This window comes from Pseudomonas sp. NPDC089406 (genome assembly GCF_044900265.1).
Classification (GTDB): domain Bacteria; phylum Pseudomonadota; class Gammaproteobacteria; order Pseudomonadales; family Pseudomonadaceae; genus Aquipseudomonas; species Aquipseudomonas fakonensis.
Genome location: NZ_JBJDNC010000008.1, coordinates 114304 through 170527, shown reverse-complemented (window position 1 = coordinate 170527; position 56224 = coordinate 114304). Strand labels below are relative to the sequence as shown.

The window sequence follows — 56224 nt, the reverse complement described above, 5'->3', positions numbered from 1 at the left end:
GGCGTGGTGTTCGGCGGCCTGATCGGCTACGCCACCTACCGCATGATCAAGAGCGTCGAGCAGTACCAGGTGGAGGTGATGCTGACCCTGGCGCTGGTGATCGGCGGCTCGGCCATGTGCTACGAGCTGCACGTGTCGGCGCCGATCGCCATGGTGGTGGCCGGCCTGATCATCGGCAACCTGGGGCGTAACCTGGCGATGAACGACATGACCCGTCGCTACATGGACGGTTTCTGGGAGCTGATCGATGACATGCTCAACGCCCTGCTGTTCGCCCTGATCGGCCTGGAGCTGTTGCTGCTGCCGTTCAACTGGATGCACCTGGCGGCCGGCAGCGTGCTGGCGGTGGCGGTGCTGCTGTCGCGGCTGCTGACCGTGGCCCCGGCAATCGTGCTGCTGCGCCGCTGGCGCGCGGTGCCGCAGGGTACGGTGCGGGTGCTGACCTGGGGTGGCCTGCGTGGCGGTGTGTCGGTGGCCCTGGCGCTGTCGCTGCCGATGGGCGAGGAGCGTGACCTGCTGCTGTCGATCACCTACATCGTGGTGCTGTCGTCGATCCTGGTACAGGGCCTGACCATCGGCAAGGTGGTGCGCCGGGTCAGCCAGCAGGCCTGACTCCGAAAAAAACAATCGCCGGCAAGCCGGCTCCTACAGGGGATCGCGCTCCCTTGTAGGAGCCGGCTTGCCGGCGATGCTTTTCCAGGCCCTACTCGACCGCAGAATCCGGGAACTGGTCCTGCACGTACTTGATTTCGGTACGCCCGTGGGCCGCCGGCAAGCCATCTTCACCCAGGTTGACGAACACCATCTTGTCGACGGTGAGGATGCTCTTGCGGGTGATCTTGTTGCGCACTTCGCACTTGAGGGTGATGGAGGTGCGGCCGAACTCGGTGGCGGTGATGCCCAGCTCGATGATGTCGCCCTGGCGCGAGGCGCTGACGAAGTTGATCTCCGACATGTACTTGGTCACCACGCGCTGGTTGCCCAGTTGGACGATGGCGTAGATCGCCGCTTCTTCGTCGATCCAGCGCAGCAGGCTGCCGCCGAACAGCGTGCCGTTGGGGTTGAGGTCTTCGGGTTTTACCCACTTGCGGGTGTGAAAGTTCATCTGTACTCCTGACCTGCGTGTTAGACGTGCGCTAATGATGGCAGACCGGCGGGTCACTGTTCCATTGAGCATCGACTATCGTCTCGATTAATCGACAGAAAGCCTTTGGCCTGTCACACAGCCGCGGCTATAATCCCTGCCGTTTCCAAGGGTGGCCCACAGCGGCAACCCTCCCGCCACCCGGCCGAGGGGCGCTGCAGCAGGTTCGTCCTGTCAGGCTCGGTCGGGGCGTTGTCCGCCACGCGGACGCTCAACGCACAACGGCGCCCATTCGCACACTACGAATGGAGGCTCTTCATGAGCGCTGTAAACACGCCTGCCGGTTTTACCGATTTCAAAGTCGCTGACATCTCCCTGGCCGCCTGGGGTCGTCGCGAAACCATCATCGCCGAATCGGAAATGCCTGCACTGATGGGCCTGCGTCGCAAGTACCTGACCGAGCAGCCGCTCAAGGGTGCGAAGATTCTGGGCTGCATCCACATGACCATCCAGACTGCCGTGCTGATCGAAACCCTGGTTGCCCTGGGTGCCGAAGTGCGCTGGTCGTCCTGCAACATCTTCTCGACTCAAGACCAGGCCGCAGCTTCGATTGCCGCTGCCGGCATCCCGGTGTTCGCCTGGAAAGGCGAAACCGAAGAAGAGTACGAGTGGTGCCTGGAGCAGACCATCCTCAAAGATGGCCAGCCATGGGACGCCAACATGATCCTCGACGACGGCGGTGACCTGACCGAGCTGCTGCACAAGAAGTACCCGCAGGTACTGGACCGCGTGCACGGCGTAACCGAAGAAACCACCACCGGCGTGCACCGCCTGCTGGACATGCTGGCCAAGGGCGAGCTGAAAGTCCCGGCGATCAACGTCAACGACTCGGTCACCAAGAGCAAGAACGACAACAAGTACGGCTGCCGTCACAGCCTGAACGACGCCATCAAGCGCGGTACCGACCACCTGCTGTCGGGCAAGCAGGCCCTGGTGATCGGCTACGGTGACGTGGGCAAGGGCTCGGCCCAGTCGCTGCGCCAGGAAGGCATGATCGTCAAGGTCACCGAAGTCGACCCGATCTGCGCCATGCAAGCCTGCATGGACGGCTTCGAGCTGGTCTCGCCGTTCATCGACGGCCTCAACGACGGCACCGAAGCGAGCATCGACAAGGCCCTGCTGGGCAAGATCGACCTGATCGTCACCACCACCGGTAACGTCAACGTCTGCGATGCCAACATGCTCAAGGCCCTGAAAAAGCGCGCCGTGGTGTGCAACATCGGCCACTTCGACAACGAAATCGACACCGCTTTCATGCGCAAGAACTGGGCATGGGAAGAGGTCAAGCCGCAGGTACACAAGATCCACCGTACCGGCGCTGGCGAGTTCGACCCGCAGAACGACGACTACCTGATCCTGCTGGCCGAAGGCCGCCTGGTGAACCTGGGCAACGCCACTGGCCACCCAAGCCGCATCATGGACGGTTCGTTCGCCAACCAGGTGCTGGCGCAGATCTTCCTGTTCGAGCAGAAGTACGCTGACCTGTCGGCCGAGAAGAAAGCCGAGCGTCTGACCGTTGAAGTACTGCCGAAGAAGCTCGACGAAGAAGTGGCCCTGGAAATGGTCCGCGGCTTCGGTGGTGTGGTCACCAAGCTGACCAAGCAGCAGGCCGACTACATCGGCGTGACCGTCGAAGGCCCGTTCAAGCCGCACGCCTACCGCTACTAAGCGGCAGCCGATCGCCGGCAAGCCGGCCCTGCAGGTGTGCGCCTACCCTGTAGGAGCCGGCTTGCCGGCGATGGCTCCTTGACTTCGAACCGATGTCCGAGCCAGGCCGGCCCCCACCGCCCTGGCTTTTATTTGCAGGTAGCCGCCCCGGCGCGCTGCCGAAGGAACGAGACATGTCACAAGAACGCCGCTACAGTTTCGAGTTCTTCCCCACCAAGACCGACGCCGGCCACGAAAAACTGATGGGCGTCGCCCGCCAGCTGGCCAGCTACAACCCGGACTTCTTCTCCTGCACCTACGGTGCCGGTGGCTCGACCCGCGACCGCACCCTGAACACCGTGCTGCAGCTGGAAAACGAAGTGAAGGTGCCAGCCGCCCCGCACCTGTCCTGCGTCGGCGACAGCAAGGCCGACCTGCGCGCCCTGCTGGCCGAGTACAAGGCCGCCGGCATCAAGCGCATCGTCGCCTTGCGCGGCGACCTGCCGTCGGGCATGGGCATGGCCAGCGGCGAGCTGCGCTACGCCAGCGACCTGGTTGAGTTCATTCGCGAGGAAACCGCCGGGCACTTCCACCTGGAGGTCGCCGCCTACCCTGAGATGCACCCCCAGGCGCGCAACTTCGAAGCGGACCTGGCCAACTTCGCGCACAAGGTCAAGGCCGGTGCCGACAGCGCCATCACCCAGTACTTCTTCAACGCCGACAGCTACTTCTACTTCGTCGAGCGCGCGCAGAAGCTGGGCGTGGACATCCCGGTGGTACCGGGCATCATGCCGATCACCAACTACAGCAAGCTGGCGCGCTTCTCCGACGCCTGCGGCGCCGAGATCCCGCGCTGGATCCGCAAGCAGCTGGAAGCCTATGCCGACGATACCGCCAGCATTCAGGCCTTCGGTGAAGAAGTGATCACCCGCATGTGCGAACAACTGCTGCAAGGCGGCGCACCGGGCCTGCACTTCTATACCCTGAACCAGGCCGAGCCGAGCCTGGCGATCTGGAACAACCTGAAGCTGCCGCGCTAAGCGCTGCGCACCTTCGAGGGCCTTGGTTCAGCGACCAAGGCCCTTTTTGTTTCTGCAGCCCGACCTCGCAACGCTTGGCACCGGCTGTGCCGGTGTTCGCGGCTAAAGCCGCTCCTACAGGGTCATGCGATCCCTGTAGGAGCCGGCTTGCCGGCGATGAGGCTGGCACAGGCAACTGCGCCCGCGCCGGTGTTCATAGTTCAAGCCCGTCTTCACTGGCTGGCGCCCAGCCAAGCGGGTACTCTCGCCCCATGCCCATAATCCGCCTGCTCCTGATCCTGTTGCTGACCTGCCTGAGCCCGTTGGCCCAGGCCGAACGCCTGCGCCTGGTCAGTGACGAATGGGCGCCCTACCTGTACCTGGAAAACGGCCAGCCCAAGGGCGTCGACTACGAGGTGGCCAACGAGGTGTTCAACCGCCTGGGCGTCGAGGTGCAGTGGGAGTTCATGCCATGGAAGCGCTGCCTGGCAATGGTCCAGCAGGGTTTGGCCGATGGCGTGCTGGATATCTTCAAGGTCGAGGCCCGCGAGGGTTTTCTGGTCTACCCGGACGAGCCCATGTCCGAGGTGGAGTTCGTCCTGTATCAGGCCAGTGCCCGCCGCCACCGGGTCGAACGCCTGGAGGACCTGGCCGGCCTGACCATCGGCACCTCGCCGGGCTACAACTATGGCGGGGCATTCAACGAGTCGGCGCTGTTTCGCCGCGAGCCTGCCCCCAGCCATGAAGCCAATTTCGGCAAGCTGGCACTGGGGCGTATTGACCTGCTGCTGACCGACCGCCGGGTCGGCCGCTTCTTGCGCAGGCAACTGGGGCTGGGGCAGAGCATCGAGGAGCTGCCGCTGGTGCTCAGCCGCCAGCAGCAGTACCTGGGGCTGGCCCGCAAACCTGGGCGCGAAGCCTTGGCCCGCGCGTTTTCCGAGGAGTTGCAGCGCTTTCGCCAGGAGCCGGCCTATGCCGCCATCCAGGCCCGCTACGACGGCGCGGATGATTTTCCTTTCGCCGTTGAGCAGCAGGAACGCAGCACACGCTGATTGCTCTGTTATACTCGGGCCTTCCCGCCCGGCTCACGCCCGGACGCTCGGCCTCGCCACAGCCTTCCAGACCCGCGGCAGCACAGCTTCAGTGCCTGCCCGCCGCCTTCCGGATGCGCCGTGACCGCCCAGCTGGACCGGACGCGATCGCATCCCTCCGATGCCCGTCGCGCCAGGCAGAACACCCCCATAGGGCCCAGCCCTCACGAGAACAGGATCGCCCATGTCCTTTGCTTCCCTCGGTCTCTCCGAGGCTCTTGTCCGCGCTATCGAGGCTGCGGGCTATACCCAGCCCACTCCGGTGCAACAGCGGGCTATTCCCGCCGTGTTGCAAGGCCGCGACCTGATGGTCGCCGCCCAGACAGGTACTGGTAAGACCGGCGGTTTCGCACTGCCGATTCTCGAGCGCCTGTTCCCCGGCGGCCACCCTGACAAATCGCAGCGCCACGGCCCGCGCCAACCGCGCGTGCTGGTGCTCACCCCCACCCGCGAGCTGGCCGCCCAGGTGCACGACAGCTTCAAGGTGTACGCCCGCGACCTGAACTTCATCAGCGCCTGCATTTTCGGCGGCGTCGGCATGAACCCGCAGGTGCAGGCCATGGCCAAGGGTGTCGACGTGCTGGTCGCCTGCCCGGGCCGCCTGCTCGACCTCGCCGGCCAAGGCAGCGTCGACCTGTCCAAGGTCGAGATCCTGGTGCTGGACGAAGCCGACCGCATGCTCGACATGGGCTTCATCCATGACGTGAAGAAGGTCCTCGCCCGCCTGCCGGCCAAGCGCCAGAACCTGCTGTTCTCGGCCACCTTCTCCAAGGACATCACCGACCTCGCCGACAAGCTGCTGCACAACCCCGAGCGCATCGAGGTCACGCCGCCGAACACCACCGTCGAGCGTATCGAGCAGCGCGTGTTCCGCCTGCCGGCCAGCCACAAGCGCGCACTGCTGGCGCACCTGATCACCATGGGTGCCTGGGAACAGGTGCTGGTGTTCACCCGCACCAAGCACGGCGCCAACCGCCTGGCCGAGTACCTCGAAAAACACGGCCTGACCGCTGCCGCGATCCACGGCAACAAGAGCCAGAACGCCCGCACCAAGGCGCTGGCCGACTTCAAGGCCAACAGCGTGCGCGTGCTGGTGGCCACCGACATCGCCGCCCGCGGCCTGGACATCGACCAGTTGCCCCACGTGGTCAACTTCGAGTTGCCCAACGTCGAGGAAGACTACGTGCACCGCATCGGCCGTACCGGCCGTGCCGGGCGCTCGGGCGAGGCTATCTCGCTGGTTGCGCCGGACGAAGAAAAGCTGCTCAAGAGCATCGAACGGGTCACCAAGCAGCGCATCCCTGATGGTGACCTGATGGGCTTTGACGCATCGCAAGTCGAGGCAGAAAAGCCAGAAGTGCGCGAACGCCCGCAGAACAACGGCCGTGGCGGTCGCAACCAGCAGGCCCGCGGCGAAGGCAGCAAAGACAGCAGCGGCGGTCGCAAGGACAAGGGCAAGGACAAAGGCAAGAGCAAGCCTGCGGCCGAAAAGCCTGCCGACAAGGAGAAGTCCGGCGACAACAAGCAGCAGCAAGGCCAGCAGCGCAAGCCGCGTGACAATAAGCCGCGCCAGCAGCAGGCCGCACAGGGCCAGAGTGCCGCGCCAAAGCCTGCAGCCAACCGTGACCCGGAAGAGTTCCTCGACGACGACGTGGATAACTTCGGTAACCGCGCCGACTACGTCAGCCCCTACCAGAACGCCAAGAACGGCCGTAATCGCCGCCCGGGCGGTAATACCGGCAATGGCGGCCAGGGCCAGGGGCAAGGCCAACGCAGCGGTGGTGGCCAGGGTCAAGGCCAGGGCCGTAGCAACGGCGGCCAGCAGCGTCAGGGCCAAGGTTCCAGCGAGAAACGCGCCCGCAATGGCGGTGGCAGCAACGGTGGCGGCGCCCGCCGCGACAACAACGCTGGCCGCAACCGCCGTGACGACACCGCCCGCCAGGAGCCTGCCGTGCGCAACCCGCGCGACTCGCAGCCGGCACCGGTGATCATCCGCAAGGAATCCAAGCTCGACCGTTACCCGACACCCGAGCAACTGGACGACCTGCCAAGCCGCCCACGCGGTGAACGCCCGGCCCTGCTGACCCGCAAGGGCTAAGCAGCGCTTTATGTAGGAGCCGGCTTGCCGGCGATGAGGCCAGCACAGGCAACCCCGCATTTGAGGTTGTCGCTGATGGCCCTATCGCCGGCAAGCCGGCTCCTACAGAGGCCAAAAAAAACGCCGCCCATTGGGCGGCGTTTTTGCTTTCAGCGGCAGAATTACTTCTGCTTCACGCCTTCGACGCTGATGTCCAGGTCGAGGGTCTGCGAAGTCGGGCCTGGGCCCTTGATGCCGAAGTCGTTCAGGTTCAGCGTGGTCTTGGCATTGAAGCCTGCGCGCTCGCCGCCCCATGGGTCCTTGCCTTCGCCGTTGAACACAGCCTTGAAGGTGACCGGCTTGGTCACGCCGTGCAGAGTCAGGTCGCCGGTCACGTCGGCAGTCTTCTCGCCAGTCGACTTGACGGCGGTGGAGACGAACTTGGCGTCCGGGTACTTCTTCACGTCGAGGAAGTCGGCGCTGGCGATGTGCTTGTCACGCTCGGCGTGGTTGGACCACAGGCTGGCGGTTTTCAGGTCGACGCTGATCTTGCTGGCTTCAGGCTTGGCGCTGTCCCAGCTGAAGTTGCCGTCGAAATCCTTGAAAGTGCCGTGGATGAAGCTGTAGCCCAGGTGGCTGATCTTCCAGTCGACGAACGCGTGCTGGCCTTCCTTGTCGATCTTGTACTCGGCGGCCATGGCCTGGCCGGCGGTGAACAGAGCGGTACCGAGCGCCAGGGCGGCAAAAGTCTTTTTCAACATCCTTACTTCCTTCCTTTGCAATTGAGGTTGAGAGTCAAGCTTTGCGGCCCAACATGCGGGTGAGGGTCGCGTCACGGTCGATGAAATGGTGCTTGAGAGCGGCCAGGCCGTGCAACACGGCAAAGATCACCAGGCCCCAGGCCAGCCACAGGTGGATCACCCCGGCGGTGTCAGCCTGGTCAGGCAGGTCGCTGACCAGTGCCGGCACCTCGAACAGGCCGAATACCGGAATGCCCACGCCGTCGGCGGTGGAAATCAGGTAGCCCGCGGCCATGACCGCGAACAACCCTGCATACAGTGCCAGGTGCCCAAGCTTGGCGGCCACCCGGGTAAGCGGGCCGTGGTTGGCCGGCGCCGGTGGCGGCGGGCTGACAAAGCGCCAGAGCACCCGCAGCACCATTACCGCCAGCAGCACCAGGCCGATGCTCTTGTGCAGGTCGGGGCCAGACTTGCGCCATGGGCTGTAGTAATCCAGCCCAACCATCCACAGGCCCAGGCCGAACAAGCCGAAAACCGCCAGCGCCACGCCCCAGTGCAGGACGATGCTGACAACGCCATAGCGTGAAGATGAATTGCGCAGTTGCATGTTGGCGTATTTCCCCGTGAAAGCTGTGCACAGACTAACGCGTAACGTATCGAAGAAAAGCGGAAAAAATTGCTTCGGATTATCAAAAAATCCGATGTTTAGTGTGTGCGCATCCTATTAAGGAAACATTAACGATAGACGTATTGAGAAAGGATGTCAGGGCTAGAAAAGCATCGCCGGCAAGCTGGCTCCTACAGGAGCCGGCTTGCCGACGACAGGGCCGTGTCAGTTGGCCTTGGCCTGGCTGTTGGCCGCTGGCTTCTTCGCAGGCTCACCCTTGGCGGTGGCCTTCTTCGCTGGCGCCGCCTTGGCGGCAGGCTTGTGCGCAGGCTTTGCAGCCGGCTTGTGTGCGGCCGGTTTGGCCGGGGCAGCCTTGGCTGGCGCTGGCTTGGCTGGCGCTTCCTGGGCCACGGCAGCTGGTGCAGCCGGGGCTGGGGCTGGAGCTGCGGCCGGCGCTACCGGCTCAGCCTTGGGCACTGGAGCAGCCTTGACCTCTGCCTTGTCACCGCCCCCGAACAGGCGCGAGAAGAAGCCGGGCTTGTCCTGCTTCGGCGCTTCGGCCTTGGCTGCTTCTGCCTTGGCCGGCGCCTTGTCGGACGAGCCGCCGAACAGGTTGGAGAAGAACCCGCCCTTGTCCTTGGCGGCTGCGGCACCGGCCGCACCCGCAGCAGCACCCGCCACTGCGGTGGCCTTGACCGGGTCGAACGACTTGCCGGCAGCCAGATCCTGCACTTGGCTGGCGGCGCGCTGGCCGCTGCGCAGGGCGCCTTCCAGGGTGCCCGGGTACAGCGCGTCGGTGTGTTCGCCGGCAAAGGCGATACGCTGCACCGGGCGCTCCCACAGGCGCCAGAACTTGCTGATCTGGCCTGGGCCGTAAGCAAGATAAGCACCGCCGGTACCGGCGTCGGTGCTGTAGCGGCGCACCTCGTAACCGGTGAAGGCACCTCGGGCCTGCGGGTAGAAGGCGTGCAGGCGGATCAGCACCTGGTCGACCATCTGCTTGTCACCGAACGCCTGCAACAGCCGGGCGTTGTCGCCGGACAGGTTGATCACCACGTTGGCGCCACCCTTGAGGGCCGGCTCGATCCACAGCATGCCCAGCCCGGTGTTGCTGAAGATCTCGCCCGACATGCGCGCGCGGCTTTCCCACACCGGGTTCTTGAACTTCAGCATCAGCTGGTCGCGCCAGCCGTAGTTGGTGCCCTTGAGCGCCGCCAGGTGCTGGTTGTCCAGGCCCGGGGTGATCTGGATCTTCGCCAGCGCCCGCAGCGGCACCGCCATTACCAGGTAGTCCGCCTGGTAGCCGACCGCGCCGACCTTGACCGTCACGCCGTCCTTGTCCTGCACGATGGCCGTCACCGGCGAGCTGGTCTTGATGGTCTTGAGCTGCTTGACGAAGGCCTGGGCCAGCACCGGGCTGCCTCCCGGCAAGCGTGCGGCGCGCAGGTCCCGGTCGCTGACGTTGCGGTACACCCGGCTTTGCTGGGCGAAGTACAACAGCGACAGGCGCGACGGCTCGTCGTAGCGGCTGCGGATCTGCTGGTTCACCAACTGGCGGGCGGTGGCCGGCAGTTGCAGCTTGTCCAGCCAGGTGGACACGTTCATCTGGTCAAGGGCGAACAAGGTGCTGTTGGCCGCAGGGTTGAGCGGGTCTTCGATGGAGCGGGCCAGGTCGTCGAGGGTCTTCTCGTAACGCTTGAGCGCCTCGGCCGTGGCCGGCTGCTTGGTGGTCAGGTCGGCGGCGCTGAAGTATTCGCCATCGATCAGGTAGCCCGGGGTGCGCACGAACTCAGGCGCCGGCAGGGTGCCGAGCTTGAAGCGCTCCAGGTACTGGTTGAGCACAGGCTGGGTCTTGCCGTTGCCGATCCACTCGCTGGTGGCCAGGCCCGAACGCCCGCCGATACCCGGCTTGGCTTCCAGCAGGGTCACCTGCCAGCCCTTGCCCTGCAGCTCGTAGGCCGCGGTCAGGCCCGCCAGGCCGCCACCGACGACGATCGCCGTCGGCGTCTTGTCCACGGCCTGCGCCGCAGCGCTGGACACACCAATCAATACCAACGCGCACAGGCGCACCCAAGCAGCAGCCATGTCGGCAAACTCCGGTTCAGAAAAGGCAGATAAAAAGGGGAGGAACGCCCCGGAAAAAGTGCGCTAAGAATACGTCAGCCCCACCTGGCCCGCCAGCTCAGCGACAACAAGTGCGCTTGGCAACTGGCATTTTTGTCAGTAGCCGGATGTACGGCCACAGGCCATGCTCGCGCCTGAACCCAGAGCGCCCGCAAAGAGGCCCTGCCATGACCTATCAGGAATGCTTCGAACACATCACCCCGCAGTTTCTCGCCGCCAGCTCGGCGTACCACACCGACAGCGGCCTGAGCATCCGCGCCAAAGGCACGGCGTGGGCGGGCTTTCACACAGCCTTCAAGGGCGATGAAGGCACCGAGCTGGTCATTGGCGAGCACTGCGAGGTGGAAATCGTCTTCCTGCAGGAGGTGGAACAGCTGCTGGTGGAGTTCTATGTGGTCAGTGACCAGTACCCCGACGACGTGCAGATGCTGATCGACACCGAAGGGCTGGACTACGCACTGCCCCTGGAGCCCCAGCGCAATTTCTACTGGATCACCCTCTCCGGCAGCGGCTTCACCGAGCACCTGCCGGGCCCGGTAGCCAGCCAGCCGCACAGCCAGTTGTTGTTCGGCCCGTTCCGGCGCCTGACCATCTCCACCTCCCAGGCCGGCACCGTGCATATTCGCAAGCTGGCCTGGACGCGCACCTGCCGCCACTGACAGCAGCGGTTGTCCTGCCCCCCGGCATTGCTTAGGCTTACGCGGTCAAACCAAGCCGTAGTGCCAGGAGAAGTGCCCATGGGCCTCAACGATCAGTGGATGCAACGCGACCTCAAGGTCCTGTGGCACCCCTGCACCCAGATGAAAGACCACGAGCAGCTGCCGCTGATCCCGATCAAACGCGGCGAAGGCGTGTGGCTCGAGGACTTCGAAGGCAAGCGTTATCTCGACGCAGTCAGCTCCTGGTGGGTCAACGTGTTCGGCCACGCCAACCCGCGCATCAACCAGCGCATCAAGGACCAGGTCGACCAGCTGGAACACGTGATCCTCGCGGGTTTCAGCCACCAGCCGGTGATCGAGCTGTCCGAGCGCCTGGTGGCCATGACCCCGGCGGGCCTTGACCGGGTGTTCTACGCCGACAACGGCTCGTCGTGCATCGAGGTGGCGCTGAAAATGAGCTTCCACTACTGGCACAACACCGGCAAACCAGAGAAAAAGCGCTTCGTCACCCTGACCAACAGCTACCACGGCGAGACCATCGCCGCGATGTCGGTGGGCGATGTGCCGCTGTTCACCGAAACCTACAAAGCCCTGCTGCTCGACACCATCAAGGTGCCCAGCCCCGACTGCTACCACCGCCCCGAAGGCATGGGCTGGGAAGAGCACTCGATCAACATGTTCGCCGCCATGGAGCAAACCCTGGCCGAGCACCACGAGACGATCTCGGCGGTGATCATCGAGCCGCTGATCCAGGGCGCCGGCGGCATGCGCATGTACCACCCGGTGTACCTCAAGCTGCTGCGCGAGGCCTGCGACCGCTACGACGTGCACCTGATCCACGACGAAATCGCCGTGGGCTTCGGCCGCACCGGCACGATGTTCGCCTGCGAACAGGCCGGCATCCGCCCGGACTTCCTGTGCCTGTCCAAGGCGCTGACCGGTGGCTACCTGCCGCTGGCCGCCTGCCTGACCACCGACAAGGTGTACCAGGCGTTCTACGACGACTACCCGACCCTGCGCGCCTTCCTGCACTCGCACAGCTACACCGGCAACCCGCTGGCCTGCGCCGCAGCCCTGGCGACCCTGGATATCTTCGAGCAGGACAACGTGATCGAGCAGAACAAAGCCCTGGCCACGCGCATGGCCAGCGCCACCGCGCACCTGGCCGACCACGCCCATGTTGCCGAAATCCGCCAGACCGGCATGGCCCTGGCCATCGAGATGGTCAAGGACAAAACCAGCAAAGCCGCCTACCCGTGGCAGGAGCGCCGCGGCCTGAAAGTATTCGAGCACGCCCTGACCCGCGGCGCCCTGCTGCGCCCGCTGGGCAGCGTGGTGTATTTCTTGCCGCCGTACGTGATCACCCCCGAGCAGATCGACTTCCTCGCCGAAGTGGCCAGCGAAGGCATCGACATCGCCACCCGTGAAAGCGTCAGCGTGGCTGTGCCGGCCAACTTCCACCCCGACTTCCGCGACCCGGGCTAACCCCGAAACCTCGCCAGTCCCCTGTAGGAGCGGCCTTGTGTCGCGAAAGGGCTGCGAAGCGGCCCCAGGCTTTCAGCTTCGCAGCAAAGACAGCTGGGGCCGCGTTGCGGCCCTTTCGCGACACAAGGCCGCTACTACAGGGTCGATGTCTACCCATATTCCGAGCAAAACCATGAGACTGTCCCGCTTCTTCATCGACGCCCCCCTTTCTGTCGGCGAGCACGAGCTCCCCGAAGCCCAGGCCCACTACATCGGCCGCGTGCTGCGCATGGCCGCAGGCGACGCCGTGCAGCTGTTCGACGGCAGCGGCCAGGAATACCTCGGCCAGTTGCTCGAGGTGGGCAAGAAAAGCGTGCGTGTGCAACTCGACCAGGCCCTGCCCGGCCAGGCCGACTCGCCGCTGCACGTGCACCTGGGCCAGGGCCTGTCCCGCGGCGAGCGCATGGACTGGGCCATCCAGAAGGCCACTGAACTGGGCGCCAACGAAATCACCCCGATCGTCAGCGAACGCTGCGAAGTACGCCTGAAAGACGAGCGCGCCGACAAGCGCCTGGCCCATTGGCGCCAGGTGGCGATCAGCGCCTGCGAGCAGTGCGGCCGCTCGACCCTGCCGGTCATCCACCCGCCAGTCACCCTGGCCGAATGGCTGAAAAGCACCGAGGCCGACCTCAAGCTGGTACTGCACCCGGTGGCCGAGCCGCTGACCAGCCACGACAAGCCTGCCCGCCTGGCCTTCCTGATCGGCCCCGAAGGCGGCCTGAGCGACGCCGAAGTGGAGCAGGCCAAGGGCGCCGGCTACCACGCCGCACGCCTGGGCCCACGGGTGCTGCGCACCGAAACCGCACCCGTGGTGGCGTTGTCGGTGGCGCAACAGTTGTGGGGCGATTTCTAACGCACGTAGAAGTACACCGCGACGAAGTGCATCAGGCTGCCGACGATCACGAACAGGTGCCAGATGCCGTGGGCGTGGCGCAGGCGGCTGTCGAGCGCGAAGAAGATGATGCCGATGGTGTAGAACGCACCACCGGCCGCCAGCCAGGCAAAACCTGCAGCGCCCAGGCTGTGCAGCAGCGGCTTGACCGCCACCAGCACGATCCAGCCCATCACCGCATAGATGATGATCGACAGGATGCGCGCCTCCGAACGCGGCTTGATCTCCTGCAGCATGCCGATCAGCGCCAGCCCCCAGACCACCCCGAACAGGCTCCAGCCCCAGGGCCCGCGCAGGCTGACCAGGCAGAACGGCGTATAGCTGCCGGCGATCAGCAGGTAGATCGACAGGTGGTCAAGCTTGCGCATGACCCGTTTCGCCCGGCCGCGGGTGCTGTGGTAAAGGGTGGAGATGCTGTAGAGCAACAGCAGGGTGAAGCCGTAGATGGAGAAGCTGACGATCTTCCAGGGGTCGCCCTGCAAGCCCGCCACGACGATCAGCCAGACCGCGCCGATACAGGCCAGTACCGCGCCCACCAGGTGGGTCCAGGCGTTGAAGCGTTCACCGTAGTACATGCAAGCACAGACCTCCCGACAGTAATCAGGTTCCCCGGCCCCTGTAGGAGCGGCCTTGTGCCGCGAATGGGCTGCGAAGCAGCCCCTCGTTTCAGCCTCGCGGCAGAGGCAGCCGGGGCCGCTTTGCGGCCCTTTCGCGGCACAAGGCCGCTCCTACAGGGACCGCGCGTCCTTGAGCCTAACCCGGCCCAGGTTGCAATTGCGCGTCACGCACCAGCCGCTCCAGCCCGGCCAGGTCCGGCACCCGCGCCACCTGCTCGCCCACCTGCACCGCGGCCATTTCCAGGGTGGCCAGCGGCACATCGACATAGTTGAGCTGGCTGTCCAGCTTGCACGAGCGCGGAATGCCCTGCAGCAGCAACGCCAGGTAGCGCAGCCCGGTATCGCCCAACGCGTTGAGCACCACCACCCGCGCCCGCTCGCCACAGGGCGTGTGCCCGCCGCAGGCGGCCTCGAAACCGATCAGCGGCAGGCGCTGCTGGCGCCAGTCCACCCAGCCCATGTGCCAGTCCACCTCACCCTCCTCGCAGGCCCCGCTGCGCTGGCCGATCAGCTCGGCCACCGCCACGTTGGGCAGTACCAGGGTGCGGTCGCCCAAGGGCAGCAGCAAGCCAGTCAGGCTGCTGCGCTGGCCGGCGATATGTTCAAGCATGCTGCTGGCTCCAGTGGGCGATGCTCTGCAGCAGGACCGATTCCTGATACGGCTTGCCGAGGTATTCGTTGACGCCGATGGCCATGGCCCGCTCGCGGTGCTTCTGCCCGGTACGCGAGGTGATCATGATGATCGGCAGCGCTTGCAGGCGTTCGTCACGGCGGATGCGCGTGGCCACCTCGAAGCCGTCCATGCGCGGCATCTCGATGTCCAGCAACAGCACGTCGGGGCGGTGTTCTTCGAGCAGGGCCATGGCATCGACCCCGTCCTTGGCAGTCAGCACGCTCATGCCGTGGCGCTCGAGCAAACGGCTGGTGACCTTGCGCACGGTCACCGAGTCGTCCACCACCATCACCAGCAACGGCCGGCGCGGCACCGGGCCGATCAGCGCGCGCTGGCCATCGCCACCACCCGGCAGGCGTGCCAGGCGCCGCTGCTGGCCGCGCAACTGGCCGAGCAGGTCGAGAATCAGCACCACCCGGCCATCACCGAGCAAGGTTGCCCCGGACAGCCCCGGCACGGCGGCAAACTGCGGCCCCAGGCTCTTCACCACGATCTCGCGGCTGGGCGACAGGCTGTCGACCTGGATGGCGAACGACTGCTCGTGGGAGTGGGTCAGCAGCACCGGCAGCGGCACGCTCTGCCCCAGCAAGGCCGGCTGGCCGCTGCCCTGCACCAGTTCACCCAGGTAGCGCAGCGCATAGTCGTGCCCGGCGTAGGTGTAGCGTGGCGGGTCGAGGCGGTAGCAGGCCTCCAGCTCCGCTGGCGGCACCCGCACGATGCCTTCGATGGTGTTCAGCGGAATCGCGTATTGCTCATCGCCCAGGTGCACCATCAGCGCCCGGTTCACCGACACGGTGAACGGCAGGCGAATCAAGAAGCGCGCGCCGCGCCCGGGGCTGGACTCGATGCTCATCGAGCCGCCGAGCTGCTTGACCTCTTCATGCACCACGTCCATGCCCAGGCCGCGCCCGGAAATCTGGGTGATCTTCTCGGCCGTGGAGAACCCCGGGCGCAAGATGAACTGCAGGATCTCGTGGTCGCTCAACTGCGCCTGCGGGTCGAGCAGGCCGCGCTTGATGGCTTTTTTGCGCACCGCCTCCAGCGGCACGCCGGCACCGTCGTCGCTCATTTCGATGACGATGTCGGCGCCTTCGTGCAGCAGGTTCAGGTGAATGGTACCCAGCTCCGGCTTGCCGGCGGCCAGGCGCGCCTCGCGCGACTCCAGGCCGTGGTCGACGGCGTTGCGCAGCATGTGCTCAAGGGGCGCCACCATGCGCTCGAGCACGCTGCGGTCGAGCTCGCCCTCGGCGTTGCCGACCACCAGTTCGACCTGCTTGCCCAGCTCGCTGGCCACCTGACGTACCACACGTTGCAGGCGCGGTACCAGGCGCTCAAACGGCACCATCAGGGTAGCAGTCAGGCCTTCTTGCAACTGGCTGTTGACCCGCGCCTGCTGCTGCAGCAGGCCGTGGGTTTCCTGGGAGCGCTGCAGCAGCGTTTCGCGCAGATCGAGCAGGTCGGAGGCCGATTCGAACAGCGCCCGCGACAGCTGCTGCAGCTGTGAATGGCGGTCCATCTCCAGCGGGTCGAAGTCGTCGTATGCGTCGCCTTCGAACTGCTGGCGGCTGGAGATACGCCCCTGGGTTTCGATATCCAGGCGCAGCAACTGGTCGCGCATGCGCTCCAGGGTGGTTTCCATCTCGTTCAGGGCAAACTGCGCATCGTTGACCTGCTGCTCGATCCGCCCGCGAATCACCGCGTGTTCGCCGGCCAGGTTGCCCAGGTCGTCGAGCAGTTCGGCATCCACCTTGACCATGTCCCCCGCCCGCTCGGGCGCGGCGGCAGGCACTTCCAGCGGTACTGGCTCGACCGCTGCCTGGCCGGCAGCGCTGTCGGTGAGGGCGGCGCTGGAGAAATTGCGTATGTAGTCGATCAGCGCGGTGGCGGCGTGCAACTGCTGGCCCATACGCACCGCATCGAGCATGTGCGCCAGGCGGTCGTGGCAGTTCTGCAGCAGGCTGAACAAGGCCGGCGTCGGCGGCAGGCGCCCGGCGGCCAGCAGCTCGTAGAGAAACTCCAGCTCGTGGGCCAGGTCGCCAATAGCGGTGATCTCGACCATGCGCGCACCGCCCTTGAGGGTGTGCAGGTCGCGCAGCAGGTTCTCTACCTCCACCGTGCTGCGCGGGTCGGCCTGCCAGCGGGCCAGGGACTCGGCGGCGCTCTCGACGATGTCCGAGCTTTCTTCGAGGAAGACTTCCAGCAGCTCCTTGTCGCCTGCCGCCTCTTCCACGTCTTCCGGCGCAACGGCTGCAGCCGGCGGCGGTGCGCTGTGGCGAAACTCGCGCAGCTCGCCCAGCAGCGCCACCGCCGACACCGGTGCCTGGCCGTCGCGCAGGCTTTGCAGCATGTCGGCCAAGGTTGCATGGCTGTGCCACAGCAGCGCGAACAGCGCCTCGCTGGCCCCCAGGCGGCGGTCCACCAAGCCCTCATAGAGCAGCGCCAACTCCTGGGCCAGCACCTCCACCGCGCCGATGGCGGCCATCTGCGCGCCGCCTTTGAGCGTCTGCACATCGTGCTGCAGCGCTGACAGCGCCGAGACGCTGTCGGGCTCCTGCTGCCACTGGCGCAAGGCGTCGGCGGCGCTTTCAAGGATGTCGGCGGCCTCGTCGAGGAACAGCTCGACCACCGCCTGAGCCGGTAACGGGTCGGGGCTGGCCAAGGCTTGAACGCCCTGCGCGCCGACCACCCCGAGCGCATCCGGGGCCAGCGCGTCGTCGAGCACCCCGCGCAGCGCCGCCAGGCACTCGGGGCGGGCGCTCAGGTCCTGGCCTGCGGCAATTTCGTCGAGCAGGTCGAACAGGGTTTCATGGGCGTCGCGGGCAACGGCGAAGAAGCGCTCGTTCGCCGGCAGGCTGCCTTCCTCCACCGCACCGTACAGGTCCAGCAGGCCCTCGCAGATTTCATCCACCTGCCACAGCTCGGCCTGGTGCGCGGCATGGCCGAGGCTGGTCATGTCGTCGAGCAGGGTTTCCAGCCCCTGCCGGCCAGCCGGCTGCTGCTGCCAGTGGGCGAGCAGGTTATCGGCGTCGAGCAGGGTATCCATGGCCTGGCCCAGGAAGCTGGCAATCAGCTGCGGGTCGCGCCGGCTGCGCCGTGGTTGCGGCGAATCGGCCTGCTGCTGCGCCAGGCGTACATCGACGGTCTGGCCGACCTGCTCGATCAGTTCGGCGGCGCCCGGGATCGGCGCCAGCGGCGTGCTGTTCAGTTGCGCCAGGCCTAAGTGGAACAAGGCCCGGGCCGCTTCCAGCAGTTCGATTTCCACCAGCAGCAGCGGCTGCTCATGGCCTTTGTACTCACGCACCAGGCGGTCGAGGGCGGTGGCCAGCTCAGCCACCGGCATCACCCCGGCCATCGCCGCGCTGCCCTTGAGGGTATGCAGCGCCCGCTGCAGGCCGTCACTGACCGGCGCGCCCCGTGGGTCGGCGGCCTGCAGCCAGGCTTCGAGCGCAGCCAGGTGGCCCTGGGCTTCGTTGCGGAAGATCTCCAGCAGGTTCGGGTCGAGCCCGTCGATGCTGGCGGCAGGCGCGGCATCGTTGAGCGCCAACGCATGCAGGTGGCCCGCCAGTTGCTCGATTTCGGCCGTGGCCGGCACCAGGCCGGCGGCGAAGTCGGCCAGCAGGTCGGGCAGGCGCACGAGCACCTGCTGCAAGGCCACCAGCCCTTCGGCGCTGAGCACGATGCGCCCTTCGAGCACACGGTTGAGCAGGTGCTCGGCGCCCCAGGCCAGTTCCGCCACTGCCTGGGCATGCACCATGCGGCCGCTGCCCTTGAGCGTATGCAACGCCCGGCGCACCTCCACCAGGGCATCACGCAGGCTGTTGTCGGCGCGCCAGCGCAGCCAGTGGCGCTCGATTTCCGGCAGCAGCTCGCCGGCCTCTTCGAGGAAGACCTCGCGCAGCTCGTCGTCGATGCCATCCACGGCCAAACCGGCAATGGCTGCGGTTTGCGGGTGCCGGCAGTGCACACCAAGGGCCGACAAGCCGGCATGGGCCATGTCGATGAACGCTTGCGCGTCGGCCAAGGGGTCGGCCACCCGCCATTGCAGGTAGGCTTCGATGGCGCACAGGGCGTCGGCCAGGTGCGCCAGCTCATCGGGCAGCGGCTCCTCTTCAAGGTGCCCCAGCCAGCCCTGCACATAGCCGGCGGCGCCGGCGAACACCTCGGCGGCGGCCGGCAGCATCAGCATCGCCAAGGCCCCGCGCACCTGTTGCAGCAGCCCGGGCAGGGCCTGCAAGCGCTGGCGCGACCAGTCCGACTCCAGGCAGTCGGCGATCAGGTCCTTGGCCTGCTGCAGCACGTTCAGCGATTCGTTGAGCACCAACTGGCGGGTATCGGCCAGATCGGCGCCGGGCAGGCCGCCGGGCTCGGTTTCTTCCAGCGGGCCGACCATGCCGTTGAGGGTCGCCTCGACGTACAGCAGCGCCCCGGCCACATCCATCAGCACCGCTTCATCCACGGCATCGCCCTGCTCCACCAGTGCCTGCAACGCCAGCACCTGGTCGATGATCACCCGCCGCGGCTGCTGAAAACCCAGCACCGCCAGGGTGTCGGCCACATGCCGCAACGGCGCCAGCAGGGCCTCCAATGGCTCGCGCGGGGTTTGCTCGCCAGCGACGAATGGGGCCAGGCGTTCCTTGATGCGCATCAGGTCGTCGCACAGCGCCATCACCACCGAGCGCAGCGCATCGCGCCCGGGGCCGGCCTGCATGTGCTCGCGCCAGTTGCCCAGCGACAGGTCGAGGTCGGCAAGGTCGGCCGCGCCCGCCAGGCGCTGGCCCAGTTCGCCGAGCAGGCTGCCTTGCGCCAGTGGCTCGGCGCCGCGGCAGGCGCGCAGCTGGTTGAGCAGCGGCAGCACCACCAGCGGCAGGTCGTGGCGCGCACCGCGCAGCCGGTCGAGGTACGGCGGCAGTTGCTCCAGGCCGCGGAACAGCGCGCCCAGGCAGTCGCCGCGGGGCGCTACCTGGCCATCGGCCATGGCTTGGCCCAGCAACTCAAGCTCTTCGGCCAGGCGCATGGCGCCGGGCAGTTCGAGCATGCGCAGGCAACCGTGCACCTGGTGCAGGTTGTCCACCACGAAGGCCAGCATCGACAGGTCGCCGGTTTCTCCGGCAAAGCGTTCCAGGGCCTGGCGCGCCTGGCCCAGGCAGTCGAGCATGGGCGCCTTGGCCCAGGCCAGGGCCACGGTGTCGTGGCGCATGCCGGTGATGCTGGGCTGGCTCACGGGCGCTCGACCTTGGGCAGGGTGAAACCCGACACCGAGCGGCGCATCTCGCTGGCCATGCGCGCCAGGTGGCGAATGCTGTCGGCGGTGGCGCTGGAACCGGTGGACGTTTGCGCGGTGATCTGCTGGATCACCGCCATGGTGTGGGAGATCTGCCCGGCCGAGGAGGTCTGCAACTGGGCGGCGTCGGAGATGCTGTGGATCAGTTCGGCCAGGGTCTGCGACACGCCCTCGATTTCGGCCAGCGCCACCCCGGCGTCCTGGGCCAGGCGCGCGCCGCGCACCACTTCGGCGGTGGTCTGCTCCATGGAGATCACTGCTTCATTAGTGTCGGCCTGGATGGTGCGCACCAGGGCTTCGATCTGCCGCGTTGCCGAAGACGAGCGCTCGGCCAGGCGCTGCACCTCGTCGGCGACCACGGCAAAGCCGCGCCCGGCCTCGCCGGCCAGCGAGGCCTGGATCGCCGCGTTGAGGGCAAGGATGTTGGTCTGGTCGGCAATGTCGTCGATCAGGCTGACGATGTCGCCGATCTCTTGGGAGGACTCACCCAGGCGCTTGATGCGCTTGGCGGTGTCCTGGATCTGCTCACGGATGTTGTTCATGCCGTTGATGGTGTTGTGCACCACCTCGTTGCCCTTGTTGGCGATGGCCACCGAGCGCTCGGCCACCTTGGCCGACTCGTAGGCGTGGGCCGACACCCGGTCGATGGACTCGACCATGTCGCCCACCGCCTCGGAGGCCTCGCTGATCTGCTCGGCCTGGTGCTCGGAGGCCTTGGCCAGCTGGCGCGAGGTGTTCTGGGTGTCCTGCACCGCGGCGGCCACCTGCTCGGCGCTGTGGTTGATGGTGGCCACCAGGTCGCGCAACTGGTCGACCGAGTAGTTGATCGAATCGGCGATGGCGCCGGTGAAGTCTTCGGTGACCGACACGGTGACGGTCAGGTCGCCGTCGGCCAGCTCTTCGATTTCATCCAGCAAGCGCATGATCGCCTGCTGGTTGCGCTCGTTCTTTTCGGCGGTTTCGCGCAGCTGGCGGTGGGTGGCGCGCACCATCACCAGGCCGATGAGGATGATCGAGGCCAGCGCCAGCAAGCCCAGGGCGTAGCCACCGACGGTGTCGAGGGTACGCCCGCCGGCCAGGTTCTCGAAGCCGTTGGCCAGGTGCGAAGCCTCATCGAGCAGGGTTTGCGACAGGCTGAAGATGTTGCCGGCGGCCTCGCGCACGCGCAAAAGCTCCGGCGAGGTTTCGAGAATCTCGTCCACGGAGCCGGCAACGAACTGGAACAGTTCGGCGATTTCAGCCAGCCGAGCGCGGGCATCGGCGTCCTCGACCCGGGTCACCTGGATGGCCGGGTTGCCGGCCAGCATGCCTTCGAGTACCTGGCCGAAGCGGCTGGCGTCGCGGCCGAAGGTGTCGGCGGCCTGCACCGAGGTGTCTTCGCCGGACAGCACGGTGTTGACCGACCCCAGAATACGCTCGGCCAGCAGCAGCTGGCGCTGGGCCACGGCTACCTGGCTGGCCGGGGCGCCGCTCTGCAGCAGGATTTCCACCACCTTTTCGTATTCGACCTGCAACTGCGGCACGGTTTCGGCAAGGGTCGCCGCCACCTGGTGCAGCGACAGCACGGTCTGCTCACTGCCAAGGATGGTGTCGGTGTTCTTGCGCAGGTTTTCCCAGTCCTGGCGCACCGCGTCCATTTCGTCGCGCACCGCTGCCGGCGCCGAGGGCAGGCCGGTGCTCTTGTCGCCATGGCGCAGGTAGTCCCAGCGCCGCTCGAAATCGTTGCGCGCATCGCTCAGCTGGCGGAACGCCAGGGCCTTGCCGGCGGCGGCCTCGGTGGCGTTCTTGGCGATGCGCTGCGACAGCACGCGCAGCTCGCCGGCGTGGCCGATGTACTGCTTGTCGTGGTTGGCCTGGGTGTTGAGGTAGGCGAAGTTGGCGAACAGCAGCACGATCGACAGAATCAGCACCACGAACAGCACGGTGATCTGCGCAGTACTGCGCGGGCGCTGGGCCACGGCGGCGGGGGATACGGTAGGGCCCGGCTTGGTCACGGCGATATTCCTCTACAACGCCACATCGAGAAACCCCGGCGCCTGGGCCAGGGCGAACGGGCTGAAAATCGCCCAGTTGCGCTCACGCGGGAAATGCCCCTGCACGAACGGCGCTGCGGCGCGAATCAAGGGTTGCGGCGGCGACAGCTCAAGGCTGCTCAGGGCAAAGTGCTGCAAGCCCACCACCTCGTCCACCAGCAACCCGGCAAACAGTTCTTCATGGTCCAGCACCAGCACCCGGCGCTGCTTGCCCGGTGTGGCCGGGCCCAGCCCGAAAAAGGCACACAGGTCCATCACCGGCAGCAGCCGCCCGCGCAGGTTGGCCACCCCGCGCACCCAGGGCTGAACCCCCGGTACCCGGCTGCTGCGCGGCTCACGCAGCACCTCGGCGACCTCGCCCATGGGCGCGACGAACCATTGCCCGGCAATGCGAAAGCCGATGCCGCTCCACTGCTGCAGGCGGGTGTCCTGCAGCGGCTGGTCGGCCACCAGCAGGCGGCAACGCCGGTCGATGTCCAGCAGCAGCTCGAAGGCGGTCAGCGACGCGCCCTGGGGGCGGGTGGTCAAGCGCCGAGCACCTCGATGAGCTTGGCGATCAGGGCGTCTTCTTCCACCGGTTTGGTGAGAAAGTCGCGGGCGCCCTGGCGGGTGGCCCAGATACGGTCGGTTTCCTGGTCCTTGGTGGTCACCACCACCACCGGGATGGCGCTGGTTTCCGGGTCCTTGCTGAGCTGGCGGGTGGCCTGGAAGCCGTTCATGCCGGGCATGACGATGTCCATCAGCACCGCGTCGGGCTTTTCTAGGCGGGCCAGGGCAACGCCATCGGCGCCATTGTCGGCCTTGAGCACCTGGTGGCCGTGCTTCTCCAGCCATTCGGTCAAGCGGTACATCTCTGTCGGCGAGTCGTCGACAATCAGAACTCGGGCCATGCTGTTTCCCCATGAGGAACGTTGGGCGCCGCCGTTGCCGGCAGCGTCAGGTTACGTGTGGGTCCTGCGCGGCGAAGCCGGGCACGTGGGCGCGGATCGCGTCGAGCAGTTCGTCCTTGCTGAACGGTTTGGTCAGAAACTGATCAGAGCCCACCACCCGGCCGCGGGCCTTGTCGAACAGGCCGTCGCGGGACGAGAGCAGGATGACCGGGGTGTCCTTGAATTCGCTGTTGTGCTTGATCACCGCGCAGGTCTGGTAACCGTCCAGGCGCGGCATCAGTACATCGACGAAGATGATGCGTGGCTTGTGGTCGACGATTTTTGCCAGGGCGTCGAAACCGTCGCTGGCGGTAATCACCTCGCAGCCGGCCTCGCCGAGCAACATCTGCGCGGTGCGGCGGATCGTGCGGGAATCGTCGATCACCATCACCTTCAGGGGTTGTTCCATATAATTCGCCACCTCTGGGAGCTGCAAGCTGCGAGCCGCAAGCTGCAAGAAAAAGCGGACCGGTGCACGGCCTGCCGGCTTGCAGCTCAAAGCTTGTCGCTAGCGGCTTGATGGGGCCTTTTTAGCACACTCAAGGTAGCCATTCCATCTGCCCGCCCCTTGACCCGGCGCGCGCCCGGCGCCACCCTGAGCCACTTTCATTTTCGTGCCATCGCGGCCACCTGCCGCCAAGAGGAATTACCCCATGAGCGTTCGCCTCGGGATTGTCATGGACCCCATCGCGTCCATCTCCTACAAAAAGGACAGCTCGCTGGCCATGCTGCTGGCCGCCCAGGCCCGTGGCTGGGAGCTGTTCTACATGGAGCAGCGCGACCTGTATCAAGGCGAAGGCAAGGCCCGCGCACGCCGCCGCCCGCTGAAGGTGTTCGCCGACCCGGCGCGCTGGTTCGAGCTGGGTGACGAGCAGGACGCCCCGCTGGCCGAGCTGGACGTAATCCTGATGCGCAAGGACCCGCCCTTCGACATGGAGTTCGTCTACAGCACCTACCTGCTGGAGCAGGCCGAGGCCGAAGGCGTGCTGGTGGTGAACCGCCCGCAAAGCCTGCGCGACTGCAACGAGAAGCTCTTCGCCACACTGTTCCCGCAGTGCACCCCACCCACCCTGGTAAGCCGCCGCCCGGACATCATCCGCGAGTTCGCCGCCAAGCACGGTGATGTGATCCTCAAGCCGCTGGACGGCATGGGCGGCACCTCGATCTTCCGCCACCGCGCCGGCGACCCGAACCTCTCGGTGATCCTCGAAACCCTGACTGCACTGGGCGCCCAGCAAATCATGGCGCAGGCCTACCTGCCGGCGATCAAGGACGGCGACAAGCGCATCCTGATGATCGACGGCGAGCCGGTGGACTACTGCCTGGCGCGCATCCCCGCCAGCGGCGAGACCCGCGGCAACCTGGCCGCCGGTGGCCGTGGCGAAGCCCGCCCGCTGAGCGAGCGCGACCGCTGGATCGCCGCCCAGGTGGGCCCGACCTTGCGTGAAAAGGGCCTGCTGTTCGTCGGCCTGGACGTGATCGGCGACTATCTGACCGAAATCAACGTCACCAGCCCGACCTGCATCCGCGAGATCGACGCCGCCTACAACACCAACATCGGCGCCAAGCTGATGGATGCCATTGATCGCCAGCTGAAGGCGCGCTGACCGAGGACAGGTGGCAACACCGCGCAGTGGGGTATGATGCCGGTCCATTTCGACTGAGCCGCTGCCCCACCCAGCGGTTGCTGGATATTCGATGACGCTCCCCGCAGACATCCCCGCCGACCTGCTGCCACCCCGCGTTCGCCCGGTGGACCGGCTCGGCTTTACCCTGTTTCTGGCTGCCCTGGTGCACCTGGCGCTGATCCTGGGTGTGGGTTTCTCTGTGGTCAAACCGGCGGATATCCGCCACACCATGGATATCACCCTGGCCACCTTCAAGAGCGAGAAGCCGCCTGAAAAGGCCGACTTCCAGGCCCAGGACAACCAGCAGGGCAGCGGCACCCTGGACAAGAAAGCAGTGCCCAAGACCACCGAAGTGGCGCCGTTCCAGGACAGCAAGATCAACAAGGTCACCCCGCCGCCTGCCGCCCGCCAGGAGGTGCCGCCACCGCCGGTGCAGCAAAAGTCCGCGGTGACCACCCAGGCGCCCAAGGCGCAGAAGGTCGAACCCAAGCCGAAAGAGACCAAGCCCCAGCCGCAGGCCGAAGCCAAGGTGCCGGACTTCGACAGCTCGCAGCTGTCCAGCCAGATCGCCAGCCTTGAGGCGGAGCTGTCCAACGAACAGCAGCGCTACGCCAAGCGCCCGCGCATCCACCGCCTGAACGCGGCCTCGACCATGCGCGACAAGGGCGCCTGGTACAAGGAAGAGTGGCGCAAAAAGGTCGAGCGCATCGGCAACCTCAACTACCCCGAAGAAGCCCGGCGCCAGCAGATGTACGGCAGCCTGCGGATGATGGTGTCGATCAACCGCGACGGTTCGCTGTATGAGGTGCTGGTGCTCGAATCGTCCGGCCAGCCGGTGCTGGACCAGGCCGCCCAGCGCATCGTGCGCCTGGCGGCGCCGTTCGCGCCGTTCACCGGCGACCTGGCCGAGTTCGACCGGCTGGAGATCATCCGCACCTGGCGCTTTGCGCGGGGTGACAAGCTGTCGAGCAACTAGTCTCCTGGCATCCCCGCCCCTGTAGGAGCAGGCTTGCCTGCGATAGCGTCAGTGGCTTTACCCAGGCGAAGGCTCCAGCAGCGCATTATCAACCTGCCACCTGATATTTTTGCCAGTTGTGGCAAAGCCTCAAACATCCAATGCTGGCCATCCCGGAACCTGTTCCAAGGAGCGCAGCATGAGCAAATCATCGGCAAGTATCCCCAACAGACAGCAAACAGTGTTTGCAGGCACCAGGAGGTTCAGGGTGCTTAGCGAAGGATTGGACTACGAAAGCACGGCGGTTCTTGGCTTGTTCGAAGAGTCAGTCACGGCATTCCAGTGTCATTTCATCAAACAGCCGGAAGATGCCGATGGCGAGGTGCCAGCTATTCTCATCAGGAGCGAGGGCAAGCTTGAAACAGGCAGCTTCCCACTCGTGGTCGGCCCGAACGCTCCAGCAGGCTCATATTTCGTACTCTGGGGAAAAGGGGTGTATCCGAACTCAGTGAAGGGCGAGTACGGCGAAGGCATGATCGAGATTAGCGAGGTGCACCTGGGCGAATACGAACGCACAGTCAAAGGTTCGGCAACCTTTACTTACCCTGGGCCAGATGGACGCAGTATCACCGTTCAAATTCCCCATTTCGCGATTTCCGCCACCTGACGAGGTGTCGCGACGAGGCCCTCAAGCGCCCACAAACAGACAACCACCACTGCTTATACAAATTATACAAACGTGTTTTTCCCGGCATTCGCACAACCTATGCGTCCCTTCAGATGCAGGCTTGCCTGCAATAGCATCAGTGGCCCCACCACCGCCATCGCAGGCAAGCCTGCTCCTACAGGGTTGCCGGACAGCCGCACAGCACCTTGTCAGCCTCCTCACCTGGCGCCACACTAGCGCTCATGAAAACCTTCAGCCCCAGCTACCTCAAGCACCAGTTCCTGATTGCCATGCCGCACATGGCTGATCCGAACTTCGCGCAAACGCTGACGTACATCGTCGAACACAACGAGAACGGCGCCATGGGGCTGGTGATCAACCGCCCGCAAGAGCTGAACCTTGCCGATATTCTCGAGCAACTGCGCCCCGACGAAACACCGCCGCCCAGCACACTGCAGGTGCCCATCTACCAGGGCGGCCCGGTGCAGACCGACCGCGGTTTCGTGCTGCACAGCAACGAGTGCAGCTTCCAGGCCACCGTCGCGCTCGAAGGTTTGTCGCTGACCACCTCGCAGGACGTGCTGCTGGCCATCGCCGCCGGCGTCGGCCCCAAGCAGAGCCTGATCACCCTGGGTTACGCCGGCTGGGAAGCCGGGCAACTGGAAGCGGAGCTGGCCGACAACGCCTGGCTCAACTGCCCGTTCGACGCCGACATCCTGTTCGGCATGGCCAGTGACATGCGCCTGGCCCAGGCCGCCAAGAGCCTGGGCATCAACCTGAGCCTGCTGACCAGCCAGGCGGGGCACGCCTGATGGCTGAGCTGCGCCTGCTGCTGGGCTTCGACTACGGCACCAAACAGATCGGCGTTGCCGTCGGCCAGGTGATCACCGGCCAGGCCCGCGAGCTGTGCACGCTCAAGGCCCAAAACGGCGTGCCGGACTGGAACCAGGTAGAAAAGCTCATCAAGGAATGGAAGCCCGACGCCATCGTCGTCGGCCTGCCGCTGAACATGGACGGCACACCCAGCGAAATGAGCGAGCGCGCCGAAAAATTCGCCCGCCGCCTGAACGGCCGTTACAACCTGCCGGTACACACCCACGACGAGCGCCTGACCACCTTTGAAGCCAAAGGCGAGCAGATGGCCCGTGGCAACCGCCATGGCAGCTACCGCGACAACCCGGTCGACGCCATCGCCGCCGCCCTGCTGCTGCAAGGCTGGCTGGAGGCCAATACCTGACTTTTCCGCGTTCACGCCGGGGCCACCCCCACGCCCCGGCGCCCCCAGGAGACCCGCAATGAGCCTACCCGATCCCGCCGAACTGATCCGGCAGATGGCCGTCGACCTTCGCGCCCATCTGGCCCGCCGCGCCATCACCGAGCCACGCTATATCGGCATCCGCACCGGCGGCGTCTGGGTTGCCCAGGCCCTGCAAGCGGAGCTTGGCGATGACAGCCCGCTGGGCACCCTGGACGTGTCGTTCTACCGCGACGATTTCAGCCAGAACGGCCTGCACCCGCAGGTGCGCCCGTCGGAGCTGCCGTTCGAGATCGAAGGTCAGCACCTGGTGCTGATCGACGACGTGCTGATGAGCGGGCGCACCATCCGCGCCGCCCTCAACGAACTGTTCGACTACGGCCGCCCGGCCAGCGTGACGCTGGTGTGCCTGCTGGACCTGGATGCCGGCGAACTGCCGATCCGCCCGAATGTGCTCGGCGCCACGCTGTCGCTGGCCGCCCATGAACGGGTAAAATTGACCGGACCCGCCCCGCTCGCCCTCGAGCGCCAGGACCTCGCCCCCGCATCCGCCCTTTAAGAGTCCCCCGCGATGACGCCATTCGACGCCAAGCGCCCGCTGCAGCTCAATGATCAGGGCCAGCTACGCCACTTCCTCTCGCTCGACGGTTTGCCCCGCGAACTGCTGACCGAAATCCTCGACACCGCCGACTCGTTCCTCGAAGTCGGCGCCCGGGCCGTGAAGAAGGTCCCGCTGCTGCGCGGCAAGACCGTGTGCAACGTGTTCTTCGAGAACTCCACCCGCACCCGCACCACCTTCGAGCTGGCCGCCCAGCGCCTGTCGGCCGACGTGATCAGCCTGAACGTGTCGACCTCCTCGACCAGCAAGGGCGAGACCCTGTTCGACACCCTGCGCAACCTGGAGGCCATGGCCGCCGACATGTTCGTGGTGCGCCACTCCGACTCCGGCGCCGCCCACTTCATCGCCGAGCACGTGTGCCCGGACGTAGCGGTGATCAACGGCGGTGACGGCCGCCATGCGCACCCCACGCAAGGCATGCTCGACATGCTGACCATCCGCCGCCACAAGGGCAGCTTCGAGAACCTTTCGGTGGCCATCGTCGGCGATATCCTGCATTCGCGCGTGGCCCGCTCGGACATGCTCGCGCTCAAGGCGCTAGGCTGCCCGGACATCCGCGTGATCGGCCCGAAAACCCTGATCCCGATCGGCATCGAGCAGTACGGGGTGAAGGTCTACACCGACATGGCCGAAGGCCTGAAAGACGTCGACGTGGTGATCATGCTGCGCCTGCAGCGCGAGCGCATGGCCGGCGGCCTGCTGCCCAGCGAAGGCGAGTTCTACCGCCTGTTCGGCCTGACCACCGCGCGCCTGGCCGGGGCCAAGCCCGATGCCATCGTCATGCACCCGGGCCCGATCAACCGTGGCGTGGAGATCGAATCGGCAGTGGCCGACGGCAAACACTCGGTGATTCTCAACCAGGTTACCTACGGCATCGCCGTGCGCATGGCGGTGCTGTCCATGGCCATGAGCGGGCAGAACGCGCAACGTCAACTCGACCAGGAGAACGCCCAGTGACCCTCAGCATTATCGGCGCCCGGGTGATCGACCCTGCCAGCGGCCTGGACCGTGTCACCGACCTGCACCTGGACGGCGGGCGCATTGCCGCCATCGGCGCTGCACCGGCCGGCTTCAGCGCCAGCCGCACGATCCAGGCCGACGGCCTGGTGGCAGCCCCCGGCCTGGTGGACCTCGGCGTGTCGCTGCGCGAGCCGGGCTACAGCCGCAAGGGCAACATTGCCAGCGAAACCCGCGCCGCGGTGGCCGGTGGCGTCACCAGCCTGTGCTGCCCGCCGCAGACCAAACCGGTGCTGGACACCCCGGCAGTGGCCGAGCTGATCCTCGACCGCGCCCGTGAGGCGGCCAACAGCAAGGTCTACCCGATCGGCGCCCTGACCAAGGGCCTGGAAGGCGAGCAACTGGCCGAGCTGGTGGCCCTGCGCGATACCGGCTGCGTGGCCTTCGGCAACGGCCTGAAACAAATCCCCAACAACCGCACCCTGGCCCGGGCGCTGGAATACGCCGCCACCTTCGACCTGACCGTGGTGTTCCACTCCCAGGACAGCGACCTGTCGCAGGGTGGCCTGGCCCACGAAGGCCCGATGGCCAGCTTCCTCGGCCTGCCCGGCATCCCCGAGAGCGCCGAGACCGTGGCCCTGGCGCGCAACCTGCTGCTGGTCGAGCAGAGCGGCGTGCGTGCGCACTTCAGCCAGATCACCAGCGCCCGTGGCGCACGGCTGATCGCCCAGGCCCAGCAGTTGGGGCTGCCGGTGACCGCTGACGTGGCGCTGTACCAGCTGATCCTCACCGACGAGGCGCTGCGTGATTTCTCAAGCCTCTACCACGTGCAGCCGCCACTGCGCACCGCCGCCGACCGTGACGGCCTGCGCGAAGCGGTGAAGGCCGGGGTGATCCAGGCCATCTCCAGCCACCACCAGCCCCACGAGCGCGACGCCAAGCTGGCCCCGTTCGGCGCCACCGAGCCGGGTATCAGCAGCGTCGAGCTGCTGCTACCGCTGGCCATGACCCTGGTCGAGGACGGCCTGCTCGACCTGCCGACCCTGCTGGCGCGCCTGTCCAGCGGCCCTGCCGGCGCCCTGCGCCTGCCGGCCGGCGAGCTGAAGGTGGGCGGCGCCGCCGACCTGGTGCTGTTCGACCCGCAAGCCTCCACCGTGGCGGGCGAGCAGTGGTTCTCGCGCGGCGAAAACTGCCCGTTCATCGGCCACTGCCTGCCGGGCGCGGTGCGTTATACCTTGGTCGATGGGCACATCTGCTTTGAGTCCTGACAAACCGCACCGCCCGTTTCGCGGGTAAACCCGCTCCGACAGGGATTGCACAAGCTTCAGGCCAGTGCCGTACCTGTAGGAGCCGGCTTGCCGGCGATGAGGCCGGTTCAGGCAGCACAAGACAGTTCCCACAGGATATGCAGCCCCCTGTGGGAGCGGGTTTACCCGCGAATGCAGCAACACCGATGAGCCTGTTCGACGCCGACCGCTCATCCCCCCCGGTTGAAATCCTTCCCCCCACCCCCATATGTCTCTGCAACAGGCATTTTCGCCCCGCTGCGTGGAGACACTCCCTTGACTACCATCGTTTCTGTCCGCCGTAACGGCAAAGTCGTCATGGGCGGCGATGGCCAGGTATCCCTGGGCAACACCGTGATGAAAGGCAACGCAAAAAAAGTGCGCCGCCTGTACAACGGCCAGGTCATCGCCGGCTTCGCCGGTGCCACGGCCGATGCCTTCACCCTGTTCGAACGCTTCGAAGCCCAGTTGCAGAAACACTCCGGCCACCTGGTGCGTGCCGCCGTGGAGCTGGCCAAAGAGTGGCGTACCGACCGCTCCCTGAGCCGCCTGGAGGCAATGCTGGCGGTGGCCAACAAGGACGCCTCGCTGATCATCACCGGCAACGGTGATGTGGTCGAACCCGAAGACGGCCTGATCGCCATGGGTTCCGGCGGTGGCTACGCCCAGGCCGCAGCCCGCGCCCTGCTGAACAAGACCGACCTGTCGGCCCGGGAAATCACCGAGGCCGCGCTGAACATCGCCGGCGACATCTGCGTGTTCACCAACCACAACCTGACCATCGAGGAGCAGGACCTGGCCGAGTAATCAGCTGTTCTGGCGTCCCGCCCGGTGCGGGACTTTTCCACGCTGACCCACTTCGACCCAGGACCGTATTCACCATGTCCATGACCCCCCGCGAAATCGTCCACGAACTCAACCGCCACATCATCGGCCAGGACGACGCCAAGCGCGCCGTGGCCATTGCCCTGCGCAACCGCTGGCGGCGCATGCAACTGCCGGCCGAGCTGCGCCAGGAAGTGACCCCGAAGAACATCCTGATGATCGGCCCCACTGGCGTGGGCAAGACCGAAATCGCCCGTCGCCTGGCCAAGCTGGCCAACGCGCCGTTCATCAAGGTCGAAGCGACCAAGTTCACCGAAGTCGGCTACGTCGGCCGTGACGTCGAGTCGATCATCCGCGACCTGGCCGATGCCGCGCTGAAGATGCTGCGCGAGCAAGAGATCGTCCGCGTGCGCCACCGCGCCGAAGACGCCGCCGAAGACCGCATCCTCGACGCCCTGCTGCCGCAGGCGCGGGTCAGCAGCTTCAGCGAGGAAGCCGCGCAGACCAGCAGCGATTCCAACACCCGCCAGCTGTTCCGCAAGCGCCTGCGCGAAGGCCAGCTGGACGACAAGGAAATCGAGATCGAAGTGGCCGAGAACACCGGCGTGGAAATCGCCGCACCTCCCGGCATGGAAGAAATGACCAACCAGCTGCAAAGCCTGTTCGCCAACATGGGCAAGGGCAAGCGCAAGGCGCGCAAGCTGAAGGTCAAGGACGCGCTGAAGATGGTCCGCGAAGAAGAAGCCAGCCGCCTGGTCAACGAGGAAGAACTCAAGGCCAAGGCCCTGGAGGCGGTCGAGCAGCACGGTATCGTGTTCATCGACGAGATCGACAAGGTGGCCAAGCGCGGCAACGTCGGCGGTGCCGATGTGTCCCGTGAAGGCGTGCAGCGCGACCTGCTGCCGCTGATCGAAGGCTGCACCGTCAACACCAAGCTGGGCATGGTCAAGACCGACCACATCCTGTTCATCGCCTCGGGCGCCTTCCACCTGAGCAAGCCGAGCGACCTGGTGCCTGAACTGCAGGGCCGCCTGCCGATCCGTGTCGAGCTCAAGGCGCTGACCCCGGAAGACTTCGAGCGCATCCTCAAAGAACCGCACGCCTCGCTGACCGAGCAGTACAGCGCCCTGCTCAAGACCGAAGGCCTGAACATCGCGTTTGCCGACGAGGGCATCAAGCGCCTGGCCGAGATCGCCTTCCAGGTCAACGAAAAGACCGAGAACATCGGTGCCCGCCGCCTGCACACCCTGCTCGAGCGCCTGCTCGAAGAGGTGTCGTTCAGCGCCGGCGACCTGGCCAGCGCCCACGACGAGACGCCGATCAACATCGACGCCGCGTACGTGAACAGCCACCTGGGTGAGCTGGCACAGAACGAAGACCTGTCGCGTTACATCCTGTAAGACCGCAGGGGCCGCTGCGCGGCCCTTTCGCGGCACAAGGCCGCTCCTACAGGAAATCACCGCCCCCTGTAGGAGCGGCCTTGTGCCGCGAAAGGGCTGCGCAGCAGCCCCAATGGCCCTTGAATCCCTCCCCCATAAGCTGGAAGCTGTGCCCCATCAGCTGCCGAGAGATTCCTGAAATGGCCCGCCTGCCCACCGCCATCAACCTGCACAAAGCCTCGAAAACCCTCACCCTCACCTACGCCCCCGGCGAGGTCTACCACCTGCCCGCCGAATTTCTGCGGGTGCACTCTCCCTCTGCCGAGGTCCAGGGCCACGGCAATCCCATCCTGCAATTTGGCAAGATCAACGTAGGCCTCTCGGGCCTTGAGCCTGCCGGCCAATATGCACTGAAACTGACCTTCGACGACGGCCATGACTCAGGCCTGTTCACCTGGGAATACCTCGAGCAGCTGTGCCTGCGCCAGGAGCAACTGTGGGCCGAGTACCTGGACGACCTGCACAAGGCCGGCAAGTCCCGCGACCCGGCCGAATCGGTCGTGAAGCTGATGCTCTAGCGCAAGGTTCCTACGAGTTAGAGCGCATTTTCTAATCTCATCTGCTTGAATGCCTTACAGACAGCCCAGTGACGGGCTGTCTTGCGCATTACATGAAAGTCGGGTAACCAATGGAGCTGGCAAGTTCCCTGCATCGTTTCATGGGCAAGCAGGGCCAGGCCGGTACGTAGTGGTCGCGAGAATGCGCAGGCTGTCTTCACACGCAGAACACCCCGCAGCTCTACCACCCCCGCGCAACCGGTCGCAGCACCGCTGTTCCTTATCACTGGTCACCCGAGTAGCAGTACCGGGCTGTCACAGCACGCCGGTACTCGTCTCAGGACAACGGAGCGTCGTAGATGAGTAACAAGAACAACGATGAGTTGCAGCGGCAGGCCTCGGAAAACACCCTGGGGCTGAACCCGGTCATCGGTATTCGCCGCAAGGACCTGCTGACCTCGGCGCGCACGGTATTGCGCCAGGCGGTACGCCAGCCCTTGCACAGCGCCAAGCACGTGGCGCATTTCGGCCTGGAACTGAAGAACGTGCTGCTGGGCAAGTCGAGCCTGCAGCCCGAAGGCGACGACCGCCGCTTCGCCGACCCGGCCTGGAGCCAGAACCCGCTGTACCGCCGCTACCTGCAAACCTACCTGGCCTGGCGCAAGGAGCTCAACGACTGGGTCAGCAGCAGCGACCTGTCGCCCCAGGACATCAGCCGCGGGCAGTTCGTCATCAACCTGATGACCGAGGCCATGGCGCCCACCAACACCCTCTCCAACCCGGCGGCGATCAAGCGCTTCTTCGAGACCGGCGGCAAGAGCCTGCTCGATGGCCTGTCCAACCTGGCCAAGGACATGGTCAACAACGGCGGCATGCCCAGCCAGGTGAACATGGAGGCGTTCGAGGTGGGCAAGAACCTCGGCACCAGCGAAGGTTCGGTGGTGTACCGCAACGACGTGCTCGAGCTGATCCAGTACAAGCCGATCACCGAGCAGGTGCACAGCCGCCCGCTGCTGGTGGTGCCGCCGCAGATCAACAAGTTCTACGTATTCGACCTGAGCCCGGAAAAGAGCCTGGCACGCTTCTGCCTGCGCTCGCAGCAGCAGACCTTCATCATCAGTTGGCGCAACCCCACCAAGGCCCAGCGCGAGTGGGGCCTGTCGACCTACATCGACGCGCTCAAGGAAGCCGTCGATGCGGTACTGGCGATCACCGGCAGTAAGGACTTGAACATGCTCGGCGCCTGCTCCGGCGGCATCACCTGCACCGCGCTGGTGGGCCACTATGCAGCGCTGGGCGAAAAGAAGGTCAACGCCCTCACGCTGCTGGTGAGCGTGCTCGACACCACCATGGAAACCCAGGTGGCGCTGTTCGTCGACGAGCAGACCCTGGAAGCCGCCAAGCGCCACTCGTATCAGTCAGGCGTGCTCGAAGGTAGCGACATGGCCAAGGTGTTCGCCTGGATGCGCCCCAACGACCTGATCTGGAACTACTGGGTCAACAACTACCTGCTGGGCAACGCCCCGCCTGTATTCGACATCCTGTTCTGGAACAACGACACCACGCGCCTGCCGGCCGCCTTCCACGGCGACTTGATCGAGATGTTCAAGAACAACCCGCTGACCCGCTCCAAGGCCCTGGAGGTGTGCGGCACTGCCATCGACCTGAAGACCGTCGACTGCGACATCTACAGCGTTGCCGGCACCGCCGACCACATCACCCCGTGGCAGTCGTGCTACCGCTCGGCGCACCTGTTCGGCGGCAAGATCGAGTTCGTACTGTCCAACAGCGGGCATATCCAGAGCATCCTCAACCCGCCGGGCAACCCCAAGGCGCGCTTCATGACCGGCGAGGACCGCCCGGACGACCCGGTGGCCTGGCAGGAAAACGCCATCAAGCACGCCGACTCCTGGTGGCTGCACTGGCAGGCCTGGCTGGGCGAGCGCGGCGGCGAGCTGAAAAAGGCCCCCACGCGCCTGGGCAACCGCGCCTACGCCGCCGGCGAAGCCTCACCCGGTACCTACGTCCACGAACGCTGAGTGCCCGTGCCGCGTTGCGCCGCTGGGCGCAGCGCGTGCCCACTCACCTAAAGAGCCACGCGCATGTCGCAACCGTACCTGTTCAGGACCGTCGAGCTGGACGACCAGTCGATCCGCACCGCGGTCCGCCCGGGCAAGCCGCACCTGACGCCGCTGCTGATTTTCAACGGCATCGGCGCCAACCTGGAGCTGGTGTTCCCGTTCATCGAGGCGCTGGACCCGGACCTTGAAGTGATCGCCTTCGACGTACCCGGGGTCGGCGGCTCGTCGACGCCGCGCCACCCCTACCGCTTTCCCGGCCTGGCCAAGCTCACCGCGCGCATGCTCGACTACCTGGACTACGGCCAGGTCAACGTGATCGGCGTGTCCTGGGGCGGCGCGCTGGCCCAGCAGTTCGCCCACGACTACCCCGAGCGCTGCAAGAAGCTGGTGCTGGCCGCCACCGCCGCCGGCGCAGTGATGGTGCCGGGCAAGCCCAAGGTGCTGTGGATGATGGCAAGCCCAAGGCGCTACATCCAGCCATCGCATGTCATCCGCATTGCCCCGACCATCTATGGCGGCGGCTTTCGCCGCGACCCGGACCTGGCCCTGCACCACGCCTCGAAGGTGCGCTCCGGCGGCAAGCTGGGCTACTACTGGCAGCTGTTCGCAGGCCTTGGCTGGACCAGCATCCACTGGCTGCACAAGATCCACCAGCCAACCCTGGTGCTGGCCGGTGACGACGACCCGCTGATCCCGCTGGTGAACATGCGCCTGCTGGCCTGGCGGATTCCCAATGCACAGCTACACATAATCGACGACGGCCACCTGTTCCTGATCACCCGGGCCGAAGCCGTCGCGCCGATCATCATGAAATTCCTCCAGCAGGAACGCCAACGCGCGGTCATGCACCCGCGCCCGGCTTCGGGCGCCTGATATTGACGCTCAAACGCACCTCGACCCTTGTGGGAGCGGCTTTAGCCGCGAAGCAGGCAGCGCGGTGGATGGCACCGGCTACGCCGGTGTTCGCGGCTAAAGCCGCTCCCACAGGGGACTGCATAAGCTTCAGGCCAGTGCCGTACCTGTAGGAGCCGGCTTGCCGGCGATGAGGCCGGTTCAGGCAGCACAAGACAGTTGCTCCCACAGGTCCTTGCTGGATCGACCAGTGATGGGCAGAACCACCAGAGCAGGCAAGCCCTGATACTGGCCCGATTGCTCAACGATGGAGTGTTGGCATGAAAGACAAACCGGCACCCGGGACGGCCCCGGCACCCGCCACCAGCATGAACGTGCAGAACGCCATCACCGGCCTGCGCGGTCGCGACCTGCTCTCGACCTTGCGCCATGTCGGCCGCCACGGCCTGCGCCACCCGCTGCACACCGCCCGCCACCTGCTGGAGCTGGGCGGGACGCTCGGCCGGGTGATGCTGGGTGACACCCCCTACCAGCCGCACCCGCGCGACAACCGCTTCAGCGACCCGACCTGGAGCCAGAACCCGCTCTACCGCCGCGGCCTGCAGGCGTACCTGGCCTGGCAGAAGCAGACCCGCCTGTGGATCGAAGAAAGCTCGCTGAGCCATGACGACCGCGCCCGCGCGCAGTTTTTGTTCAACCTGATCAACGACGCCCTGTCACCCAGCAACTCGCTGCTCAACCCGCTGGCAGTGAAGGAGCTGCTCAACACCGGCGGCCAGAGCCTGCTGCGCGGCGCCAGCCACCTGCTCGACGACCTGCGCCACAACGACGGCCTACCGCGCCAGGTGGACGAGCGTGCCTTCGAAGTGGGCGGCAACCTGGCCACCACCCCGGGCGCGGTGGTGTTTCGCAACGACCTGCTGGAGCTGATCCAGTACAAACCCTTGAGCGAAAAACAGTACGCCCGCCCGCTGCTGGTGGTGCCGCCGCAGATCAACAAGTTCTATATCTTCGACCTCGGCCCGACCAACAGCTTCGTGCAGTACATGCTCAAGCACGGCCTGCAGGTGTTCATGGTCAGCTGGCGCAACCCCGACCCGCGCCACCGCGAGTGGGGCCTGTCGAGCTACGTACAGGCGCTGGAAGAAGCGCTGAACGCCTGTCGCAGCATCAGCGGCAGCCGTGACCCCAACCTCATGGGTGCCTGCGCCGGCGGCCTGACCATGGCCGCGCTGCAGGGCCACCTGAATGCCAAACAGCAACTGCGCAAGGTACGCAGCGCCACCTACCTGGTGAGCCTGCTGGACAGCCAGTTCGACAGCCCCGCCAGCCTGTTCGCCGACGAGCAGACCATCGAGGCCGCCAAGCGCCGCTCGTACCAGCGCGGCGTGCTCGACGGCGGCGAGGTGGCGCGGATCTTCGCCTGGATGCGGCCCAACGACCTGATCTGGAACTACTGGGTCAACAACTACCTGCTGGGCAAGGCGCCGCCGGCCTTCGACATCCTCTACTGGAACGCCGACAATACCCGCCTGCCGGCAGCGCTGCACGGCGACCTGCTGGACTTCTTCAAGCTCAACCCGCTGACCTTCGCCGACGGCCTGGAGGTGTGCGGCACACCCATCGACCTCAAGCAGGTAGGTGTGGACAGTTTCACCGTGGCCGGCAGCAACGACCACATCACGCCGTGGGACGCGGTGTACCGCTCGGCCTTGCTGCTGGGCGGCGAACGGCGCTTCGTGCTGGCCAACAGCGGGCATATCCAGAGCATCATCAACCCGCCCGGCAACCCCAAGGCCTACTACCTGGAAAATCCGCGGCTTTCCAGCGACCCGCGCGCCTGGTTCCACGACGCCCAGCGCCGCGACGGCAGCTGGTGGCCGCTGTGGCTGGACTGGATCGGCCCGCGCTCCGGCACCTTGAAAGCGCCGCGCACCGAGCTTGGCAACGCCACCTATCCACCGCTGGGCCCTGCGCCAGGCACCTACGTACTGGCACGCTGAACTGATGAAAACCCGCGACCGCATCCTTGAATGCGCCCTGGCGCTGTTCAACCAGCAGGGCGAGCCGAACGTCTCGACCCTGGAAATCGCCAACGAGATGGGCATCAGCCCAGGCAACCTGTACTACCACTTCCACGGCAAGGAGCCGTTGGTGATCGGCCTGTTCGAGCGTTTCGAAGAACAGCTGATGCCGCTGCTCGACCCGCCACTGGACGTGCGCCTGGACGCCGAGGACTACTGGCTGTTCCTGCACCTGATCGTCGAGCGCATGGCCCAGTACCGCTTCCTGTTCCAGGACCTTTCCAACCTTACCGGCCGCCTGCCCAAGCTGGCGCGGGGCATGCGCAGCCTGATCAACGCGCTCAAGCGCACGCTGGCCGCACTGCTGGCCAGCCTCAAGCGCCAGGGGCTGGTGACCAGCGAAACCCAGGCGCTGGGGCAACTGGTGGAGCAGATAACGCTCACCCTGATGTGCTCGCTGGACTACCAGCGGGTGCTGGGCCGCGAGGGGGATGTAGGGGTGGTGGTGTACCAGATCATGATGCTGGTGGCACCGCACCTGCAGGCGCCGGCGCGTGCAGCGGCGGAGCAGCTGGCGATGAGGTACCTGGAGGGCTGAGCCTGGAAGATTTGTGTGGCGGCATTCGCGGGTAAACCCGCTCCCACAGGTTTTGCACATCCTGTGGGAGCGGGTTCACCCGCGAAGGGGCCGACGCGGTATCAGGCCTGGGTGGCCGCGTTTACCGGTGCCGACGGTGTGCTGCTGGCCGGGGCCGCGCTTGGCGCCGGGGCGGCAGTGGCTGCCGGGGTGGCGGCAGGCTTGGCTGCTGGCTTGGCCGGCGCCTTTTTCACGGCAGGCTTCTTGGCCGCTGCTGGCTTGGCTGCAACAGGCTTGGCTGCCGGTTTTGCCGCAGGTTTGGCAGCAGGTTTTGCCGCCGCAGTTTTAGCAGCAGGCTTGGCCGCAGGTTTTGCCGCTGCGGTTTTCGCCGCAGGCTTGGCCGGCGCCTTGGCCAATGGCTTGGCTGCGGTCTTGCTGGCAGCGGCCTTGGAGACCGGGGTCACCGACGCGCCGGTGAGTTTTTCGATCTGCTTGGTCAAGGTGTCGACCTGCTGGTGCAGGGCCTTGATCTCGTTGCGGCTGGGCACGCCCAGGCGCGAGATGGCGCTGTTCAGGCGCTTGTCGAAGGCTTCTTCGAGCTCGCTCCACTTGCCCAGGGCACGGTCCTTGACGCCGGACACTCGCGAAGTCGTCGACGACTTGGCAGTTTCGGCCACGTCTTCGGCGGTTTTCTTCGCGGTTTTTTCGGCCTTCTCGCCATCTTTTACCAGCGAGTCGAACAGCTTCGGGCCGTCCTGGTCGATCTTGGAGTAGATACCCAGCCCTGCCAGCCAGATCTTGCGGGAGTACTTCTCGATCCCGCCGACCCAGGAGCTGCCTTCTTTGTCGGAATTCTTCTTGCCAGCCATCCTGCTCTCCTTATGGTTTGTGCGCGACGCGCTCGAGCAGCTCGTGCAGCTGTTCAAGCTTGATGGACAACGCCTCAACGTCATGTTTAGACGGAATGCCGAGGCGATTCAAGGCGCGCCCTACGCGCTCGTCGAAGGCTTTCTCGATTTTGTCCAGCTGGGCCTCGACCCGGCCAGGTACCCGGGTGACTTCCTGGGTGGCCTCGTCGATTTGCGTGTTGGCCGCATCAACAGCCTTGTCCAGGCGCTTCTTGCCGCGCTTCTCGACGCCTTCGCCGGCTTTTACCAGCTCCTTGAAGTAGTCGGAGCCTTCCTGGCCGACACGGGCGTAAGCGCCAATGCCCGCCAGCCAGATCTTGCGCGCGTAGCCGCGCACTTCGCCCAGGGTGCCCTGGGTGTGGTCCTGCTTAAGGTTCACTTTGGCCATGCTCTGTACCTCATGCTCGTTCGGGGGAGGGAGGAACTGCCCATGGATTCGGGCCTGGAGCATAAGGTAGGGAAGGAAATTAGAATTCTCACCCTAAGGTGGGTGCTGGGCGTGGGAGGCTTGAATGGCATGCAGCCCCTGTAGGAGCGGCCTTGTGTCGCGATCAGGCTGCGCAGCAGCCCCGGCGATTTTGCATGATGCCGAGATCCAGGGGCTGCTGCGCAGCCCAATCGCGACACAAGGCCGCTCCTACAGAGACAGCGCTTGGCCGTCAGGCCAGGGCCTTGTCCAGCGCCCGCTCGATTTCGCCCTTGATGGTGCCGCTCATCATCGACAGCATCATGCCCAGCTTGAGCTCCACGCGAATGCTGTCATCACCGATGTGCACGCTGCCGTTGGCGCCGCTGCGGGCCACGTCGACGCGGTCGCCGTTCCAGCTGGCCTTGAGGTCGTACTCGCGGCTGAGTTTGTCCACCAGTGCTTCGGCCTTGGCCCGGGCGGCCTCGCGCCCGAGGCTGTGTTTGCGTTCGACGCTGATCTGGGTCATGCGGGTGTTCCTGGATATGAAGACAATGGCCGCATTATGCCCCCGCCCGCGCGGCGACACACCCCGCCAAGACAAAACCGCCCGCAGCCCATAGAATGGCGGTAATTTTTTACCGGTGAAGCGATATGACCGACCAGCGCAAAGGCGACCACGCCGAACCCACCACCCATTTCGGCTACCAGGACGTGCCTGAAAGCCAGAAGGCGAAAAAAGTCGCCGAGGTGTTCCACTCCGTCGCCGCCAAGTACGACCTGATGAACGACGTGCTGTCCGGTGGCATGCACCGCCTGTGGAAGCGCTTCACCATCGAACTGTCCGGCGTGCGCACCGGCAACCGCGTGCTGGACATCGCCGGTGGCACCGGTGATCTGGCTGCCAAGTTCTCGCGCCTGGTCGGCCCGACCGGCCAGGTGGTGCTGGCCGACATCAACGAATCGATGCTCAAGGTCGGCCGTGACCGCCTGCTCGACCGGGGCGTTGCCGGCAACATCGAGTTCGTCCAGGCCGACGCCGAAAAACTGCCCTTCCCCGACAACCACTTCGACTGCGTGACCATCGCCTTCGGCCTGCGCAACGTGACGCACAAGGACGAGGCCATCCGCTCGATGCTGCGGGTGCTCAAGCCCGGTGGCCGCCTGCTGGTGCTGGAGTTCTCCAAGCCCACCAGCAAGCTGATGTCCAAGGCCTACGACGCTTACTCGTTCGCCTTCATGCCGCTGGCCGGCAAGCTGATCACCAACGACTCCGAGAGCTACCGTTACCTCGCCGAGTCGATCCGCATGCACCCCGACCAGGAGACGCTGAAAAGCATGATGGTCGAGGCCGGTTTCGACCGCGTCACCTACCACAACATGACCAGCGGTATCGTCGCCGTGCACCGGGGAATCAAGCCCTGATGCTGCTGGCCGGCCTTCTTGCCAGCGCCGAACACGGCCTCAACCGTGTGCTGCGCATGGACAGCACGGCGCTGCCGCGCCTGGCCGCGCTGGAAGGCAAGGTGGTCGAGATCGACTGCCTGCAGCCGGCCCTGAAGCTGTTCGTGCTGCCCGACGAAGAGGGCCTGATGCTCGCCGCCCACTGGGAGGGCGAGGTCGACTGCACCCTGCGCGCCCCCGCCGGGCGCCTGGCGCAACTGGCCCTGGCCAAGGACAAGAACGCCGTGCTGCACAGCCCGCAGGTGCAACTGCACGGCGACAGCGCCGTGCTGCTGGACCTGGTCGGCGTGCTGCAGGACCTGGAGCTGGACTGGGAGTACGAACTGCAACGCATGCTCGGCCCGGTGCCCACTGCACTGCTGGCCGGCCACGTGCGCCTGCGCGCCCGCTGGACCCAGCAAGGCCTGGCGCGGTTCAGCCAGAACCTCTCCGAATACCTGGCCGAAGAGTCGCGCACCCTGGTCGGCAAACGTGAAGCCGAGGCGGCGTTCAGCGAGCTCGATGCGCTGAAAGTCGACCTCGACCGCCTCGAGGCGCGCCTGCGCCGCCTCGCCCACACTCTTGATACCAGCGATAACGCATGAAGCTGCTCGCCGTCCGCCGTCTGTTGCGCATCCAGCGCGTCGTGATCCGCTACCGCCTCGATGATCTGCTGTTCGAACAACCCCTGCTGCCCTGGTGGCTGGCCAGCCTGCGCCTGCTGATGCCCTGGCGCTGGTTCCCGCGCAAGCCGCTGGAGCTGAGCCGCGGCGCACGCATGCGCCTGGCGCTGCAGGATTTGGGGCCGATCTTCATCAAGTTCGGCCAGTTGCTGTCGACCCGCCGCGACCTGCTGCCCACCGACATCGCCGACGAGCTGATGCTGCTGCAGGACCGCGTGCCGCCGTTCGACCCCAAGCAGGCCGTGGCGCTGATCGAGGCGCAGCTCGGGGCGAAGGTCAACGAGGTGTTCAGCCGTTTCGACGTCGAGCCGCTGGCCTCGGCCTCGGTGGCCCAGGTGCATGCAGCACGGCTCAAGAGCGGCGAAGAGGTGGTGGTCAAGGTGGTGCGCCCGGGCCTGAAGCCAGTCATCGCCCAGGACCTGGCCTGGCTGTTCCTGATCGCCAAGGCCGCCGAGCGCGCCTCGGCCGATGCCCGACGCCTGCACCCGGTGGAGATCGTCGGCGACTACGAAAAAACCATCTACGACGAACTCGACCTGCTGCGCGAGGCGGCCAACGCCAGCCAGCTGCGGCGCAACTTCGAAGGCTCGGAGCTGATGTACGTGCCGCAGGTGTACTGGGATTTCTGCCGGCCCAAGGTGCTGGTGATGGAGCGCATCTACGGCGTGCCGGTCACCGACATGGCGACCCTGGCCGACCAGCGCACCGACATGAAGATGCTTGCCGAGCGCGGCGTCGAGGTGTTCTTCACCCAGGTGTTCCGCGACAGCTTCTTCCACGCCGACATGCACCCGGGCAACATCTTCGTCAGCACGGTCAAGCCGTGGAGCCCGCAGTACATCGCCATCGACTGCGGCATCGTCGGCAGCCTCACGTCCGAGGACCAGGACTACCTGGCGCGCAACCTGATCGCCTTCTTCAAGCGCGACTACCGCCGCGTGGCCCAGCTGCACATCGATTCGGGCTGGGTGCCGGCACAAACCAAGGTCAACGAGTTCGAGGCGGCGATCCGCACCGTGTGCGAACCGATCTTCGAAAAACCGCTGAAGGACATCTCCTTCGGCCAGGTGCTGATGCGCCTGTTCCAGACCGCGCGGCGCTTCAACATGGAAGTGCAGCCGCAACTGGTGCTGTTGCAGAAGACCCTGCTCAACATCGAAGGCCTGGGCCGCCAGCTGTACCCCGACCTGGACCTGTGGAGCACCGCCAAGCCGTTCCTCGAACGCTGGATGCGCGAGCGCATGAGCCCGAAGGCTGTGTTCGGCAACCTGTACAGCCAGGCCGAGCAACTGCCGCACCTGGCCGACATGACCCGCGACCTGCTCGAGCGCCTGTCGCAGCCGCACCTGCACGACCCGCAACTGCCCGAGCGGCGCCGTGGCGGCGACAACTGGGCGCTGCGCCTGCTGGGCGCCGGCCTGCTCGCCGGTGGCGCCACCCTGGCCGCCGGTGCGGTCAGCCTCAGCGCCCCGGCCGCCTGGCCGGCCTGGCTGATGCTGGCCGCCGGGTTGTACCTGATCGTGCGCCGATAGCCAGCCGCGCCGCTGGCTGGCACACTAGGGCACAGGGGCCCGGTACGGGAGCGGGCCTGGTTTGGAGTCGACGATGAAAGACTGGCTGGACGAGATCAAGTGGAACGACGATGGCCTGGTACCGGCAATCGCCCAGGACCACAAGACCGGGCGCGTGCTGATGATGGCCTGGATGAACCGTGAATCCCTCGCCCTGACCGCCACCGAGCAACGCGCCATCTACTGGTCGCGCTCGCGGGGCAAGCTGTGGCGCAAGGGCGAAGAGTCGGGCCATGTGCAAAAACTGCACGAAATGCGCCTGGACTGCGACGCCGACGTGATCATCCTGATGGTCGAGCAACTGGGCCATATCGCCTGCCATACCGGCCGTGAAAGCTGCTTCTACCGCGTCTTCGACAACGGCCAGTGGAAAACCGTCGACCCGGTCCTCAAGGACCCCCACGCCATCTACAGCGCAGGGCACTGAACATGAGCGACACCCTCGACCGCCTGGCCGAAGTGCTGGAGCAACGTAAAAATGCCGCACCCGACAGCAGCTACGTGGCCAGCCTCTATCATAAAGGCCTGAACAAGATTCTCGAGAAGCTCGGCGAAGAGTCCGTCGAGACCATCATCGCCGCCAAGGATGCGGCCATCAGCAAAGATTGCAGCGATGTCATCTACGAAACCGCCGACCTGTGGTTCCATAGCCTGGTGATGCTCAGCGCACTGGGCCAGCACCCGCAGGCGGTGCTGGACGAACTGGACCGCCGCTTCGGGTTGTCCGGGCATGACGAAAAGGCCGCACGGCAGCCGTCGGCCTGACTTACAACACTCCCTGTGGGAGCGGGTTCACCCGCGAACCAGGCGCCGCGGTAAATGGCAAGGGCTTCGCCCTTGTTCGCGGGTAAACCCGCTCCCACAGGATCGTGCCAGACCTGCGGGAGCCTGAGTTTTTTCAGGAGCTTGAAATGGGTATTTTTGACTGGAAACACTGGATCGTCCTGCTGGTCGTCGTGGTGCTGGTGTTCGGCACCAAAAAACTGAAGAACTTCGGCAGCGACCTGGGCGAGTCGATCAAGGGCTTTCGCAAGGCCATGAACGAAGAAGAGACCAAACCCGCCGAACAGACCCCGCCGCCCGCACAACCCGTGCCGCCGGTACAGCAGAACACCGCCCAGCCAACCCAGGGCCACACCATCGAAGGCCAGGCCCAGCCGGTCCAAGAGCCACAACGGAAAGACTGACCCATGTTCGGCATCAGCTTCAGCGAACTGCTGCTCGTCGGCCTGGTGGCGTTGCTGGTGCTCGGCCCCGAGCGCCTGCCCGGTGCCGCGCGCACGGCCGGCCTGTGGATCGGCCGCCTCAAGCGCAGCTTCAACGCCATCAAGATGGAAGTGGAGCGCGAAATCGGCGCCGACGACATCCGCCGCCAGTTGCACAACGAGCACATCCTGCAAATGGAGGAGGAAGCCAAGCGCATCCTCAATCCGCAGGCACCGGCAACACCGCCCGCCGCCGCCCCGGCCAGCGCTGAAACACCCGCAGTACCTGCCGCCACTGCCGAGCAGCCGGCCGCAACGCCACCCTCCGAGCCGCCACAACCACCGCGAGCGCCATGAGCGAGAACCCGGAACATGACCAGCCGATGCCGCTGGTCTCGCACCTGACCGAGCTGCGCACGCGCCTGCTGCGCTGCGTTGCCGCCATCTTTTTGATCTTTGCCGGGCTGTTCAGCTTCGCCCAGCAGATCTACACCCTGGTGTCGGCGCCGCTGCGCGACCACTTGCCGGCCAACGCGACGATGATTGCCACCGATGTGGCTTCGCCGTTCCTCACGCCGTTCAAGCTGACCATGATCGTCTCGCTGTTCTTGGCGATCCCGTTCATCCTGCAGCAGATCTGGGGCTTCATCGCGCCCGGCCTGTACCGCCACGAAAAGCGCATCGCCATCCCGCTGCTGGTGTCGAGCATCCTGTTGTTCTACGCCGGCATGGCGTTTGCGTACTTCCTGGTGTTCCCGCTGATGTTCGGCTTCTTCGCCAAGGCCACCCCCGAAGGCGTGTCGATGATGACCGACATCGCCAGCTACCTCGACTTCGTCATGACCCTGTTCTTCGCCTTCGGGGTGGCCTTCGAGATCCCGGTGGCGGTGGTGCTGCTGGTGTGGATCGGCGTGGTCGACGTGCAGTACCTGAAAAAGGTCCGCCCGTACGTGATCATCGGCTGCTTCGTGGTCGGCATGATCCTCACCCCGCCGGACATCTTCTCGCAGACCCTGCTGGCCGTGCCCATGTGGATGCTGTTCGAAATCGGGCTGCTGTTCGGCAGCCTGATCCGCAAGCGCAGCCACGGGCGAGACGAGGCTGCGGACGACCACAACGACCAACCGCCAGCTACCCAGCCGTGAACCTGCTGTTGCTCGAGGAGGCCGACTTCGTCGCGGCCGACCGTGTGGTGCTGGCCGACCGGCGCTTCACCCACATGCAGGAGATCCACCGCGTGGCGGTGGGTGACAGCTTGCGCGTGGGGCGCATCGGCGGGTTGATGGGCAAGGCCGAGGTGGTCCGCCTGGAAGGCCACGAAGCCGAGCTGCAAGTGGCCTTCGAGCAGGCGCCCCCGGCCAAACTGCCGCTGACCCTGGTGCTGGCCGTGCCGCGCCCGAAGATGCTGCGCCGGCTGTTCCAGACCATCGCCACCCTGGGCGTGCCGCGGCTGATTCTGGTCAACAGCTACAAGGTCGAAAAGAGCTTCTGGCAAACGCCGTTCCTGGCCCCCGAGGCGATCCGCGAGAACCTCATCCTCGGCCTTGAGCAAGCCCGCGACACCGTGCTGCCCGAGGTGATCATCGAAAAGCGCTTCAAGCCGTTCGTCGAAGACCGCCTGCCTGCAATTGCAGCCGACACCCTCGGCCTGGTCGGCCACCCCGGCCCCTACCCTGCCTGCCCACGCGCCGTCGAAGGCCCGGTAACCCTGGCAATCGGCCCTGAAGGCGGCTGGATCCCGTACGAAGTCGACCTGCTGGCCAAGGCCGGTCTGCAACCGGTGCAACTGGGCGATCGCATTCTGCGTGTCGAGACTGCCGTCACCGCATTGCTGTCGCGAATTTTCTGACAGACGGGTCAGGTTTTCACCATCAAGTTTCCCCGCCCCGCGCCGATGGCCTGTGCAACAGAACAACAATCTGCACTGCCGAAGCCGGGGAGTCGTCTATGTACCGTTGGGTTGCCCAGTCACTGGGGAATGTAAGCGTCAATCGCAAGTTGGGGATCGGTTTCGGCCTGGTGCTGCTGCTCACCCTGGGCATCACCTTCACCGGCTGGATGGGTATCGACAAGGTGACCGAGCGCGGCGACAAGCTGGGCAACATCTCGGTGATCCACCAGTACACCCAGGAGCTGCGCATCGCCCGCCAGCATTACCAGCGCAGCCCTGACGAGGCCTCCGTGGCCGAGCTGGAAAAGGCCCTGGGCAACCTCGAGCGCCAGGTGCAATTGATGCTCGGGCAGATCGAAGCCCCCGCCGACCGCCAGCGCCTGGCCCAGCAACAAGATGCCGTGCGCCAGTACCAGCAAAGCTTCACCGAACTGCGCCAGGCCGGCCAGCGCCGCGAGGCCAGCCGTGGCGTGCTGGGTGACAGCGCCGACAAGGCCGCCGAGCTGCTCGGCAAGATCCAGCAGCGCCTGCTGCAGGGCGGGGACATCCAGCAATACCAGGAGGCCGTGCAGGCCAGCGCCCTGTTGCAGCAGGCGCGCTTCCAGGTGCGCGGCTACACCTATAGCGGCAAGGCCGAGTTCCAGCAAACCGCACTCAACGCCATCGACCAGGCGGTGGCCTTGCTCAAGGCCCTGCCGGCCCGCCTGCCCGCCGAATACGCCGCCAGCCTGGACGACTCGGCCAGCGCCATGGCCGCCTACCGCGATGCGGTGAACCAGTTCGGCAACGCCCAGAGCGCCAGTGAGCAGGCCCTGCAACGCATGTCGGTGCAAGGCCAGGTGCTGCTCGACACCAGCGTGGCGATGACCGTATCGCAAACCGAAGTGCGCGACCAGGGCACCCAACAGGCCAAGACCATGCTCGGCGGTGCCACCTTGCTGGCCATGCTGCTGGGCGTGCTCGCCGCCTTCGCCATCACCCGGCAGATCATCGTGCCGCTGCGCCAGACCCTGGCCGCCGCCGAGCGCGTGGCCAACGGCGACCTGCGCCAGGACCTGGTGGTGGAGCGTCGCGATGAGCTCGGCCAGTTGCAGGCCAGCATGCAGCGCATGACCCAGGGCCTGCGCCAGCTGATCGGCGGTATTGGCGACGGTGTCACACAGATCGCCAGCGCCGCTGAAGAGCTGTCGGCGGTAACCGAGCAGACCAGCGCCGGGGTGAACAACCAGAAGGTCGAGACCGACCAGGTGGCCACCGCCATGAACGAGATGGCTGCCACCGTGCAGGAAGTCGCACGCAACGCCGAGCAAGCCTCGGAAGCCGCGCTGATGGCCGACCAGCAGGCCCGCGAGGGTGACAAGGTGGTGGGCGAAGCCATCGCCCAGATCGAGCGCCTGGCCGGCGAGGTGGTCAACTCCAGCGAGGCGATGAACCAGCTCAAAGCCGAAAGCGACAAGATCGGTAGCGTGCTCGATGTGATCAAGTCGGTGGCCCAGCAAACCAACCTGCTGGCGTTGAACGCCGCCATCGAAGCCGCCCGTGCCGGTGAAGCCGGCCGTGGCTTTGCGGTGGTGGCCGACGAGGTGCGCAGCCTGGCCCAGCGCACCCAGCAGTCCACCGAAGAGATCGAAGAGCTGATCGCCGCCCTGCAAAGCGGCACCCAACGGGTGGCCAGCGTGATGGACAACAGCCGCGCGCTGACCGACAGCAGCGTCGAGCTGACCCGCCGCGCCGGCGGCTCGCTGGACACCATCACCCGTACTGTGTCGTCGATCCAGGCGATGAACCAGCAGATCGCCACCGCCGCCGAGCAGCAAAGCGCGGTAGCCGAGGAGATCAACCGCAGCGTGATGAACGTGCGCGACATCTCCGACCAGACCTCCGCCGCCAGTGAAGAGACCGCAAGCTCCAGCGTGGAGCTGGCGCGCCTGGGCACCCACCTGCAGGGGTTGGTGGGCAAGTTCCGGTTGTAAGGCCTACCGCGACCTGTAGGGGCAACTGCCTTGCTCGATTGCTCCGCAGATACAGCGCCTGATTCAGGCTCTGCTCAATCGTGTGGGAGCGGCTTTAGCCGCGAAGCAGACGACGCGGTGGCTGGCACCGGCTACGCCGGTGTTCGCGGGCAAGCCCGCTCCCACAGGGATTGCGCCAGCTTTTAGCAATTGCGCAAGACAGTTGCTCCTACAGTGATCGCGCCAATTTGCGGGGCGCTTTCCAGCTGAAATTTCCTAGCCCTTGCTGGGAAATTTCCCACACGATTTACAGGTCCAGTCCGACCCCACTCCGGCCGATGAGCACTCTGTCATCACTCACCGGAGTTCCACCATGCTCGGACCGCTCAATCGCCTGCTCGGCCACCTCAGCGTGCGCCTTAAACTCGCCCTCGGCTTTGCCGTGGTACTGCTGCTCACCCTGCTCACCACCCTGGCCGGCTGGCTGGCCCTGGGTGACGCCATCGAACGCTCGGAAAAGCTCACGCAAATCGCCCGCCTGAACGACCTGGCCAAGGACCTGCGCGCCGAACGCATCACCTTCCGCGTGCTGGACGACGAGCACAGCCGCAATCAGCTCGAGCTCACCCTCAAGCAGCTGGAAACCCTGATCGACGCCATGGCGCCCCACTACCAGAGCCCGGAGAACGTGCGCCTGCTGGCCGGCAAGCGCGAGCTCATCAACCGCTACCGTGCCGACTTCGACAAGCTGCGCAAAGCCGCCCTCACCCGCCAGCAGCAGCGCCAGGTGCTGCTGGCCCGGGAGGCCACGCTGGATACCACACTTAGCCAATTGCAGGGCCAACTGCTGGCCCATCTGGATACGCTCGACCAGCCTGCCACCCAGCGCCAGGCCCTCGACCTGCTGGACAGGCTCGCCCGCCATGTCGAAATGGCCAACCAGCGTGCCGCCATCCCGGCTTACTACAGCGAGCCGCTGCAGAGCTACGAACAGGTTGGCCAGCCGGCCATCTCATCAGCGCAAACCAGCCTCGATGAGCTGCGCGCGTTAATCGAACGGGTCAAGCCTGCCCGGGCGTTGACCGCGCCTGTGGGCGAGCAACTGGCAGGTTACCGCCAACAACTGCTCGGCTATGCCCGCGCCGCCATCGCCGTCGAGCTGCTGCAAAACGACATGGAAAACCTGGGCGACCAGATCACCGCCAGCAGCCGCGAGCTCAGCGACAACCAGGTGGCCCTGCGCGACGAGCAGGCCCTGGCCGCCCGCAGCCAGATGACCAGCGTGGCCCTGCTAGCCCTGCTGCTGGGCAGCCTGGCCGCCTGGCTGATCAGCCAGCAGATCACCACCCCGCTGCGCCAGACCTTGCGCCAGGCCGAACGCATCGCCAACGGCGACCTCAGCCAGGTTGACGACATCGACCGCCGCGACGAGCTGGGGCAACTGCAGGGCAGCATGCGCGCCATGACCCTGAGCCTGCGCGAGTTGCTGGGCGGTATCGAACACGGAGTGAGCCGGCTGTCAGAGGCGGTCGACGAGTTGGGCACGGTCAGTGAGCAGACCCAGCAACGGGTTGGCCAGCAGAAGGAAGAAACCGACCAGGTGGCCACGGCGATGAACCAGATGAGCGCCACCGTGCAGGAAGTGGCGCAAAACGCCGAGCAGGCCTCACAAGCCGCGACCACTGCCGACCAGCAGGCGCAACTGGGCGACCAGGTGGTGGCCGAGGCCATCGGCCAGATCGAACAGTTGGCCGGGCAGATGGACCACTGCCTGGCCGCCATGGGCCACCTGGCCGGCGAGAGCCAGCGCATCGGCTCGATCCTCGATGTGATCAAGTCGGTGTCGGAGCAAACCAACCTGCTGGCCCTCAACGCCGCCATCGAAGCGGCCCGCGCCGGCGAGGCCGGGCGTGGCTTTGCGGTAGTCGCCGACGAAGTGCGTGGCCTGGCCCAGCGCACCCAGCAGTCCACCGAAGAAATCGAGGGGTTGATCGACAGCCTGCACGGTGGCACCGACCAGCTGATGAGCCTGCTGGGCGACAGCAAGCAACTGACCGAGCAGAGCGTCGAGCTGAGCCGCAAGGCGGGCGCAGCGCTGGGGCAGATCACTGACACGGTGTCGACCATCCAGGGCATGAACCAGCAGATAGCCACGGCCAGCGAAGAGCAGAGCGTGGTGGCCGAGCAGATCAACCGCAGTGTGATGAACGTGCGCGATGTGTCGGACCAGACCAGCCTGGCCAGTGAGCGCACGGCAGCCTCCAGCGACGAGCTGGGGCAGTTGGGGCGGGAGTTGCGGGGGATGGTGGGGCGGTTCAGCCTGTAATGGCCTCATCGCCGGCAAGCCGGCTCCTACAGGGGACCGCGTACACCTGTAGGAGCCGGCTTGCCGGCGATCAGGGCCCTACAGCACCTGGCGCAGGAACGCCTGGGCGCGCGGGTCTTTCGGCGAGTCGAAGAACGCCTGCGGCGCCGAGTCTTCCAGCAGCTTGCCGTGGTCGAAGAACAGCACGCGGTCGGCCACTTCACGGGCAAAGCCCATTTCGTGGGTGACGCAGACCATGGTCATGCCCTCTTGCGCCAGGGTCTTCATCACGTCCAGCACCTCGCCGACCATTTCCGGGTCCAGCGCCGAGGTGGGTTCGTCGAACAGCATCACCTTAGGCTCCATCGCCAGGGCCCGGGCAATCGCCACCCGCTGCTGCTGGCCGCCAGACAGGCGCGACGGGTACTCGTTGGCCTTCTCGGCAATGCCGACCTTTTTCAGCAACGCATGCGCCTTGGCCTCGCGTTCGGCCTTGTTGCGCTTGCGCACCACCTTCTGCGCCAGGCACAGGTTCTCCAGCACGGTCATGTGCGGGAACAGGTTGAAGTGCTGAAACACCATGCCCACTTCGCGGCGGTAGGCATTGATGTCGGTCTTCGGGTCGTCCAGCTGCAGGCCGTCGATCGCCACGTGGCCGGCATCGAAATGCTCCAGGCCATTGAGGCAGCGCAGGAAGGTCGACTTGCCCGAGCCCGAAGGGCCCAGCACCACCACCACCTCGCCCTTGGCCACGCGGGTGCTGACGTTGTCCACCGCGCGCACAACCAGGCCGCGGGTGTCGAAGACTTTCAGCAGGTCACGGACTTCAATCACTTTGCGCAAGCCTCCGCTCGAGCCGGCTGGCGATGTGCGACAGCGGCAGGTTGATCAGCAGGTACAGGCCTGCCACGCAGAACCAGATCTCGAAGGTCGAGAACGAGGTGGTAATGGCTTCGCGGCCACTCTTGGTCAGTTCGGTGATGGCGATCACCGACACCAGCGAGGTGTCCTTGACCAGGCTGATGAACTGCCCGGCCAGCGGCGGCAGCACGCGCTTGAACGCCTGCGGCAGGATCACGTGGCGCATCGACTGGCTGCCGTTCAGGCCCAGCGAGCGTGCGGCTTCGTTCTGGCCCTTGGCGATCGACTGCACGCCGGCGCGAACGATCTCGGCCACATAAGCACCGGTAAACAGTGCCAGCGCGGCAACGCCTGCGAACTCGCGGGACAGGTTGAGCACGGTGCCGATGAAGAAGTAGAAGATAAAAATCTGCACCAGCAGCGGCGTGCCGCGCACCAGTTCCACGTACACCGTGGACAAGTCGCGCAGGGTCGGGTTGCTGGACAGCCGGCACAGCCCGGCGAACAGGCCGATCAACAGGCCCAGGGCACCGGAAATCACCGAGATCCACAACGTGGTCCACAGGCCCCAGGCCAGCGGGCCTGCCGCCCAGTGACGGGTGACACCGATGGCATCGCCTTCGGCCACGTCGTCGCCACGGGACAGTTGCAGGCTGTCGGCCGCCACGTCGATGACCTGAGTGTCGCCGCTGTCATCTTTCAGGGTGACCCGGGCGTTGTCGCCGGACACCACGATTTGCTCGACCGAGCCATAGTTGGCGGCCCGTTGGGTTTCCTCGGCCTTGTAGGCGAAGTATTGCGGAACGCGGTTCCAGCGCCACTCGTAGGAAATCATCGAGGTGGCCATGTACAGGCTGAGCGCCAGGCCCACCAGGACCAGCGCGGTCAGCCCATGCCAGGGCCACTGGGCTTTCTTGTGTTTGATCACGTGGGTACTTCCGTAAAAGCGAAACGCGCGGGGGGTGCCTTGGGCGGCAAGGTTGTGAGGTGGCAGGCCCGGCCCCATCGCCGGCAAGCCGGCTCCTACAGGTGTACGCGACTTCCTGTAGGAGCCGGCTTGCCGGCGATAGGGCCGGCCCAGGCAACCCATCACCTGAACCGTTCAAAGCACCCCGCCTAGCGCGTCGGGGTCAGTGCCTGGGCGTGTGGCCCGGGCCTTATTCCATTTCCTTCAGCCAGTCCTTGTTCTTGAACCACTTGTCGTGGATACGATCGTAGGTCCCGTCATGCTTGATCTGGTGCAGGAAGTTGTTGATGTAGTTGATGCTGTCGTAGTCGCCTTTCTTCAGGCCGAAGGCCAGCGGCTCGTAAGTGAAGGGTTCTTCGAGGAACAGCAGCTTGCCGGCGCCGGCTTTCTCAACCGCCACCACGTTGTAGGGCGAGTCGTAGACGAAGGCGTCAGCCTTGCCGTTGACCACGTCCATCACACCTTCCTGCTCGTTGTCGTAGCCGTGGTACTTGGCTTTGCTGATGAGCTTCTTGGCGACCATTTCACCAGTGGTGCCGAGCTTGGAGGTCAGGCGGTACTTCTCGTTGTTCAGGTCCTTGTACGACTTGATTTCACCGGCCAGTTCCTTGCGGATCAGCAGGGTCTGGCCGACCACGATGAAGGGTTCGCTGAAGTTCAGGCGCAGGTTGCGCTCCTGAGTCAGCGTCATGCCGCTGCCGATGAAGTCGAACTTGTTGGTCATCAGGGCCGGGATGATGCCGTCGTAGGCGGTGGACACCATCTCCAGCTTGACGCCCATGGACTTGGCCATGGCCTTGAGGATGTCGACTTCGAAGCCGATGATCTCGCCACGCTTGTTGGTCATCTCGAACGGCATGTAGGTCGGGTCCATGCCTACACGCAGGGTGCCGCGCTTGACCGCGTCGTCGATGGCGCCGGCCTGGGCGGCGGTTACCGCGACCAGCGCGGTCACGCCGAGCAGCAGTCGCGACAGGTATTTCTTCATCATCACCAAGTCCCCTGAGAAAAGAGTTCGCAGATTTTTTTTGTAGGCACGGTCGTACCGACCTGTGCGAAATGTCGGGAGGGATGCTAACGCATGCGGGGCCCGGGACCTAGTGCCGGGGGGGACTTTGTTGGCCAAAATCGAATTGATGACGGTCAGCAAAACCGCATGAAGGCATTCGCGGGTAAACCCGCTCCCACAGGAATCGCCTCACCTGTGGGAGCGGGTTTACCCGCGAAGGGCCGCATAGCGGCCCCAGGCGACTCAAGCCAGGGCTGGCTGCGCCTCGTTCTCCGGGTGCAGCGGCAGCAGCGGCGAGTGCGGATCGTTGTCGATCGAAGCGCGCCACAGGTCGATCCACGCCGAGTGATGCCCGGCCCAGACCTGCTCGTGCAGGCGCGACAGCGCCACCGGGTCGCTCAGCAGCGCCAGGCGGGTGTTGCCGTCCAGGCCCTTGGGCCCGACTTCCAACGCCTTGGCCACGCGCTCGGCGCGCAGCGACTCGATCGCCGTCGACTGGCCGTGACGGGCCGTGGCCATGGCGCAGGCCAGGGCGTTCTGCCGCGGGTCGACCACCGCACGTACAAAGCCGTCATGCAGGGCATGCCAGCGGTTCTCGTGGGTGTACTGGTCGGTGGCCAGCAGCGCCTGCGGCGTGGCGTACTCCTCGGGGATGAGGAACAGCTTCTCGTCGCGGGCCGCCAGGCCCAAGCCAGTGCGGCTGGAAATCACCGATACCGGGATCGACAGCAGCAGCGAACCGACGATCGGCGCCAGCCACCACAGGAAGCTTGGGTTCAGCCAGGCCACCAGCGCCGCCCAGGCAAAGCCCAGCAGGGTCTGCGGGCCATGCCGGCGAATCGCTTCACTCCACGGGGTGGAGTCGTCGTCACGCTGCGGCGAGTTCCAGGTCGCGGCCCAGCCGAGGAATGCGGCCAGCACGAAACGGGTGTGGAAGATCATCCGCACCGGCGCCAGCAGCATGGAGAACAGCATCTCCATCAGCATCGACAGGGTGACCTTGAAACGCCCACCGAACTCCACCGCGCCCTTGGCCCAGATCAGGATGACGCTGAGCAGCTTGGGCAAGAACAGCAGCACGATGGTGGTGGAGAACAGCGCGATGGCTTTTTCCGGGTGCCACTGCGGCCACAACGGGTACAGCTGGAACGGCTCGATGAAGTATTGCGGCTCCATCAGCGTGTTGGTCGCCAGCAGCGCGGTCGACAGCACCAGGAACAGGAACCACAGCGGCGCCGACAAGTACGACATGACACCGGTGAGGAACACCGCGCGGTGCACCGGGTGCATGCCCTTGACCAGGAACAGACGGAAGTTCATCAGGTTGCCGTGGCACCAGCGGCGGTCGCGCTTGAGCTCGTCCAGCAGGTTCGGCGGCAGCTCTTCGTAGCTGCCCGGCAGGTCATAGGCGATCCACACGCCCCAGCCGGCGCGGCGCATCAGCGCGGCTTCGACGAAGTCGTGGGACAGAATGGCCCCGGCGAACGCGCCCTTGCCCGGCAACGGCGCCAGGGCGCAGTGCTCGATGAACGGCTTCATGCGGATGATCGCGTTATGGCCCCAGTAGTGCGATTCGCCCAACTGCCAGAAGTGCAGGCCGGCGGTGAACAGCGGGCCGTACACGCGGGTGGCGAACTGCTGCATGCGCGCATACAGGGTGTCCATGCCCGAGGCTTTCGGGCCGGTCTGGATGATGCCGGCGTCCGGGTTGGCCTCCATCAGGCGCACCAGGCTGCTCAGGCATTCGCCGGTCATGACGCTGTCGGCGTCGAGCACGACCATGTACTTGTACTCGCCCCCCCAGCGACGGCAGAAGTCGTCGAGGTTGCCGCTCTTGCGCTTCACCCGGCGCCGGCGGCGACGGTAGAAGATACGGCCAAAGCCTTTGGTTTCGCGGCAAACGTCCAGCCACGCCTGTTGCTCGGCAACGGCGATATCCGGGTCGTTGGTGTCGCTGAGGACGAAGAAGTCGAAGCGGTCGAGGTTGCCGCTGGCGGCCACCGACTCGAAGGTGGCGCGCAGGCCTGCGAACACCCGCGGCACGTCTTCGTTGCAGATCGGCATCACCAGCGCGGTGCGCGCCTCGGGGGCGATCGGCTCGTTGCCGGCGCTGCTACCGGAGATGCGGTACTTGTCGCGCCCGGTGATGAGTTCGAGAAAGCCCATCAATGCGGTCCAGAAGCCCGCCGAGACCCAGCAGAACAGGATGCCGAACAGCACCAGGATGGAGGTTTGCAGCGCATACGGCCACACCTGCACCACGGTGTCCCACAGCGGCTGGTTGAGGATTTCGTCGAGGTCGAC

The 56224-nt window shown here is 65.7% G+C and carries 52 protein-coding genes, 1 pseudogene and 1 riboswitch (2 of these 54 running past the window's edge); of the genes and pseudogenes, 35 read left to right on the top strand and 18 right to left on the bottom strand.

The features are described 5' to 3' along the window. Positions 1–612 carry the end of a cation:proton antiporter gene (locus ACI2KK_RS08365; RefSeq protein WP_404668569.1) on the top strand. It extends 624 nt beyond the left edge of the window, so 612 of the gene's 1236 nt are visible here — the last part of the coding sequence; its start codon lies beyond the left edge, outside the window; the stop codon is at positions 610–612. A 91-nt stretch (positions 613–703) separates the two neighbouring features. Here the strand turns inward: ACI2KK_RS08365 and ACI2KK_RS08360 are convergent, their stop codons facing one another. Next, the gene (locus ACI2KK_RS08360) at positions 704–1105 is read right to left on the bottom strand and encodes an acyl-CoA thioesterase (RefSeq protein WP_012274534.1); all 402 of its coding nucleotides are present in this window, start codon (positions 1103–1105) and stop codon (positions 704–706) included. 180 nt (positions 1106–1285) lie between these two features. After that, a riboswitch (S-adenosyl-L-homocysteine riboswitch) is annotated at positions 1286–1381 on the top strand. 21 nt (positions 1382–1402) lie between these two features. Between ACI2KK_RS08360 and ahcY the strand changes: the two genes are divergently transcribed. The 4 genes from ahcY (at position 1403) to ACI2KK_RS08340 (ending at position 6999) form a co-directional block, all read left to right on the top strand. Continuing rightward, positions 1403–2812, top strand: a complete 1410-nt coding sequence (ahcY, locus tag ACI2KK_RS08355) for an adenosylhomocysteinase (protein ID WP_217887278.1) — start codon at positions 1403–1405, stop codon at positions 2810–2812. Between the two features lie 173 nt (positions 2813–2985). Further along, a complete protein-coding gene (gene metF / locus ACI2KK_RS08350; RefSeq protein ID WP_404668568.1) occupies positions 2986–3831 on the top strand; it encodes a methylenetetrahydrofolate reductase [NAD(P)H] in 846 nt (281 codons plus the stop codon). A gap of 251 nt (positions 3832–4082) precedes the next feature. Continuing rightward, entirely contained in the window at positions 4083–4862 is a 780-nt protein-coding gene (locus ACI2KK_RS08345) for a substrate-binding periplasmic protein (RefSeq protein WP_404668567.1), read from the top strand. Between the two features lie 223 nt (positions 4863–5085). Then, complete coding sequence (locus ACI2KK_RS08340) at positions 5086–6999, top strand: DEAD/DEAH box helicase (protein WP_404668566.1); 1914 nt, start codon at positions 5086–5088, stop codon at positions 6997–6999. 161 nt (positions 7000–7160) lie between these two features. Here the strand turns inward: ACI2KK_RS08340 and ACI2KK_RS08335 are convergent, their stop codons facing one another. The 3 genes from ACI2KK_RS08335 to ACI2KK_RS08325 all read right to left on the bottom strand — a co-directional run bounded on the left by ACI2KK_RS08335 (position 7161) and on the right by ACI2KK_RS08325 (position 10410). Continuing rightward, positions 7161–7739 (bottom strand): YceI family protein, encoded by a 579-nt coding sequence (locus ACI2KK_RS08335; protein WP_217840655.1) that lies wholly within the window; start codon positions 7737–7739, stop codon positions 7161–7163. Positions 7740–7773: 34 nt separating this feature from the next. Next, entirely contained in the window at positions 7774–8325 is a 552-nt protein-coding gene (locus tag ACI2KK_RS08330) for a cytochrome b (protein ID WP_217887274.1), read from the bottom strand. A 225-nt stretch (positions 8326–8550) separates the two neighbouring features. Then, positions 8551–10410 (bottom strand): flavin monoamine oxidase family protein, encoded by a 1860-nt coding sequence (locus ACI2KK_RS08325; RefSeq protein WP_404668565.1) that lies wholly within the window; start codon positions 10408–10410, stop codon positions 8551–8553. A gap of 206 nt (positions 10411–10616) precedes the next feature. Here ACI2KK_RS08325 and ACI2KK_RS08320 point away from each other — a divergent pair, with 206 nt between their 5' ends. The 3 genes from ACI2KK_RS08320 (at position 10617) to ACI2KK_RS08310 (ending at position 13485) form a co-directional block, all read left to right on the top strand. Further along, positions 10617–11108 carry a hypothetical protein gene (locus tag ACI2KK_RS08320; RefSeq protein WP_404668564.1) on the top strand — a complete coding sequence of 164 codons (492 nt, stop codon included), beginning with the start codon at positions 10617–10619 and terminating at the stop codon, positions 11106–11108. A 78-nt stretch (positions 11109–11186) separates the two neighbouring features. After that, a complete protein-coding gene (locus ACI2KK_RS08315) occupies positions 11187–12593 on the top strand; it encodes an adenosylmethionine--8-amino-7-oxononanoate transaminase (RefSeq protein ID WP_404668563.1) in 1407 nt (468 codons plus the stop codon). A 172-nt stretch (positions 12594–12765) separates the two neighbouring features. Next, positions 12766–13485, top strand: coding sequence for a 16S rRNA (uracil(1498)-N(3))-methyltransferase (locus ACI2KK_RS08310; protein ID WP_404668562.1), 720 nt, complete (start codon positions 12766–12768; stop codon positions 13483–13485). Here the strand turns inward: ACI2KK_RS08310 and ACI2KK_RS08305 are convergent. The 7 genes from ACI2KK_RS08305 to pilG all read right to left on the bottom strand — a co-directional run bounded on the left by ACI2KK_RS08305 (position 13482) and on the right by pilG (position 23466). After that, positions 13482–14099: a hemolysin III family protein gene (locus ACI2KK_RS08305; RefSeq protein WP_404668561.1), complete on the bottom strand. Its 618-nt coding sequence runs from the start codon at positions 14097–14099 to the stop codon at positions 13482–13484. The genes ACI2KK_RS08310 and ACI2KK_RS08305 overlap by 4 nt on opposite strands. Before the next feature lie 178 nt (positions 14100–14277). Then, positions 14278–14751, bottom strand: a complete 474-nt coding sequence (locus ACI2KK_RS08300) for a chemotaxis protein CheW (protein ID WP_404668560.1) — start codon at positions 14749–14751, stop codon at positions 14278–14280. Continuing rightward, positions 14744–20011: an Hpt domain-containing protein gene (locus tag ACI2KK_RS08295; protein WP_404668586.1), complete on the bottom strand. Its 5268-nt coding sequence runs from the start codon at positions 20009–20011 to the stop codon at positions 14744–14746. The genes ACI2KK_RS08300 and ACI2KK_RS08295 overlap by 8 nt, the downstream gene beginning before the upstream one ends. A gap of 20 nt (positions 20012–20031) precedes the next feature. Continuing rightward, the gene (locus tag ACI2KK_RS08290; RefSeq protein ID WP_217843662.1) at positions 20032–22053 is read right to left on the bottom strand and encodes a methyl-accepting chemotaxis protein; all 2022 of its coding nucleotides are present in this window, start codon (positions 22051–22053) and stop codon (positions 20032–20034) included. 48 nt (positions 22054–22101) lie between these two features. Continuing rightward, positions 22102–22656 carry a chemotaxis protein CheW gene (locus ACI2KK_RS08285; RefSeq protein ID WP_217840663.1) on the bottom strand — a complete coding sequence of 185 codons (555 nt, stop codon included), beginning with the start codon at positions 22654–22656 and terminating at the stop codon, positions 22102–22104. Next, positions 22653–23018, bottom strand: a complete 366-nt coding sequence (gene pilH / locus ACI2KK_RS08280) for a twitching motility response regulator PilH (RefSeq protein ID WP_404668559.1) — start codon at positions 23016–23018, stop codon at positions 22653–22655. Before pilH ends, ACI2KK_RS08285 begins: the two co-directional genes overlap by 4 nt. 46 nt (positions 23019–23064) lie before the next feature. After that, a complete protein-coding gene (pilG, locus tag ACI2KK_RS08275) occupies positions 23065–23466 on the bottom strand; it encodes a PleD family two-component system response regulator (RefSeq protein ID WP_217840665.1) in 402 nt (133 codons plus the stop codon). Positions 23467–23710: 244 nt separating this feature from the next. On the opposite strand from pilG, the gene gshB reads away from it, so the two are divergent. The 15 genes from gshB (at position 23711) to ACI2KK_RS08200 (ending at position 38740) form a co-directional block, all read left to right on the top strand. Then, entirely contained in the window at positions 23711–24664 is a 954-nt protein-coding gene (gshB, locus tag ACI2KK_RS08270) for a glutathione synthase (RefSeq protein ID WP_404668558.1), read from the top strand. A gap of 91 nt (positions 24665–24755) precedes the next feature. Next, the gene (locus tag ACI2KK_RS08265; protein ID WP_217887268.1) at positions 24756–25661 is read left to right on the top strand and encodes an energy transducer TonB; all 906 of its coding nucleotides are present in this window, start codon (positions 24756–24758) and stop codon (positions 25659–25661) included. A gap of 178 nt (positions 25662–25839) precedes the next feature. Continuing rightward, entirely contained in the window at positions 25840–26307 is a 468-nt protein-coding gene (locus ACI2KK_RS08260; RefSeq protein WP_404668557.1) for a hypothetical protein, read from the top strand. 242 nt (positions 26308–26549) lie between these two features. Then, positions 26550–27119, top strand: coding sequence for a YqgE/AlgH family protein (locus ACI2KK_RS08255; RefSeq protein ID WP_404668556.1), 570 nt, complete (start codon positions 26550–26552; stop codon positions 27117–27119). Then, positions 27119–27544, top strand: coding sequence for a Holliday junction resolvase RuvX (gene ruvX, locus ACI2KK_RS08250; protein ID WP_217840669.1), 426 nt, complete (start codon positions 27119–27121; stop codon positions 27542–27544). The genes ACI2KK_RS08255 and ruvX overlap by 1 nt, the downstream gene beginning before the upstream one ends. A 58-nt stretch (positions 27545–27602) precedes the next feature. Further along, positions 27603–28121 (top strand): bifunctional pyr operon transcriptional regulator/uracil phosphoribosyltransferase PyrR, encoded by a 519-nt coding sequence (gene pyrR, locus ACI2KK_RS08245; protein ID WP_217887265.1) that lies wholly within the window; start codon positions 27603–27605, stop codon positions 28119–28121. 12 nt (positions 28122–28133) lie between these two features. After that, positions 28134–29138, top strand: a complete 1005-nt coding sequence (locus ACI2KK_RS08240) for an aspartate carbamoyltransferase catalytic subunit (RefSeq protein WP_217840671.1) — start codon at positions 28134–28136, stop codon at positions 29136–29138. Beyond that, a complete protein-coding gene (locus tag ACI2KK_RS08235; protein ID WP_404668555.1) occupies positions 29135–30406 on the top strand; it encodes a dihydroorotase in 1272 nt (423 codons plus the stop codon). Before ACI2KK_RS08240 ends, ACI2KK_RS08235 begins: the two co-directional genes overlap by 4 nt. A 294-nt stretch (positions 30407–30700) precedes the next feature. Next, entirely contained in the window at positions 30701–31231 is a 531-nt protein-coding gene (hslV, locus tag ACI2KK_RS08230; protein WP_011536056.1) for an ATP-dependent protease subunit HslV, read from the top strand. Between the two features lie 74 nt (positions 31232–31305). Then, positions 31306–32649, top strand: a complete 1344-nt coding sequence (gene hslU, locus ACI2KK_RS08225) for an ATP-dependent protease ATPase subunit HslU (protein WP_404668554.1) — start codon at positions 31306–31308, stop codon at positions 32647–32649. 179 nt (positions 32650–32828) lie between these two features. Next, positions 32829–33206 carry a gamma-butyrobetaine hydroxylase-like domain-containing protein gene (locus tag ACI2KK_RS08220; RefSeq protein ID WP_217887263.1) on the top strand — a complete coding sequence of 126 codons (378 nt, stop codon included), beginning with the start codon at positions 32829–32831 and terminating at the stop codon, positions 33204–33206. Positions 33207–33544: 338 nt separating this feature from the next. Beyond that, entirely contained in the window at positions 33545–35224 is a 1680-nt protein-coding gene (phaC, locus tag ACI2KK_RS08215; RefSeq protein WP_404668553.1) for a class II poly(R)-hydroxyalkanoic acid synthase, read from the top strand. Between the two features lie 63 nt (positions 35225–35287). Further along, positions 35288–36139: a poly(3-hydroxyalkanoate) depolymerase gene (phaZ, locus tag ACI2KK_RS08210; RefSeq protein WP_217840676.1), complete on the top strand. Its 852-nt coding sequence runs from the start codon at positions 35288–35290 to the stop codon at positions 36137–36139. A 299-nt stretch (positions 36140–36438) separates the two neighbouring features. Next, positions 36439–38121, top strand: a complete 1683-nt coding sequence (phaC, locus tag ACI2KK_RS08205; protein WP_404668552.1) for a class II poly(R)-hydroxyalkanoic acid synthase — start codon at positions 36439–36441, stop codon at positions 38119–38121. Positions 38122–38125: 4 nt separating this feature from the next. Next, positions 38126–38740: a TetR/AcrR family transcriptional regulator gene (locus ACI2KK_RS08200; protein WP_217887260.1), complete on the top strand. Its 615-nt coding sequence runs from the start codon at positions 38126–38128 to the stop codon at positions 38738–38740. A 101-nt stretch (positions 38741–38841) separates the two neighbouring features. Here ACI2KK_RS08200 and ACI2KK_RS08195 read toward each other — a convergent pair whose 3' ends face one another. The 3 genes from ACI2KK_RS08195 to ACI2KK_RS08185 all read right to left on the bottom strand — a co-directional run bounded on the left by ACI2KK_RS08195 (position 38842) and on the right by ACI2KK_RS08185 (position 40562). Further along, a complete protein-coding gene (locus ACI2KK_RS08195; RefSeq protein WP_404668551.1) occupies positions 38842–39588 on the bottom strand; it encodes a phasin family protein in 747 nt (248 codons plus the stop codon). Positions 39589–39598: 10 nt separating this feature from the next. Next, complete coding sequence (locus tag ACI2KK_RS08190) at positions 39599–40015, bottom strand: phasin family protein (RefSeq protein WP_404668550.1); 417 nt, start codon at positions 40013–40015, stop codon at positions 39599–39601. A gap of 271 nt (positions 40016–40286) precedes the next feature. Continuing rightward, the gene (locus ACI2KK_RS08185) at positions 40287–40562 is read right to left on the bottom strand and encodes a polyhydroxyalkanoic acid system family protein (RefSeq protein WP_404668549.1); all 276 of its coding nucleotides are present in this window, start codon (positions 40560–40562) and stop codon (positions 40287–40289) included. Between the two features lie 125 nt (positions 40563–40687). Between ACI2KK_RS08185 and ubiE the strand changes: the two genes are divergently transcribed. The 12 genes and pseudogenes from ubiE to ACI2KK_RS08125 all read left to right on the top strand — a co-directional run bounded on the left by ubiE (position 40688) and on the right by ACI2KK_RS08125 (position 51104). Next, on the top strand, positions 40688–41458 hold the full coding sequence (gene ubiE / locus ACI2KK_RS08180; protein WP_404668548.1) for a bifunctional demethylmenaquinone methyltransferase/2-methoxy-6-polyprenyl-1,4-benzoquinol methylase UbiE: 771 nt from the start codon (positions 40688–40690) through the stop codon (positions 41456–41458). After that, positions 41458–42081, top strand: a complete 624-nt coding sequence (locus ACI2KK_RS08175) for an SCP2 domain-containing protein (RefSeq protein WP_369988462.1) — start codon at positions 41458–41460, stop codon at positions 42079–42081. Before ubiE ends, ACI2KK_RS08175 begins: the two co-directional genes overlap by 1 nt. Continuing rightward, entirely contained in the window at positions 42078–43691 is a 1614-nt protein-coding gene (gene ubiB / locus ACI2KK_RS08170; RefSeq protein ID WP_404668547.1) for a ubiquinone biosynthesis regulatory protein kinase UbiB, read from the top strand. The genes ACI2KK_RS08175 and ubiB overlap by 4 nt, the downstream gene beginning before the upstream one ends. Before the next feature lie 73 nt (positions 43692–43764). Further along, a complete protein-coding gene (hisI, locus tag ACI2KK_RS08165) occupies positions 43765–44157 on the top strand; it encodes a phosphoribosyl-AMP cyclohydrolase (RefSeq protein ID WP_217887254.1) in 393 nt (130 codons plus the stop codon). A gap of 2 nt (positions 44158–44159) precedes the next feature. After that, positions 44160–44495, top strand: coding sequence for a phosphoribosyl-ATP diphosphatase (locus tag ACI2KK_RS08160; RefSeq protein WP_404668546.1), 336 nt, complete (start codon positions 44160–44162; stop codon positions 44493–44495). A 146-nt stretch (positions 44496–44641) separates the two neighbouring features. Beyond that, the gene (locus ACI2KK_RS08155) at positions 44642–44917 is read left to right on the top strand and encodes a twin-arginine translocase TatA/TatE family subunit (RefSeq protein WP_217887252.1); all 276 of its coding nucleotides are present in this window, start codon (positions 44642–44644) and stop codon (positions 44915–44917) included. 3 nt (positions 44918–44920) lie between these two features. Continuing rightward, positions 44921–45292: a Sec-independent protein translocase protein TatB gene (tatB, locus tag ACI2KK_RS08150; RefSeq protein ID WP_404668545.1), complete on the top strand. Its 372-nt coding sequence runs from the start codon at positions 44921–44923 to the stop codon at positions 45290–45292. Next, positions 45289–46080, top strand: a complete 792-nt coding sequence (tatC, locus tag ACI2KK_RS08145) for a twin-arginine translocase subunit TatC (protein ID WP_404668544.1) — start codon at positions 45289–45291, stop codon at positions 46078–46080. The genes tatB and tatC overlap by 4 nt, the downstream gene beginning before the upstream one ends. Further along, positions 46077–46784, top strand: a complete 708-nt coding sequence (locus ACI2KK_RS08140; protein WP_404668543.1) for a 16S rRNA (uracil(1498)-N(3))-methyltransferase — start codon at positions 46077–46079, stop codon at positions 46782–46784. Before tatC ends, ACI2KK_RS08140 begins: the two co-directional genes overlap by 4 nt. Positions 46785–46882: 98 nt before the next feature. After that, the gene (locus ACI2KK_RS08135) at positions 46883–48799 is read left to right on the top strand and encodes a methyl-accepting chemotaxis protein (protein ID WP_404668542.1); all 1917 of its coding nucleotides are present in this window, start codon (positions 46883–46885) and stop codon (positions 48797–48799) included. Positions 48800–49151: 352 nt separating this feature from the next. Beyond that, positions 49152–50249 (top strand): annotated as a pseudogene (locus ACI2KK_RS08130) (methyl-accepting chemotaxis protein); the annotation flags it as partial. After that, the gene (locus ACI2KK_RS08125) at positions 50232–51104 is read left to right on the top strand and encodes a methyl-accepting chemotaxis protein (RefSeq protein ID WP_404668585.1); all 873 of its coding nucleotides are present in this window, start codon (positions 50232–50234) and stop codon (positions 51102–51104) included. The pseudogene ACI2KK_RS08130 and the gene ACI2KK_RS08125, both read left to right, overlap by 18 nt. A gap of 78 nt (positions 51105–51182) precedes the next feature. Here ACI2KK_RS08125 and ACI2KK_RS08120 read toward each other — a convergent pair whose 3' ends face one another. The 4 genes from ACI2KK_RS08120 to mdoH form a co-directional block, all read right to left on the bottom strand. Further along, positions 51183–51917 carry an amino acid ABC transporter ATP-binding protein gene (locus ACI2KK_RS08120; RefSeq protein WP_217888678.1) on the bottom strand — a complete coding sequence of 245 codons (735 nt, stop codon included), beginning with the start codon at positions 51915–51917 and terminating at the stop codon, positions 51183–51185. Next, positions 51910–52872, bottom strand: a complete 963-nt coding sequence (locus ACI2KK_RS08115) for an amino acid ABC transporter permease (protein ID WP_404668541.1) — start codon at positions 52870–52872, stop codon at positions 51910–51912. Before ACI2KK_RS08115 ends, ACI2KK_RS08120 begins: the two co-directional genes overlap by 8 nt. A 229-nt stretch (positions 52873–53101) precedes the next feature. Beyond that, the gene (locus ACI2KK_RS08110; RefSeq protein ID WP_217843664.1) at positions 53102–53899 is read right to left on the bottom strand and encodes a transporter substrate-binding domain-containing protein; all 798 of its coding nucleotides are present in this window, start codon (positions 53897–53899) and stop codon (positions 53102–53104) included. A gap of 264 nt (positions 53900–54163) precedes the next feature. Further along, positions 54164–56224 carry the 3' portion of a glucans biosynthesis glucosyltransferase MdoH gene (gene mdoH, locus ACI2KK_RS08105; protein WP_404668540.1) on the bottom strand. 507 nt of this gene lie beyond the right edge of the window, so only the last 2061 of its 2568 coding nucleotides appear in the window; the start codon falls outside the window, past its right edge; the stop codon is at positions 54164–54166.

What these genes read in the sequence shown, in the direction of transcription:
- ACI2KK_RS08310 (WP_404668562.1), top strand. Translation starts at nt 12,766, where the DNA reads ATGAGACTGTCCCGCTTCTTCATCGACGCCCCCCTTTCTGTCGGCGAG.
- pilG (WP_217840665.1), bottom strand. Translation starts at nt 23,466, where the DNA reads ATGGAACAACCCCTGAAGGTGATGGTGATCGACGATTCCCGCACGATC.
- tatC (WP_404668544.1), top strand. Translation starts at nt 45,289, where the DNA reads ATGAGCGAGAACCCGGAACATGACCAGCCGATGCCGCTGGTCTCGCAC.
- ubiB (WP_404668547.1), top strand. Translation starts at nt 42,078, where the DNA reads ATGAAGCTGCTCGCCGTCCGCCGTCTGTTGCGCATCCAGCGCGTCGTG.
- ACI2KK_RS08305 (WP_404668561.1), bottom strand. Translation starts at nt 14,099, where the DNA reads ATGTACTACGGTGAACGCTTCAACGCCTGGACCCACCTGGTGGGCGCG.
- ACI2KK_RS08265 (WP_217887268.1), top strand. Translation starts at nt 24,756, where the DNA reads ATGACGCTCCCCGCAGACATCCCCGCCGACCTGCTGCCACCCCGCGTT.
- ACI2KK_RS08125 (WP_404668585.1), top strand. Translation starts at nt 50,232, where the DNA reads ATGCGCGCCATGACCCTGAGCCTGCGCGAGTTGCTGGGCGGTATCGAA.
- ACI2KK_RS08340 (WP_404668566.1), top strand. Translation starts at nt 5,086, where the DNA reads ATGTCCTTTGCTTCCCTCGGTCTCTCCGAGGCTCTTGTCCGCGCTATC.
- gshB (WP_404668558.1), top strand. Translation starts at nt 23,711, where the DNA reads ATGAGCGTTCGCCTCGGGATTGTCATGGACCCCATCGCGTCCATCTCC.
- pilH (WP_404668559.1), bottom strand. Translation starts at nt 23,018, where the DNA reads ATGGCCCGAGTTCTGATTGTCGACGACTCGCCGACAGAGATGTACCGC.
- hisI (WP_217887254.1), top strand. Translation starts at nt 43,765, where the DNA reads ATGAAAGACTGGCTGGACGAGATCAAGTGGAACGACGATGGCCTGGTA.
- ACI2KK_RS08295 (WP_404668586.1), bottom strand. Translation starts at nt 20,011, where the DNA reads ATGCGCCACGACACCGTGGCCCTGGCCTGGGCCAAGGCGCCCATGCTC.
- ACI2KK_RS08330 (WP_217887274.1), bottom strand. Translation starts at nt 8,325, where the DNA reads ATGCAACTGCGCAATTCATCTTCACGCTATGGCGTTGTCAGCATCGTC.
- ACI2KK_RS08255 (WP_404668556.1), top strand. Translation starts at nt 26,550, where the DNA reads ATGAAAACCTTCAGCCCCAGCTACCTCAAGCACCAGTTCCTGATTGCC.
- pyrR (WP_217887265.1), top strand. Translation starts at nt 27,603, where the DNA reads ATGAGCCTACCCGATCCCGCCGAACTGATCCGGCAGATGGCCGTCGAC.
- ACI2KK_RS08240 (WP_217840671.1), top strand. Translation starts at nt 28,134, where the DNA reads ATGACGCCATTCGACGCCAAGCGCCCGCTGCAGCTCAATGATCAGGGC.
- ACI2KK_RS08220 (WP_217887263.1), top strand. Translation starts at nt 32,829, where the DNA reads ATGGCCCGCCTGCCCACCGCCATCAACCTGCACAAAGCCTCGAAAACC.
- ACI2KK_RS08320 (WP_404668564.1), top strand. Translation starts at nt 10,617, where the DNA reads ATGACCTATCAGGAATGCTTCGAACACATCACCCCGCAGTTTCTCGCC.
- ACI2KK_RS08175 (WP_369988462.1), top strand. Translation starts at nt 41,458, where the DNA reads ATGCTGCTGGCCGGCCTTCTTGCCAGCGCCGAACACGGCCTCAACCGT.
- ACI2KK_RS08345 (WP_404668567.1), top strand. Translation starts at nt 4,083, where the DNA reads ATGCCCATAATCCGCCTGCTCCTGATCCTGTTGCTGACCTGCCTGAGC.
- ruvX (WP_217840669.1), top strand. Translation starts at nt 27,119, where the DNA reads ATGGCTGAGCTGCGCCTGCTGCTGGGCTTCGACTACGGCACCAAACAG.
- ahcY (WP_217887278.1), top strand. Translation starts at nt 1,403, where the DNA reads ATGAGCGCTGTAAACACGCCTGCCGGTTTTACCGATTTCAAAGTCGCT.
- ACI2KK_RS08195 (WP_404668551.1), bottom strand. Translation starts at nt 39,588, where the DNA reads ATGGCTGGCAAGAAGAATTCCGACAAAGAAGGCAGCTCCTGGGTCGGC.
- ACI2KK_RS08315 (WP_404668563.1), top strand. Translation starts at nt 11,187, where the DNA reads ATGGGCCTCAACGATCAGTGGATGCAACGCGACCTCAAGGTCCTGTGG.
- ACI2KK_RS08160 (WP_404668546.1), top strand. Translation starts at nt 44,160, where the DNA reads ATGAGCGACACCCTCGACCGCCTGGCCGAAGTGCTGGAGCAACGTAAA.
- phaZ (WP_217840676.1), top strand. Translation starts at nt 35,288, where the DNA reads ATGTCGCAACCGTACCTGTTCAGGACCGTCGAGCTGGACGACCAGTCG.
- ubiE (WP_404668548.1), top strand. Translation starts at nt 40,688, where the DNA reads ATGACCGACCAGCGCAAAGGCGACCACGCCGAACCCACCACCCATTTC.
- phaC (WP_404668552.1), top strand. Translation starts at nt 36,439, where the DNA reads ATGAAAGACAAACCGGCACCCGGGACGGCCCCGGCACCCGCCACCAGC.
- tatB (WP_404668545.1), top strand. Translation starts at nt 44,921, where the DNA reads ATGTTCGGCATCAGCTTCAGCGAACTGCTGCTCGTCGGCCTGGTGGCG.
- ACI2KK_RS08300 (WP_404668560.1), bottom strand. Translation starts at nt 14,751, where the DNA reads ATGCTTGAACATATCGCCGGCCAGCGCAGCAGCCTGACTGGCTTGCTG.
- ACI2KK_RS08110 (WP_217843664.1), bottom strand. Translation starts at nt 53,899, where the DNA reads ATGAAGAAATACCTGTCGCGACTGCTGCTCGGCGTGACCGCGCTGGTC.
- ACI2KK_RS08190 (WP_404668550.1), bottom strand. Translation starts at nt 40,015, where the DNA reads ATGGCCAAAGTGAACCTTAAGCAGGACCACACCCAGGGCACCCTGGGC.
- metF (WP_404668568.1), top strand. Translation starts at nt 2,986, where the DNA reads ATGTCACAAGAACGCCGCTACAGTTTCGAGTTCTTCCCCACCAAGACC.
- ACI2KK_RS08135 (WP_404668542.1), top strand. Translation starts at nt 46,883, where the DNA reads ATGTACCGTTGGGTTGCCCAGTCACTGGGGAATGTAAGCGTCAATCGC.
- hslU (WP_404668554.1), top strand. Translation starts at nt 31,306, where the DNA reads ATGTCCATGACCCCCCGCGAAATCGTCCACGAACTCAACCGCCACATC.
- ACI2KK_RS08185 (WP_404668549.1), bottom strand. Translation starts at nt 40,562, where the DNA reads ATGACCCAGATCAGCGTCGAACGCAAACACAGCCTCGGGCGCGAGGCC.
- ACI2KK_RS08325 (WP_404668565.1), bottom strand. Translation starts at nt 10,410, where the DNA reads ATGGCTGCTGCTTGGGTGCGCCTGTGCGCGTTGGTATTGATTGGTGTG.
- ACI2KK_RS08260 (WP_404668557.1), top strand. Translation starts at nt 25,840, where the DNA reads ATGAGCAAATCATCGGCAAGTATCCCCAACAGACAGCAAACAGTGTTT.
- phaC (WP_404668553.1), top strand. Translation starts at nt 33,545, where the DNA reads ATGAGTAACAAGAACAACGATGAGTTGCAGCGGCAGGCCTCGGAAAAC.
- ACI2KK_RS08155 (WP_217887252.1), top strand. Translation starts at nt 44,642, where the DNA reads ATGGGTATTTTTGACTGGAAACACTGGATCGTCCTGCTGGTCGTCGTG.
- ACI2KK_RS08360 (WP_012274534.1), bottom strand. Translation starts at nt 1,105, where the DNA reads ATGAACTTTCACACCCGCAAGTGGGTAAAACCCGAAGACCTCAACCCC.
- ACI2KK_RS08200 (WP_217887260.1), top strand. Translation starts at nt 38,126, where the DNA reads ATGAAAACCCGCGACCGCATCCTTGAATGCGCCCTGGCGCTGTTCAAC.
- ACI2KK_RS08335 (WP_217840655.1), bottom strand. Translation starts at nt 7,739, where the DNA reads ATGTTGAAAAAGACTTTTGCCGCCCTGGCGCTCGGTACCGCTCTGTTC.